This is a genomic window from Jiella avicenniae (genome assembly GCF_021390325.1).
In the GTDB taxonomy this organism is placed as follows: domain Bacteria; phylum Pseudomonadota; class Alphaproteobacteria; order Rhizobiales; family Rhizobiaceae; genus Jiella; species Jiella avicenniae.
On record NZ_JAJUWU010000003.1, the window covers coordinates 55201 to 110711 of the forward strand.

The 55511-nt window shown below is 67.0% G+C and carries 55 protein-coding genes, 1 tRNA gene and 1 pseudogene (1 of these 57 running past the window's edge); 27 read left to right on the forward strand and 30 right to left on the reverse strand.

Going from position 1 to position 55511, the window contains the following annotated elements; translation table 11 throughout:
- The first annotated feature begins 82 nt into the window (after window positions 1-82).
- Window positions 83-598, forward strand: coding sequence for a hypothetical protein (locus tag LZD57_RS02580; RefSeq protein WP_233717564.1), 516 nt, complete (start codon window positions 83-85; stop codon window positions 596-598).
- Window positions 599-621: 23 nt separating this feature from the next.
- Here the strand turns inward: LZD57_RS02580 and thrS are convergent, their stop codons facing one another.
- A complete protein-coding gene (gene thrS, locus LZD57_RS02585; RefSeq protein WP_233717565.1) occupies window positions 622-2643 on the reverse strand; it encodes a threonine--tRNA ligase in 2022 nt (673 codons plus the stop codon).
- Window positions 2644-2840: 197 nt separating this feature from the next.
- Between thrS and LZD57_RS02590 the strand changes: the two genes are divergently transcribed.
- The gene (locus tag LZD57_RS02590) at window positions 2841-3089 is read left to right on the forward strand and encodes an NUDIX hydrolase (protein WP_233717566.1); all 249 of its coding nucleotides are present in this window, start codon (window positions 2841-2843) and stop codon (window positions 3087-3089) included.
- A 353-nt stretch (window positions 3090-3442) separates the two neighbouring features.
- On the opposite strand, the gene LZD57_RS02595 is transcribed toward LZD57_RS02590, so the two are convergent.
- From LZD57_RS02595 to LZD57_RS02615, 5 genes and pseudogenes are all read right to left on the reverse strand, one after another.
- Complete coding sequence (locus tag LZD57_RS02595; RefSeq protein WP_233717567.1) at window positions 3443-3619, reverse strand: YegP family protein; 177 nt, start codon at window positions 3617-3619, stop codon at window positions 3443-3445.
- An 89-nt stretch (window positions 3620-3708) separates the two neighbouring features.
- Window positions 3709-3966: pseudogene (gene yidD / locus LZD57_RS02600) on the reverse strand (membrane protein insertion efficiency factor YidD); the annotation flags it as partial.
- Complete coding sequence (locus tag LZD57_RS02605) at window positions 3944-4243, reverse strand: HepT-like ribonuclease domain-containing protein (protein ID WP_233717568.1); 300 nt, start codon at window positions 4241-4243, stop codon at window positions 3944-3946. The gene LZD57_RS02605 and the pseudogene yidD, both read right to left, overlap by 23 nt.
- 77 nt (window positions 4244-4320) lie before the next feature.
- Window positions 4321-4671: a nucleotidyltransferase family protein gene (locus LZD57_RS02610; protein ID WP_420844727.1), complete on the reverse strand. Its 351-nt coding sequence runs from the start codon at window positions 4669-4671 to the stop codon at window positions 4321-4323.
- Between the two features lie 54 nt (window positions 4672-4725).
- Window positions 4726-5172, reverse strand: a complete 447-nt coding sequence (locus LZD57_RS02615; RefSeq protein WP_233717569.1) for an iron-sulfur cluster assembly scaffold protein — start codon at window positions 5170-5172, stop codon at window positions 4726-4728.
- Between the two features lie 270 nt (window positions 5173-5442).
- Here LZD57_RS02615 and folE point away from each other — a divergent pair, with 270 nt between their 5' ends.
- The 3 genes from folE (at window position 5443) to LZD57_RS02630 (ending at window position 7601) form a co-directional block, all read left to right on the forward strand.
- Window positions 5443-6066, forward strand: coding sequence for a GTP cyclohydrolase I FolE (gene folE, locus LZD57_RS02620; protein ID WP_233717570.1), 624 nt, complete (start codon window positions 5443-5445; stop codon window positions 6064-6066).
- 10 nt (window positions 6067-6076) lie between these two features.
- Window positions 6077-6499, forward strand: a complete 423-nt coding sequence (gene hisI, locus LZD57_RS02625) for a phosphoribosyl-AMP cyclohydrolase (protein WP_233717571.1) — start codon at window positions 6077-6079, stop codon at window positions 6497-6499.
- A 106-nt stretch (window positions 6500-6605) separates the two neighbouring features.
- On the forward strand, window positions 6606-7601 hold the full coding sequence (locus tag LZD57_RS02630; RefSeq protein ID WP_233717572.1) for a patatin-like phospholipase family protein: 996 nt from the start codon (window positions 6606-6608) through the stop codon (window positions 7599-7601).
- A gap of 195 nt (window positions 7602-7796) precedes the next feature.
- On the opposite strand, the gene LZD57_RS02635 is transcribed toward LZD57_RS02630, so the two are convergent.
- A complete protein-coding gene (locus tag LZD57_RS02635; RefSeq protein ID WP_233717573.1) occupies window positions 7797-8228 on the reverse strand; it encodes a CBS domain-containing protein in 432 nt (143 codons plus the stop codon).
- 112 nt (window positions 8229-8340) lie between these two features.
- Window positions 8341-9087 (reverse strand): rhomboid family intramembrane serine protease, encoded by a 747-nt coding sequence (locus tag LZD57_RS02640; protein ID WP_233717574.1) that lies wholly within the window; start codon window positions 9085-9087, stop codon window positions 8341-8343.
- Between the two features lie 552 nt (window positions 9088-9639).
- Here LZD57_RS02640 and LZD57_RS02645 point away from each other — a divergent pair.
- Window positions 9640-10239, forward strand: coding sequence for a PilZ domain-containing protein (locus tag LZD57_RS02645; RefSeq protein WP_420844740.1), 600 nt, complete (start codon window positions 9640-9642; stop codon window positions 10237-10239).
- Window positions 10240-10320: 81 nt separating this feature from the next.
- Entirely contained in the window at window positions 10321-10941 is a 621-nt protein-coding gene (locus LZD57_RS02650) for a glutathione S-transferase family protein (RefSeq protein ID WP_233717897.1), read from the forward strand.
- A gap of 96 nt (window positions 10942-11037) precedes the next feature.
- Here the strand turns inward: LZD57_RS02650 and LZD57_RS02655 are convergent, their stop codons facing one another.
- Together LZD57_RS02655 and LZD57_RS02660 are read right to left on the reverse strand one after the other, a co-directional pair.
- The gene (locus tag LZD57_RS02655) at window positions 11038-11571 is read right to left on the reverse strand and encodes a superoxide dismutase family protein (RefSeq protein ID WP_233717576.1); all 534 of its coding nucleotides are present in this window, start codon (window positions 11569-11571) and stop codon (window positions 11038-11040) included.
- A gap of 203 nt (window positions 11572-11774) precedes the next feature.
- Entirely contained in the window at window positions 11775-12512 is a 738-nt protein-coding gene (locus LZD57_RS02660) for a GntR family transcriptional regulator (protein WP_233717577.1), read from the reverse strand.
- 130 nt (window positions 12513-12642) lie between these two features.
- On the opposite strand from LZD57_RS02660, the gene LZD57_RS02665 reads away from it, so the two are divergent.
- The 5 genes from LZD57_RS02665 to LZD57_RS02685 all read left to right on the forward strand — a co-directional run bounded on the left by LZD57_RS02665 (window position 12643) and on the right by LZD57_RS02685 (window position 18497).
- Entirely contained in the window at window positions 12643-13632 is a 990-nt protein-coding gene (locus LZD57_RS02665; protein WP_233717578.1) for a TRAP transporter substrate-binding protein, read from the forward strand.
- A 119-nt stretch (window positions 13633-13751) separates the two neighbouring features.
- On the forward strand, window positions 13752-14294 hold the full coding sequence (locus LZD57_RS02670) for a TRAP transporter small permease subunit (RefSeq protein ID WP_233717579.1): 543 nt from the start codon (window positions 13752-13754) through the stop codon (window positions 14292-14294).
- Window positions 14291-15619, forward strand: a complete 1329-nt coding sequence (locus tag LZD57_RS02675; protein WP_233717580.1) for a TRAP transporter large permease — start codon at window positions 14291-14293, stop codon at window positions 15617-15619. Before LZD57_RS02670 ends, LZD57_RS02675 begins: the two co-directional genes overlap by 4 nt.
- Window positions 15616-16971 (forward strand): malonyl-CoA decarboxylase, encoded by a 1356-nt coding sequence (locus LZD57_RS02680; protein ID WP_233717581.1) that lies wholly within the window; start codon window positions 15616-15618, stop codon window positions 16969-16971. The genes LZD57_RS02675 and LZD57_RS02680 overlap by 4 nt, the downstream gene beginning before the upstream one ends.
- Complete coding sequence (locus LZD57_RS02685) at window positions 16968-18497, forward strand: malonate--CoA ligase (protein ID WP_233717582.1); 1530 nt, start codon at window positions 16968-16970, stop codon at window positions 18495-18497. The genes LZD57_RS02680 and LZD57_RS02685 overlap by 4 nt, the downstream gene beginning before the upstream one ends.
- Window positions 18498-18754: 257 nt before the next feature.
- Here the strand turns inward: LZD57_RS02685 and LZD57_RS02690 are convergent.
- Window positions 18755-18829 (reverse strand) — tRNA-Glu (locus LZD57_RS02690).
- Between the two features lie 386 nt (window positions 18830-19215).
- On the reverse strand, window positions 19216-19620 hold the full coding sequence (locus LZD57_RS02695; protein WP_233717583.1) for a hypothetical protein: 405 nt from the start codon (window positions 19618-19620) through the stop codon (window positions 19216-19218).
- 73 nt (window positions 19621-19693) lie between these two features.
- On the opposite strand from LZD57_RS02695, the gene LZD57_RS02700 reads away from it, so the two are divergent.
- Window positions 19694-20719, forward strand: coding sequence for an RluA family pseudouridine synthase (locus LZD57_RS02700; RefSeq protein ID WP_233717584.1), 1026 nt, complete (start codon window positions 19694-19696; stop codon window positions 20717-20719).
- 247 nt (window positions 20720-20966) lie between these two features.
- Entirely contained in the window at window positions 20967-21869 is a 903-nt protein-coding gene (rpoH, locus tag LZD57_RS02705; RefSeq protein WP_233717585.1) for an RNA polymerase sigma factor RpoH, read from the forward strand.
- Window positions 21870-21999: 130 nt separating this feature from the next.
- Here the strand turns inward: rpoH and LZD57_RS02710 are convergent, their stop codons facing one another.
- Complete coding sequence (locus LZD57_RS02710; protein WP_233717586.1) at window positions 22000-23025, reverse strand: DUF2125 domain-containing protein; 1026 nt, start codon at window positions 23023-23025, stop codon at window positions 22000-22002.
- Between the two features lie 168 nt (window positions 23026-23193).
- On the opposite strand from LZD57_RS02710, the gene LZD57_RS02715 reads away from it, so the two are divergent.
- A complete protein-coding gene (locus LZD57_RS02715) occupies window positions 23194-23706 on the forward strand; it encodes a gamma-glutamylcyclotransferase (protein ID WP_233717587.1) in 513 nt (170 codons plus the stop codon).
- On the opposite strand, the gene LZD57_RS02720 is transcribed toward LZD57_RS02715, so the two are convergent.
- From LZD57_RS02720 to ftsE, 4 genes are all read right to left on the reverse strand, one after another.
- Entirely contained in the window at window positions 23682-24494 is an 813-nt protein-coding gene (locus tag LZD57_RS02720) for a lysophospholipid acyltransferase family protein (RefSeq protein WP_233717588.1), read from the reverse strand. The two genes, LZD57_RS02715 and LZD57_RS02720, sit on opposite strands and share 25 nt — an antisense overlap.
- A 123-nt stretch (window positions 24495-24617) precedes the next feature.
- A complete protein-coding gene (locus LZD57_RS02725; RefSeq protein ID WP_233717589.1) occupies window positions 24618-25340 on the reverse strand; it encodes a YdcF family protein in 723 nt (240 codons plus the stop codon).
- Window positions 25341-25541: 201 nt separating this feature from the next.
- Window positions 25542-26531, reverse strand: coding sequence for a cell division protein FtsX (locus tag LZD57_RS02730; protein ID WP_233717590.1), 990 nt, complete (start codon window positions 26529-26531; stop codon window positions 25542-25544).
- On the reverse strand, window positions 26524-27183 hold the full coding sequence (gene ftsE / locus LZD57_RS02735; RefSeq protein WP_233717591.1) for a cell division ATP-binding protein FtsE: 660 nt from the start codon (window positions 27181-27183) through the stop codon (window positions 26524-26526). The genes LZD57_RS02730 and ftsE overlap by 8 nt, the downstream gene beginning before the upstream one ends.
- A 252-nt stretch (window positions 27184-27435) precedes the next feature.
- On the opposite strand from ftsE, the gene LZD57_RS02740 reads away from it, so the two are divergent.
- The 3 genes from LZD57_RS02740 (at window position 27436) to LZD57_RS02750 (ending at window position 29192) form a co-directional block, all read left to right on the forward strand.
- Window positions 27436-28086: a hypothetical protein gene (locus tag LZD57_RS02740; protein ID WP_233717592.1), complete on the forward strand. Its 651-nt coding sequence runs from the start codon at window positions 27436-27438 to the stop codon at window positions 28084-28086.
- A complete protein-coding gene (gene hpt, locus LZD57_RS02745; RefSeq protein ID WP_233717593.1) occupies window positions 28083-28619 on the forward strand; it encodes a hypoxanthine phosphoribosyltransferase in 537 nt (178 codons plus the stop codon). The genes LZD57_RS02740 and hpt overlap by 4 nt, the downstream gene beginning before the upstream one ends.
- 159 nt (window positions 28620-28778) lie before the next feature.
- A complete protein-coding gene (locus tag LZD57_RS02750) occupies window positions 28779-29192 on the forward strand; it encodes a response regulator (RefSeq protein WP_233717594.1) in 414 nt (137 codons plus the stop codon).
- A 192-nt stretch (window positions 29193-29384) separates the two neighbouring features.
- On the opposite strand, the gene sciP is transcribed toward LZD57_RS02750, so the two are convergent.
- Window positions 29385-29675 (reverse strand): CtrA inhibitor SciP, encoded by a 291-nt coding sequence (gene sciP / locus LZD57_RS02755; protein ID WP_233717595.1) that lies wholly within the window; start codon window positions 29673-29675, stop codon window positions 29385-29387.
- Between the two features lie 291 nt (window positions 29676-29966).
- Here sciP and mnmA point away from each other — a divergent pair, with 291 nt between their 5' ends.
- Entirely contained in the window at window positions 29967-31145 is a 1179-nt protein-coding gene (gene mnmA / locus LZD57_RS02760) for a tRNA 2-thiouridine(34) synthase MnmA (RefSeq protein WP_233717596.1), read from the forward strand.
- 93 nt (window positions 31146-31238) lie between these two features.
- On the opposite strand, the gene LZD57_RS02765 is transcribed toward mnmA, so the two are convergent.
- On the reverse strand, window positions 31239-32186 hold the full coding sequence (locus LZD57_RS02765) for a Gfo/Idh/MocA family protein (protein ID WP_233717597.1): 948 nt from the start codon (window positions 32184-32186) through the stop codon (window positions 31239-31241).
- A gap of 169 nt (window positions 32187-32355) precedes the next feature.
- Window positions 32356-33861: a sigma-54-dependent transcriptional regulator gene (locus LZD57_RS02770; protein ID WP_233717598.1), complete on the reverse strand. Its 1506-nt coding sequence runs from the start codon at window positions 33859-33861 to the stop codon at window positions 32356-32358.
- A gap of 226 nt (window positions 33862-34087) precedes the next feature.
- On the opposite strand from LZD57_RS02770, the gene LZD57_RS02775 reads away from it, so the two are divergent.
- From LZD57_RS02775 to LZD57_RS02795, 5 genes are all read left to right on the forward strand, one after another.
- Window positions 34088-35914 carry a M3 family oligoendopeptidase gene (locus tag LZD57_RS02775; RefSeq protein ID WP_233717599.1) on the forward strand — a complete coding sequence of 609 codons (1827 nt, stop codon included), beginning with the start codon at window positions 34088-34090 and terminating at the stop codon, window positions 35912-35914.
- A 161-nt stretch (window positions 35915-36075) separates the two neighbouring features.
- On the forward strand, window positions 36076-37632 hold the full coding sequence (locus LZD57_RS02780) for an ABC transporter substrate-binding protein (protein ID WP_233717600.1): 1557 nt from the start codon (window positions 36076-36078) through the stop codon (window positions 37630-37632).
- Between the two features lie 799 nt (window positions 37633-38431).
- Window positions 38432-39376, forward strand: coding sequence for an ABC transporter permease (locus LZD57_RS02785; protein ID WP_233717601.1), 945 nt, complete (start codon window positions 38432-38434; stop codon window positions 39374-39376).
- Window positions 39373-41568, forward strand: coding sequence for a dipeptide/oligopeptide/nickel ABC transporter permease/ATP-binding protein (locus LZD57_RS02790; protein WP_233717602.1), 2196 nt, complete (start codon window positions 39373-39375; stop codon window positions 41566-41568). Before LZD57_RS02785 ends, LZD57_RS02790 begins: the two co-directional genes overlap by 4 nt.
- Window positions 41565-42539 (forward strand): ABC transporter ATP-binding protein, encoded by a 975-nt coding sequence (locus tag LZD57_RS02795; RefSeq protein WP_233717603.1) that lies wholly within the window; start codon window positions 41565-41567, stop codon window positions 42537-42539. The genes LZD57_RS02790 and LZD57_RS02795 overlap by 4 nt, the downstream gene beginning before the upstream one ends.
- 335 nt (window positions 42540-42874) lie before the next feature.
- Here LZD57_RS02795 and LZD57_RS02800 read toward each other — a convergent pair whose 3' ends face one another.
- Both LZD57_RS02800 and LZD57_RS02805 read right to left on the reverse strand, forming a co-directional pair.
- Entirely contained in the window at window positions 42875-43981 is a 1107-nt protein-coding gene (locus tag LZD57_RS02800) for a TRAP transporter substrate-binding protein (RefSeq protein WP_233717604.1), read from the reverse strand.
- A 351-nt stretch (window positions 43982-44332) separates the two neighbouring features.
- Window positions 44333-45436, reverse strand: coding sequence for a TRAP transporter substrate-binding protein (locus LZD57_RS02805; protein WP_233717605.1), 1104 nt, complete (start codon window positions 45434-45436; stop codon window positions 44333-44335).
- A 254-nt stretch (window positions 45437-45690) separates the two neighbouring features.
- Here LZD57_RS02805 and LZD57_RS02810 point away from each other — a divergent pair, with 254 nt between their 5' ends.
- Entirely contained in the window at window positions 45691-46452 is a 762-nt protein-coding gene (locus LZD57_RS02810; RefSeq protein ID WP_233717606.1) for a gamma-glutamyl-gamma-aminobutyrate hydrolase family protein, read from the forward strand.
- Window positions 46453-46507: 55 nt separating this feature from the next.
- Here the strand turns inward: LZD57_RS02810 and LZD57_RS02815 are convergent, their stop codons facing one another.
- The 5 genes from LZD57_RS02815 to LZD57_RS02835 all read right to left on the reverse strand — a co-directional run bounded on the left by LZD57_RS02815 (window position 46508) and on the right by LZD57_RS02835 (window position 50611).
- On the reverse strand, window positions 46508-47638 hold the full coding sequence (locus LZD57_RS02815; RefSeq protein WP_233717607.1) for a nickel/cobalt transporter: 1131 nt from the start codon (window positions 47636-47638) through the stop codon (window positions 46508-46510).
- On the reverse strand, window positions 47632-48291 hold the full coding sequence (locus LZD57_RS02820) for a DUF1007 family protein (RefSeq protein ID WP_233717608.1): 660 nt from the start codon (window positions 48289-48291) through the stop codon (window positions 47632-47634). The genes LZD57_RS02815 and LZD57_RS02820 overlap by 7 nt, the downstream gene beginning before the upstream one ends.
- Window positions 48292-48377: 86 nt before the next feature.
- Complete coding sequence (locus LZD57_RS02825) at window positions 48378-48890, reverse strand: L,D-transpeptidase (RefSeq protein ID WP_233717609.1); 513 nt, start codon at window positions 48888-48890, stop codon at window positions 48378-48380.
- Window positions 48891-49127: 237 nt separating this feature from the next.
- The gene (locus LZD57_RS02830; RefSeq protein ID WP_233717610.1) at window positions 49128-49538 is read right to left on the reverse strand and encodes a DM13 domain-containing protein; all 411 of its coding nucleotides are present in this window, start codon (window positions 49536-49538) and stop codon (window positions 49128-49130) included.
- 110 nt (window positions 49539-49648) lie between these two features.
- On the reverse strand, window positions 49649-50611 hold the full coding sequence (locus LZD57_RS02835; protein ID WP_233717611.1) for a LysR family transcriptional regulator: 963 nt from the start codon (window positions 50609-50611) through the stop codon (window positions 49649-49651).
- Between the two features lie 521 nt (window positions 50612-51132).
- Here LZD57_RS02835 and odc2 point away from each other — a divergent pair.
- Window positions 51133-52266, forward strand: coding sequence for an ornithine/lysine decarboxylase (gene odc2, locus LZD57_RS02840; RefSeq protein WP_233717612.1), 1134 nt, complete (start codon window positions 51133-51135; stop codon window positions 52264-52266).
- A gap of 183 nt (window positions 52267-52449) precedes the next feature.
- A complete protein-coding gene (locus tag LZD57_RS02845; RefSeq protein ID WP_420844728.1) occupies window positions 52450-53043 on the forward strand; it encodes a GNAT family N-acetyltransferase in 594 nt (197 codons plus the stop codon).
- Between the two features lie 57 nt (window positions 53044-53100).
- Here the strand turns inward: LZD57_RS02845 and LZD57_RS02850 are convergent, their stop codons facing one another.
- The 3 genes from LZD57_RS02850 to LZD57_RS02860 all read right to left on the reverse strand — a co-directional run.
- Window positions 53101-53568 carry an NUDIX hydrolase gene (locus LZD57_RS02850; RefSeq protein WP_233717613.1) on the reverse strand — a complete coding sequence of 156 codons (468 nt, stop codon included), beginning with the start codon at window positions 53566-53568 and terminating at the stop codon, window positions 53101-53103.
- A gap of 407 nt (window positions 53569-53975) precedes the next feature.
- Window positions 53976-55058: a D-alanine--D-alanine ligase family protein gene (locus tag LZD57_RS02855; protein WP_233717614.1), complete on the reverse strand. Its 1083-nt coding sequence runs from the start codon at window positions 55056-55058 to the stop codon at window positions 53976-53978.
- A 92-nt stretch (window positions 55059-55150) separates the two neighbouring features.
- On the reverse strand, window positions 55151-55511 hold the end of the coding sequence (locus LZD57_RS02860; protein WP_233717615.1) for a multidrug effflux MFS transporter. It continues 899 nt past the right edge of the window; only the last 361 of its 1260 coding nucleotides appear in the window; its start codon lies off the right edge, out of view; the stop codon is at window positions 55151-55153.

Below are 55511 nucleotides of genomic sequence, written 5' to 3' on the forward strand. Positions count from 1 at the left end.
TCGCCATTTCCGGCATGCACTGTCCGCATGAGGCGAAAAGCGCCCGACCCTACCGCTCAGCCAGACGAGGAGAGCGTCTCCCGTGCCTTTCACCACCGCCCTCATTCGCTGCGTCACCCTCGTCGGGGCGCTCGCCGTCGTTCCGTCGAGCGAGGCGGCGACGGACTATCTCTCCCGATTCGACGGCTCATGGCGGGGCGGCGGCAGCGTCACCGTCAGGCAGTTGCCATCCCCGGTCGACGTCTCCTGCAACGTCGCGGGAGACCGGCGCGGGGCGCGCTCCTTCTCGCTCGGCGGAACCTGCCGCGCCATGCTTTTGATGAAGCGCCAGATCGGCGCGAACATCGCCTACGATCCGAGCTCGAGGCGCTATACGGGGACCTATACCGGCTCGACCAGCGGCCCGGCGCGGCTCGCCGGACGGCTGAAGGGCGACACGCTCGATCTCAGGGTCACCTGGGCGAAGAAGATCTACGACGACGACTATGCCCGCATGCTGATCCGGAACACCGGCCGGGGCGCCTTCACCATGCAGGTGGTCGAGAAGATCGGCGGCCGAAACGTCGTCGTCTCTGACCTGACGTTCCGGGGCCGCTGAGCGCGGCCCCGATCGATCGTCGTCTAAGCGGCGCTTCGGCCGGGGGCGACGGCGCGATCGGCCGCCTGACGCTTCAGGTCCGGCGGCACCGCCTCCTCGGAGAGCAGCAGCAGCGCCTCGTCGAGCGAAAGCGACCTCTGATCCTTCGAGCCGAGCCGGCGCATGTTGACCGTCCGCTCTTCGGCTTCCCGACGTCCGCAGACCAGCATGACGGGCACCTTCGCCAGCGAGTGCTCGCGGACCTTGTAGTTGATCTTCTCGTTGCGAAGATCGACGCTCGCCCTCAGCCCCGCCGCCTTCAGCGCCGCGACCACCTCCATGGCGTAGTCGTCGGCCTCCGAGGTGATGGTGGCGACGACGACCTGCTCGGGCGCGAACCACAGCGGCATGTGGCCGGCGAAGTTCTCGATCAGGATGCCGAGGAAACGCTCCATCGAGCCGCAGATCGCCCGGTGGATCATCACCGGCTGCCGCTTCTCGGAGTTTTGATCGATGTAGAAGGCGCCGAAGCGCTCCGGCAGGTTGAAGTCGACCTGGGTCGTGCCGCACTGCCATTCGCGGCCAATGGCGTCCCTCAGGGTATATTCGAACTTCGGGCCGTAGAAGGCGCCTTCGCCGGGCAGGATGCCGGTCTTGATCTTGCCGCCGGAGCTTTCGGCGATCTCGTCCAGAACCTTGGTCATGATCGCCTCGGCGCGGTCCCAGCTCTCGTCCGAGCCGACGCGCTTTTCCGGGCGGGTCGACAGCTTGACCACGACTTCCTCGAAGCCGAAATCCTCGTAGACCGACAGGATCAGGTCGTTGATGCGCAGGCACTCGGCCGCCATCTGCTCCTCGGTGCAGAAGACGTGGGCGTCGTCCTGGGTGAAGCCGCGCACGCGCATCAGGCCGTGCAGCGCGCCGGACGGTTCGTAGCGATGGACGTTGCCGAATTCGGCAAGCCGGATCGGCAGTTCGCGGTAGGACTTCAGGCCGTGCTTGAAGATCTGGACGTGGCCCGGGCAGTTCATCGGCTTGATCGCGAAGACCCGGTGATCGGCCTCCTCGTCGTCGGGATGGGTGAAGGCGCGGGCCGACTTCACCGCGAACATGTTTTCCTGATACCAGCCCCAGTGGCCGGAGGTCTCCCACAGCGACTTGTCGAGGATCTGCGGGGCGTTCACCTCCTCATAGACGCCGTCGAGCCGCCGGCGCATGTAGGCGACGAGGGTCTGGAACATCTTCCAGCCCTTGCCGTGCCAGAAGACGACGCCCGGCCCCTCCTCCTGGAAATGGAAGAGATCCATTTCGCGGCCGAGCCGGCGATGGTCGCGCTTTTCGGCTTCCTCCAGCATGTGGAGGTAGGTCGCGAGCTGCTCCTTGGTCGCCCAGGCGGTGCCGTAGATGCGGCTGAGCATCGCATTGTTCGAGTCGCCGCGCCAATAGGCGCCCGCGACCTTCATCAGCTTGAAATTCTCGCCGATGTGGCCGGTCGAGACCATGTGCGGCCCGCGGCAGAGATCGAACCACTCGCCCTGGGAATAGATCTTGAGATCCTGCCCCTCGGGGATCGCGTCGACCAGCTCGACCTTGTAGTTTTCGCCCTTGTCGCGAAAGACCTGCTTGGCCTTTTCGCGCGACCAGACGTCCTTGCTGAACGGCGCATTGCGGCGGATGATCTCGGCCATCTTCTTCTCGATGACCGGCAGGTCCTCGGGCGTGAAGGGCTCGTTCTTGGCGAAGTCGTAGTAAAAGCCGTTTTCGATCACCGGGCCGATGGTCACCTGGGTGCCGGGCCACAGCTCCTGCACGGCTTCCGCCATCACATGGGCCGCGTCGTGACGGATGAGTTCCAGCGCCCGCGGATCGTCGCGGGTGAGAATTTCGAGCGCGCCGGAGCGGCCGACCGGATCGGCGAGATCGCGCACTTCGCCGTTCAGGGCGTAGGCCACGGCCTTCTTGGCCAGCGACTTGGAAATGCCGGCGGCGATCTCCGCGCCGCTGATCGCAGCGTCGAAGGAGCGTTCGGAACCATCGGGGAAAGAAAGGGAAACGGCCTCGGCCATCGTCATGTCTCCTGAAAGTCCAGTCCCGCCTACGAGCGCGGGTGGCTGTTTAAAATCGGCGGCACGGCCAGCCTGTGGTCGCCTCGGCCCTCATGGGCGCAGAGCCGCGATGAAGAGAACGGCATGGCGTTCTTCCCGGCGCGGCAGCGACCGTCCTATAATCGGCGCGAACCGTCCTCTCAAGTAGGAAGCCGACGATGGCGTCGCCAGCCAGTGGCCGCGGCAGCCGATGGATCCCGCCGAAGCGCATCCGGCCGATCGCCATCGGCCTGTGCGTCGAGGACCGTCACGTCCTCCTGATGGAAGTGCTCGACGCCGAGGGCAGGCTCGTCGGTCACCGGCCGCCGGGTGGCGGCATCGAGTTCATGGAAAGCGCGGAAGCGGCGGTGACGCGGGAGTTAGAGCGTCCTTTGTGCGTCCAATCGGACGCACAAAGGACGCTCTAAGCCATTGAATCTACGGATCGTGCTTTCCGAAAATCGATTCCGATTTTCGGGCCGATCCTGTAAAGGAAGAACTCGGCTGGCAGATCGCGGCGCCGCGGCTTCTTGCCACCTGCGAAAACCGCTTCGAGCACGATGGCCGGCCCGGCCACGAGATCGTCTTCATCTTCGCCGTCGAGCGACCGCAGGATGGGTCGCCGCCGCGAGAGGCCGGGCGCATCGACGTCGTCGACGGGGGGGTGGACGTGGTGATCCGCTGGATCCCCGTCGAAGAGGCTCTTGCCGGGGTGCTCTTCCCGCCTGCCCTGGCAAAGCTTCTCGCCGAGCGAGACACAGGGGGAGAATGAGGTGGGAGGCTACTCCATCTCCTCGGTCGGAGCCTCGGGCACGAATTTCTTGATCGACTCGATCGCCCGATGAGCGCCGGATTTCGACGCATAGCCCTCGGTCGAGAATATGACCTCGCTATTGTACTTGAAGCGAACGCGGTATTCGCCCGCCTTGTCCTTGTAGACTTCGAACTTGTGGGCCATCGTCGCACATCCTTCTCTGCGTCGGCGAAAGGTCCGACGACGGGCGGCAAAAGTCAATCGCAGCGCCGCGCGCCATTCCGTCAGGCATCCGGCACGTTGTCGATACCATGCCCGCCGAAGGGCCCGCATTTCGCGACGCGCTTCGCCGACAGCCAGCCGCCGCGCCACAGGCCGTGCCGGGCGATCGCCTCATAGGCGTATTCGGAACAGGTGGGCAGGTGCCGGCAGTGGCCGCCGACGAGCGAGGAAAACGTCAGTTGATAAAGCCGGACGAAGCCGACCCCGAACAGGCGGCCGGGCGTCTTGCGCCAGGGGCCGCCGTAGTTACGGGAGATCTTCGCCGGCATCGGTCAGGATCGGTTCGAGGCTTCGGCTCAGAATGACCACATCGTGGTTTGCGATATCCCACAGCCGCTCGAACGATATGCCATCGTAGCCATGGACGAGAAGGTTCCGCACTGCGACAGCAGGCCGAAGTTGCAAATCAGATCTGGCGTCGCAGAAACCAGGGTATTTCCTGACGATGCCTGCCGCAGCTTCTCCAACGAGTTCCACCGCCTTGGACAACGCCAGTTGGTGCATCTGGCTGGTCTGGAGCAAGCCGATGTCCATGGCGGGCAGCAACTGTGCGACTCGTAGGCAAGCCACATGTAGTCCGACCAAGCGGTCGACGAGCCCCACGGGTAGATCGGCGTCCTGCGTCATAGGGGCTTGAACACCCGGCTTATGCGGCGAAAGACGCGGTCGGAAAAATCGCCGTCGGTACGGACGTCGACCTTCATTTCGGAGCGCGAAGCAAGTTCTTCCTCCATCCGAACGAGGTCGAACAGAGTCAACCCGGCCCCTGCCTCCACGATGATGTCGAGATCGCTCGCCTCCGTATCCTCGCCTCTTGCGACCGACCCGAAGATGCGCGGATTGCTGACCGGATAGCGCGACAGGATCTCACGGATCGTCTCGCGATGCTTTTCGAGGGCTTCCGAGGGTTTCATCGCTCCTTCTCCGCACTTGGCGAGCCCGGCGGCGGGAATGCCGAGCGGGACTTTGAGCATCTTACGGCGAAACACCTTTCATCGCGACCTGTCAGGTCGCACGACGCCGCTCGATCAAGCCGCCTCGCCGCGCCCTTGCGCCTCGATCTTGTCCAGCGCCTCGACCACGGCGTCGAAGGTCAGCATGGTCGAGGCATGGCGGGCCTTGTAGTCCCGGACCGGCTCCAGATACTTCAGATCCTCGAAGCGTCCGGCCGGTGGCGCGCCGTTCTCCTTGAGCATGGCGCGCATCTCCTCGCGGACCGCACGCAACTCCTCGGGCGTCGCGCCGACCACGTTGCGGGCCATGACCGAGGACGAGGCCTGGCCGAGCGCACAGGCCTTCACCTCGTGGGCGAAATCGGCGACCCGCCCATCCTCCACCTTCAGATCGATGGTGACCGTCGAGCCGCAGAGCCTGGAATGCGCCGTCGCGCTCGCATCGGGTTCGGCGAGCCGGCCGGTACGCGGGATGTTGCCGGCAAATTCGAGGATTTTTGCATTATAGACGTCGTCGATCACGGTATTTGTCCCTGGCCGGGGTTTTTGCTTCGCGCCCTGTCAAAGGCACGCTTCGCAAATTATATAGGAACCCGGTTGCCGCTTCGATAGACCGCCGGCGGGCGGACGCGGAGGCACTCGAACGGTCGCTCCGACGGCCCTGGTCCGATGAGGAGCGATCACGCGTTGAAGAAGCCAGACACAACCGGCAGTGACGGGCGCTCCGGCGCACCGGATCCCCATTCCCTCTGGGTGGCAGCTCGGATTCCGACATTTTCGGAGCGCAGGAACATGGAAGCAGTCGTCAAGAAATTTCCCGAAAAGCCGGAAGAGGCCGTCGTCGAACGTCCGAGCCGCGCCGAAGCGGAAGCGGCGGTCGAGACGCTGCTCCGCTGGATCGGCGAAAACCCGAAACGCGAAGGCCTGAAGGAAACGCCGAAGCGGGTCGTCAAGGCCTATGAGGAGTTGTTCGGCGGTTACGACCACGAGCCTGCGGAGGTGCTCGGCCGCACCTTCGAAGAGGTTGCGGGCTACAACGACGTGGTTCTCGTCAAGGACATCAAGTTCCATACGCATTGCGAGCACCACATGGTGCCGGTGATCGGCCGGGCGCATGTGGCCTATCTGCCTGCCGGCCGCGTCCTCGGGCTGTCGAAGATCGCCCGGCTCGTCGACATGTTCGGCCGCCGGCTGCAGACGCAGGAGGCGATGACGGCGCAGGTCGCCGACGCGCTGATGAACACTCTCCGCCCTCAGGGCGTCGCGGTCATCTTGGAGGCGGAGCATCTGTGCATGTCGATGCGCGGCATCCGCAGCGAAGGCTCGTCGACCTTCACCGCTACCTATCGCGGCGTGTTTGCCGACGATCCTGCGCAGAAGGAATCGATCCTGCGGCTCACCGGCTGTGCGAGGTGATTCGCGGCAAATGGCGTCACCCGTCTTTTCTGCGCCTTCCACTGACCTGTCGGAGCAGGAGGAAGGTACGACCCTGCGCCCGCGCTTCGACGCGAACGGCCTGATCACCGCCGTCGCGACGGACGCCGAGACCGGCGATCTCCTGATGGTCGCCCACATGAACGCCAAGGCGCTCGAACGGACGATCGCCACCGGATTTGCCCACTACTGGTCTCGCTCGCGCAAGGCCTTGTGGAAGAAGGGCGAAAGCTCCGGCGCGTTGCAGCATGTCAAAGAAATACGGGTCGACTGCGATCAGGATGCGGTCTGGCTGCGGGTCGAATGCGAGCGCCGGGACGACACCTGTCATACGGGTCGCACGACTTGCTTCTATAGGATCGTGAGTCCCGGGGACGGCGCTCTGACGACCGTCGATCCACCCCCGGCAAAGTGACGAGCGCAAAGCCGGCCGGGTTTTCATGGGCCTTCGATCCTTAACACGATGGTCAAGAGTTCGGCCTAGGCTCGTTCATCTCGAAGACCGGAACCGGAGGGCCGTCATGCTCGAGCGTGTATTCGGTTGGCGCGACGTTGCGGTCGACCAGTCGCAGTTCTCTCCCCACCAGGCCCCGGCACAGCCGAAGGAGCCGGGCGGCATCGCTCTGGCGCTCGGCGGCGGCGCGGCGCGCGGCTGGGCACATATCGGCGTTCTCAAGGCCCTCGACGAATACGCCGTGCCGATCTCGATGATCGCCGGAACCTCCATCGGCGCGCTGGTCGGCGGCTGCTATCTGGCGGGCAAGCTGCCCGAACTCGAGGATTTTGCGCTTTCGCTGACGCGCCGCGGCCTCATCCGCTATCTCGACTTCAGGATCGGCGGCTCCGGGCTGATCGGCGGCCTGAGGCTGTCGCGGCGCCTCGCCGAGGCGCTTCACGACACCCGGATCGAAGACCTAGACCGGCCGCTCATCTGCGTCGCGACGGATGCGCAGACCGGGCACGAGGTTTGGCTCGATTCCGGCTCTCTGGTCCTGGCCATGCGCGCCTCCTATGCGCTTCCCGGCGTCTTCGAACCGGTGATGTGCGGCGGCCGCCGGCTGATGGACGGCGCGCTGGTCAACCCGGTTCCCGCCAACGTCTGCCGGGTCTTCGAGCAGCAGAACGTCATGGCCGTCAATCTGCATTACGATCTCTTCGGCCGCGCCGCCGTGTTGCGGATGCGGGCGAACGAGGCGGATCTGCCGGAGGACGAGGCATTCCGTCCGGTCTCGCCGCACCACGACGAGGGCGACAGCTCGGCGCAGCGGCGCAAGAAACTCGGCCTGACCCGCACCATGGTCGACGCCTTCAACATCATCCAGGACCGCATCTCCCGGGCCCGCCTCGCCGGCGACCCGCCGGACCTGTCGCTGCAGCCGCGCGTGCGCGACATCGGCCTTTGGGAGTTCTTCCGGGCAGCCGAGGCGATCGAGATCGGCTACGGCGCCACCAAGAGCCGCATGTCGGAGATCCAGCGTCTCGCCGAAAGCCGCACCCCCGAGCCGCTGCGGCTCTGAAGCCGAAAGGCGCAATCAGGTCCCGCCGGCGGCTCCTCCCGCCGACCATACGGGATGGACCGGGTCGTCCGCCGGATGCGGGGTACGGCGAGACCCTCGGGACGATTGCCGGACCGGCGGGCGAGCCCCAGCTCGGCGACCACTTCGTCTCATGGCCCGGCTGGTGCCGCCGCCCGCGTCATTCCGCAGCCACGGTCATCCCGCTGCTATATATTCGCGCATCTGCGCGGCCTCGCGCTCGGCTTCCTCGATCTTCAGCTTGACCACGTCGCCGATCGACACGATGCCGGCCAGCCGTCCGCCCTCGACCACCGGAAGATGCCGGAAGCGGCCGTTCGTCATGATCGCCAGCACCTCGTCGATGCCGGTGTCGCTGGTGCAGGTCTTGACCTTGACGGTCATCGCTTCGCCGATCGGCTTGGTCAGGATCTCGGCGCCGAACTTCGCGAGCACCCTGACGACGTCGCGCTCGGACACGATGCCCGCGACGTGGCCGGCATCGTCGAGAAGGACGATCGCGCCGATCCGGCGCTCGGCCAGCACGTCCACCACCTCCGCAAGCGTCACGTGCGGCTGCAGGGTGAAGACTTCCCCACCCTTCACCTTGAGTATCTGATCGACAGTCATCCTGGCCTCCCTTTTTGCTCCCGATGAACGAAGGTGGGACAAGGTCGAGGCGACAGCAAGACCTTCCGCAAGCAACAACGGCGTCGCCGGAGAGCGCCGCGAAACCGGGCGACTAGACCCGTTCCACCCGATCGAAGAACGGCAGGCAGAAGAAACCGAAGACGAAGCCGCCGAGATGGGCCTCCCAGGCGACTTCGCCGCCGCCGGTCAATGCGCCGCCGACACCGGCCCCGACGAGAAAGTTGGTGACGAAGAAGGCGATGACGAAGATGAGGACCGTTCTGTCCGAGAGTGCCTCTCGAACGGAAATCATCGGCTGCAAGGCTTCTGGCAAGCCGCCGTGCATCGGCCGCTGCCTGACGAATGCGAAACGGCAGGCGCCCCCCATCAGCGCCGAAACGGTACCGGACGCTCCGATCACCGGCACTTCGAGCCCGGTGTTGACGAGGTAGAAGACGGCCGCTCCGGCAATCGTGCCGGCCGCGGCGAAGGCGAGGAAACGCACGTGGGAGAGCCGCCGCGCCACCGGGGTCCCGAAGGCGAGGAACCAGAACGTGTTGATGCCGAAATGCGTCCAGCTGCCGTGCAGGAAGGCATAGGTCAGCGGCGACCACAGATCGGCGGCCGCCGGTCGGATCAGGCAGAGTTCGCCGGCGCCGCCGTAACATCCGGGGATGAAGGCGAAATCGAGGACGAACCGCGCGTCGGCGATCTCGCCGAGGCCGAGCGTGCGATAGGCGTGGACGAGCCCCATCGCCGCGATGAGGACGAGAACGATCCCCGGCACGTTGAAGGCGGGCGGTGGCCGGCGCCTCAAGCCGTCCTGATGATCCTCGCTCGGAACTCTCTGCTCGGACACGAACCCTCCTTCGCCGTACAACGCAGCCCGAATGCCCGCGAGGCTCCGCCGGCGCGACTGACGATGCCGGCTTCGCCTGCCCTCGTCCCGCGGGCTCCTCGCATTCGCACATCCTTTGCCTTGATGAAACGGTAACGGATGTCGGACCGCCGCATCGGCTCGCCAGCCACCGGAAGAGCCCGCCGGAATCCGACGTTCCTCGCCCGCTCCCCCGGGCGCGGCTTTGCGACGAGCTTGCAAATCGCCCAAGAAAAAACCGCCAAGTCGGGGACTTGGCGGTTGAATTGGGTTCCATGCTCCGTTCGGGAGAAATGACCGCTTGCGCTACGAAGACCGGACGTGTCCTCGTCGCTGGGTTAGCAACGACGGCGCGGCTCGGCAATGTATTCTCTGAGAATTCGTTAACGCCTCGGGTTTTCGTCAACTTGCAGCCATCGCTGCCCCCGGCGCTGAATGAGGCGGTAGAATCCACGCTTCCTTAACCGTCAGGAGATATTGTTCGGCGGCGTGACACGAACCGGCTTGCGACGAAAAGAGCGGACCGCGATGAACATGATGCCTCAGTCCTCGAGGTCCGAACCGTCGGAACGCCGCCGGTTCAGCCGCGTGAACCTCGATCTGCTGGGCCGCTTCATGCGCGAGAGCTTCGAGGAGTTTCCCTGCCGCGTCGAGAACATGTCGCCCGGCGGCGTCGCCGTGGTCACCCCCGTCGAGCCGCGTCAGGGCGAACGGATCATCTTCTACGTCGATCACATCGGCCGCCTCGAAGGCATCGTCGCGCGCGTCTATCCCGGCGGATTCGCCGTCGACCTGATCAATTCCGAGCGAAAGCGCGAGAAGCTCGCCGCCCAGCTCACCTGGTTCGCCAATCGCGCCGAACTCGACCTGCCGGAAGACCGTCGCCACCAGCGCCTGCTGCCGAAGGATCCGCGCGTCGAGGTCACGCTCGACGACGGCCGCAGATACCAGGTGAAGATCATCGACCTGTCCCTGTCGGGCGCAGCGGTCCAGTGCTCGGTCCGTCCCGCCCTGAAGTCCCGGGTGACGCTCGGGATGATGCATGGAACCGTCGTGCGTCATCTCGAAGAAGGATTTGCCATCGAGTTCTCTGCGGTGCAGACCGAGCAGACCCTGCACTCCCTGATCGGCTGATTGCTGCCTTCACGAAAATGAATTGGCGACCCGATGCCGGAGGATGCCAATCTCTCGCCGGAGTTCGACGGGGTTTGCGAGATGATCACGATCTACGGCATGCCGGATTCCGGCAACTGCTACAAGCCGCGGCTCCTCTGTGCCCTGACCGGCCGCCCGTTCCACCACGTCGGCGTCTCCACCGAGGACGGTGGGACGCAGCGGCCGGACTACCTGGCGAAGAATCCGAACGGCAAAGTGCCGCTGCTCGAACTTGAGGACGGCCGCGTCCTGCCGGAATCGAACGCGATGTTGTTTTTCCTCGGAGAGGAGACGGCGTTCGTGCCCGCCAATCCGTTCGAGCGGGCCGAGATGCTGTCGTGGATGTTCTTCGAGCAATATAGCCACGAGCCGCATGTCGCCGTCCGCCGCTCGCTGAAAATCTACGCCCGCCTCGCTGCCTTCGCGACGGAGGAGCGCCTCGCCGCGACGATGACGGGCGGTCTCAAGGCGCTCAGCGTAATGGAGCAGCGCCTTGCCGAGCGACCCTGGCTGGCCGGCGATGCCCCGAGCCTCGCCGACGTGGCGCTCTATGCCTACTCTCACGTCGCCGCGGAAGGCGGGTTCGACCTCGCCGCCTTCCCCGCCATCGGCGCCTGGCTGGACCGCGTCGCGGCCCTGCCCGGCTACCGGCCCATGGACTGGCTGCCCGGAGCGTCCTGACGAGGCCCGGGAGTCTTCGGGCAGGCAGGCTACCCGGCCTTTATCAACACTTCTGTCGGGACGCGTCCCGGCGAACGCGGACGCCGGCCGGCGACGTCACTTTGCGGGGAAGATCACGCCGCAGGCGATGCGCGATCCTGCGTCGCCGGAGGGCTGCGAGGCATAGTCGTCGGCGCCGGAATGGATCACCAGCGCCGAGCCGTCGTCATCGTCGAGCGGCGCGTCGCCGCCGGTCATCGTCACGTTCGGATTGAAGACGGTGACCTTCACGGTCCCGCCGGCGGCGGTCACGTTCGGCATGTCGCCGGGATGCGGGCCGTTCTCGCTCATATAGCCGTGATCGCTGTCAGCCGGGTTGTAGTGGCCTCCGGCCGAACTGAAGTCGCCTTCGCAGGTGCCCGTCTCGTGGATGTGGAAACCATGGACGCCATCGGGCAGGTTCTCCAGATCGGTTTCGATCAGAACGCCGTGGGGCGTCGGCACGAACGAGATGCTGCCCATGGAAGCGCCGTCGGCGCCCTTCATCTCGACCTTCGTCGCATCGTTCATGTCGGTCTGCCCCTGGGCGAAGGCTGCGGGCACTGCAAGGAGCGTCGAAGCCAGGGCGGCGGTGGCTGCAAGTCTGATCATGGGACAATCCACGTCGATCGTGTTGGCGGTCTCGAGGACCGGCTGGTCGACGGCAACCTAGTCGTCCCACGGAGCCGACCAACCCGTTCGGCAGTCTCACAAAGCCGTGAGACGGTGGACGAAGCTTTGCGCAACGGGACTTGCGCGGGACCGCCGCCCGCGCATCGCGCCCCCGACGAATCCCGAGAGGATTCTCGGCTTCCTCAAGAACCCTTCGGCGTCAGGCTGGCGACGAGATCGGCGAAGCGCTCGCCCTGCACCATGATGTGGCTCTTCAGCTCGGCTTCGGCCCGTTCGCCGTCGCCCGCCTCGATCGCGGCGACGATGCCGCGATGCTCGGCGAGCGACTGGCGCATACGCTGGGGTACGCGTAGTTGGAGCCGGCGAAAGGCCTTCAGGCGCAGGTGCAGCCGGCGGGCCTCCTCGGCGAGGAAGCCGTTGCCGCAGGCATCGTAGATCGCCTGATGAAAGCGCTCGTTCTCGTAATAATACTCGTCCGGCGCGTCGCGCGCCGCCGCATTCTCGCAGGAAGCCAGAGCTTCGCGCAGCCGAACTCTCGCCGAAGCGGCAATTCGGCGCGCGGCCAGCCGGCCCGCCATGCCTTCCAGTTCGGCCATCACCTCGAACATCTCGACCAGTTCGCCGAGGCCGGTGGCGCGCACGAAGGCGCCGCGGTTCGGAATGAGCTCGACGAGCCCGGCCGAGGCGAGCTGGTTGATCGCCTCGCGAACCGGTGTCCGGGATACGCCGAAGCGCGCGGCGACGGCCTGCTCGTCGAGCCGCTCGCCCGCCCGTCTTTCGCCTGTGACGATCTCCTGCTCGATGATCTCGCGGATCTCGCCCGACTTGACCCGGCTGCCGGCGGACCTGCGGCGCGGCGACGAGCCGTCGGACCCGGCGGCCGCGGCGCTCTCCCCGGCGCCCTTGGCGGTGGTTTCCATACGATTCGACCAGCGTGGTTGCCCCACAAATCGTATACAATCGCCTTGACATCGTGTGCAAGTCGATGTTGGCTCGGCGCATGGCTTGGAGGAGTCGGGAAGCCAAGGCTTCAACACGGGAGGAATGACCATGAAGAGACTATTGCTTTCGGCCGTCTGCGGGTTCGCGCTTTGCGGCTCAGCACTCGCCCAGGACGTGACGTTGCGGGCCTCGCACCAGTGGCCGGGCGGCAAGGGCGACGTACGCGACGAGATGGTGCAGCTGATCGGCAAGGAGCTGGAGAAGGCCGATGTCGGTCTCGCGCTGCAGGTCTTCCCGGGCGAATCGCTGTTCAAGGCGAAGGACCAGTGGGGCGCCGTCACCAAGGGCCAGGTGGACATCACCGCCTTCCCGCTCGATTACGCCTCGGGCCGCCATCCGGCCTTTTCCGCGACGCTGATGCCCGGCCTCGTCGGCAATCACGAGCGCGCCGCACGGCTGAACGACTCGCCCTTCATGGACGACATCAAGGCCGAGGTCGAAAAGGCCGGCGCGATCATCCTGTCGGACGCCTGGCTCGCCGGCGGCTTCGTCTCGTCGAAGGAATGCATCACCTCGCCCGAGAGCGGCAAGGGTCAGGTGCTGCGGGCCGCCGGGCCGGCCTTCGAGGAGATGCTGGTGGGCGCCGGCGCGTCGATTTCCTCGATGCCGTCGTCCGAGATCTATACCGGGATGCAGCAGAACGTCCTCACCGGAGCCAACACTTCGTCGGGCTCGCTCGTCTCCTACCGCATCTACGAGGTGGCCAAGTGCCTGACCGCGCCGGGCGAGAACGCCCTGTGGTTCATGTACGAGCCGATCCTGATGTCGAAGCGCTCCTTCGATCGGCTGAACGAAGAGCAGCAGAAAGCCCTCATGGCCGCCGGCAAGGCCGCGGAGGACTATTTCGCCGGCGAAGCGAAGAAGCTCGATGCGGATCTCGTCGACGTCTACAAGAAGAATGGCGTCGAAGTGGTCGAAATGTCGAAGGAAGATTACGACGCCTGGCTGAAGATCGCCAAGGAGACCTCCTACAAGAACTTCGCCGAGAAGGTGCCGAACGGCCAGAAGCTGATCGACGAGGCCCTCGCCGTCGAGTGAGACTCTCCTTCGCTCGGGGCATCGGCCGACGGCCGGGTCCCGCTCAAAGACTTCACGGGGCGTCGCCGACCGCGTGCCCCGTGGCCTGACGGCGATCGTCGCGCGTCCGTGGAGCCCTCATGCGCCTTTCCATCCAGGTGATCTCGGCGATCTCGCGGGGGCTCGGCGTTCTCGCCGCGGCGCTGCTCTTTTCCGCCGTGCTGTCCGTCAGCCACATGGTCTTCGTGCGCTACGCGCTCGGCTGGTCCACCGTCTGGCAGACCGAATACACCGCCTACGCCATCGTCGCCGCGACCTTCCTCGGCGCCCCCTGGGTGCTGATCGTGCGCGGCCACGTCAACGTCGACATCCTGCAGATCGCCGCGCCCGCCCCCGTGCGCCTCGTCATGCAGATGCTCGCGGCGCTCGCGTCCCTCCTCTTCGTCGCGCTTCTCGCCTATGCCGGCTGGGTGCATTTCGAGGAAGCCTGGGCGAACGGCTGGACGTCCGAGACGGTCTGGGCGGTGCCCCTGTGGATGCCGCTCCTGCCGATGCCGGTCGGCACGGTGATGCTGGCGCTGCAATATGTCGCCGAGATCATGCGGCTGGCCCTCGACGGCGCCGACCCGGTCGATCACGAACCGGTTCTCTTTTCCGACACTGCCGAAGAGGCCCGCCCGTGAGCCCGCTCATTTCCGGCCTGGTGATGCTGGCCGCGCTGCTCGGCCTCCTGGCGATCGGCACGCCCATCGCCTTTTCCCTCGGGCTCGTCGCCTTCGGCGCGCTCTACAGCGTCTATGGCGGCTTCTTCCTCGAGACCGTCGGCGAGCAGTTCTTCGGCTATCTCTCGCCCTTCAGCCTCGTCGCCGTGCCGATGTTCATCCTGATGGGCGCGGCCGTCGCGTCCTCGCCGGCAGGCAAGGATCTCTACGAAGCGCTCGACCGCTGGCTGAACCGGGTGCCCGGCGGACTCGTCCTGTCCAATCTCGGCGCCTGCTCGATCTTCGCGGCGCTGTCCGGCTCCTCGCCCGCCACCTGCGCGGCGATCGGCAAGATGGGCATTCCGGAAATGCGCCAGCGCGGCTATCCGGCGGAGATCGCCGCCGGCTCGATCGCGGCGGGCGGCACCCTCGGCATCCTCATTCCGCCGTCGGTGACGATGATCGTCTACGGCATCGCGACGGAAACCTCGATCGGCCGCCTGTTTCTTGCCGGCCTGATGCCGGGACTGATGCTGACGATCTTCTTCATGGGCTGGACGATCATCGCCTGCAAGCGGCGCGGTCTCGGCCTGTCCGAACTCACCCAAAGCTTCTCGATGGCCGAGCGCTTCGAGGCCCTGCCCCGGGTCCTGCCCTTCCTCGCCATCATCGTCGGCGTCCTCTGGGTGCTCTATGGCGGCGTCGCGACGCCGTCGGAGGCGGCCGGCGTCGGCGCGCTGTTCTGCCTCGTCCTCGTCGCGGTGGTCTACGGCATCTTCTCGAAGGCCTGGAAATTCTCCTCGATGAACGTGATCTTCCGCGACACGCTCAAGGAGAGCGTGATGATCATGCTGATCATCGGCGCGGCGGATCTCTTCGCCTTCGCCCTCTCCTCGATGTTCATCACCCAGTCGATCGCCCAGGCGATCGCCGACATGGAGGTGAACCGCTGGGTGCTGATGGCGGTGATCAATCTCTTCCTGCTGGTGGCGGGCTTCTTCCTGCCGCCGGTCGGCGTCATCCTGATGACCGCGCCGATCCTCCTGCCGATCATCACCAATGCCGGCTTCGATCCCTACTGGTTCGCGGTGATCCTGACGATCAACATGGAGATCGGCCTGATCACCCCGCCGGTCGGACTGAACCTTTATGTGATCAACGGCATCGCGCCGGACATCACGCTCGCCCAAATTCTGCGCGGGTCGCTGCCCTATGTTCTGTGCATGGTGCTCGGGATCGTGGTTCTCTGCATCTTTCCCGACATCGCTTTGTTCCTGCCAAATCTCGTCATGGGGCCTGGAGGATGAGCCGCGTCTCGCTTCTGTCTGATCTGTTGAGTTCCATCGGTGCCCGCTCCTGGTTCGCGGGCGAGGAAAGGCCGCCCGGCGTCGGCGTGCCGGAGATCGCGGCGCTCTGCCACCGGCTCGTCTCGTCGCGCGGCGAGGCGACCGGCGTCCGGATGGCGGCCGAGATCATCCACGGCGTCCGCGCCCTCGACGACAAGGGGATCAAGCGCTTCTTCCACATGCTGGCCGAGGAGTTCTCGCCCGATCCGATCGAGCTGGCGGAAGCGGCGACGGCCTATGCCGGCCATCCGGAGGCGGCGGAACTCGCCCGCCTGCAGCAGATCGCCGAGCCGCCGCGACAGGAGCTGTTCCGGCGTCTCAATCTCGCGCCCGGCGGCACGGCCGAACTCGTCAAGCTGCGCGAACGGCTGCTTCCGCTCTGCCGCGAGGACCCTGCACGGCTTGCCTCCGTCGACAAGGACCTGAGGCACCTCTTCCAGTCCTGGTTCAACCGCGGTTTCCTGATGCTGCGGCCGATCGACTGGAACACCCCGGCCTCGATCCTCGAGAAGATCATCCACTACGAGGCGGTCCACGCCATCGGCAACTGGGACGAGCTGCGCCAGCGCCTCGCACCGGCCGACCGGCGCTGCTTCGCCTTCTTCCATCCGTCGATCCCGGACGATCCGCTGATTTTCGTCGAAGTGGCGCTGACCGACGATATCCCGGCCTCGATCGCCTCGGTCCTCGATCCCGAGCGCGACATCATCGCCGCCGAGGACGCCCAGACCGCCGTCTTTTATTCGATCTCCAACTGCCACAAGGGCCTTGCCAGCGTCTCCTTCGGCTCGTTCCTGATCAAGCAGGTGGCCGAGGATCTGAAGGAGCATTTTCCGAGCCTCAGGACCTTCGTCACGCTCTCGCCGGTGCCGGGCTTTTCGGCTTGGGTCGACGCCCTGCCCAAGGACTTTCGCGAGCGGCTCGAACCGGCCGAGAAACGCGCGATCGAGATCGTCTCGGACAAGGACTGGCAGGCGGATCCCGCCCTCGTCGAGGAGGCGCGGCCCGGCATCCTGTCGCTCGCGGCCCGCTATTTCCTCCGGGCCAAGCGCGGCGACGGCCAGCCGCAGGATCCGGTCGCCCGCTTCCATCTCGGCAACGGGGCGGTTCTCAACCGCATCATGCATCTCGGCGACCCGTCGCGCCGCGGCCTTGCCCAGGCTCACGGGCTGATGGTCAACTATCTCTACGATCTGCCGCGGGTCGAGCAGCGGCACGAGGCCTATGCCGCCGAGGGCGAGATCGCCGCAAGCCGGGCGGTGACGGGCCTCCTGCCCGGCCGCAGCGGACACACACTGAAGGACGTCGCATGACCAACACGCTTTTCGACGGGCTGCTCTCGGCCGGGCTTGGCGATCCGCAACGCCGGTTCGCGGTGCTGCCGGACGGCCGCAGCTATTCCTACGGCGACGTCGAAACGGTCTCGGCGCGCTTTGCCAACGTTCTCGTCGGCCTCGGCCTGAAGCCGGGCGACCGGGTCGCCGTGCAGGTCGAAAAATCCATCGAAGCGCTGATGCTCTATTTCGGCACGGTGCGCGCCGGCGGCGTCTTCCTGCCGCTCAACACCGCCTATACTCCAGCCGAGATCGACTATTTCCTCGGTGACGCCAAGCCCCGCGTTTTCGTCTGCGATCCGAAGAAGCGGGATGCCCTCGCAGAGGTTGCCGCCAGGGCCGGCGCCGCGATCGAGACCCTCGGCGTGTGGCGCTCGCCGGACGAAAGCGCCGGCTCGCTCAGCGACAAGGTGCTTGCCGCCAGCGATCGCTTCGAGACCGTCTCCCGCGGACAGGAGGATCTCGCGGCGATCCTCTACACCTCGGGCACGACCGGCCGTTCCAAGGGCGCGATGCTCAGCCATGCGAATCTTCTGTCCAACGCGGAAGTGCTGCGCGACGCCTGGCGCTTCACCGCCGAAGACGTGCTTCTCCACGCCCTGCCGATCTTCCACACCCACGGCCTGTTCGTCGCCTCCAATACGGTGACGATCGCCGGCGGATCGCTGATCTTCCTGCCGAAATTTGATCCCGACGCGGTGTTCGAATGGCTGCCCCAGGCCACCACGATGATGGGTGTGCCGACCTTCTACACCCGGCTCCTCGACGACGCGCGGCTCAACCGGGATGCGACCGCCCACATGCGGCTGTTCACCTCCGGCTCGGCACCGCTTCTCGCCGAGACCCACCGCGCCTTCGAGGCGGCGACCGGCCAGCGCATCCTCGAGCGCTACGGCATGACCGAAACCAACATGAGCACCTCCAATCCGTATGACGGCGAGCGCCGGGCGGGCACGGTCGGCTTCCCGCTCCAGGGCACCGAGCTGCGCATCGCCGATCCGGAGAGCGGCAAGATCCTGCCCGGGGGCGAGATCGGCGTCATCGAGGTGAAGGGCCCGAACGTCTTTTCCGGCTATTGGCAGATGCCGGAAAAGACGGCCTCCGAGTTCCGCGCCGACGGCTTCTTCATCACCGGCGACCTCGGCTTCGTCGACGAGGACGGCTACGTCACCATCGTCGGGCGCGGCAAGGACCTCGTCATCACCGGCGGCTACAACGTCTATCCGAAGGAGGTCGAGCTGGTCATCGACGAACTCCCCGGCGTCGTCGAGAGCGCGGTCATCGGCGTGCCGCACAAGGATTTCGGCGAGGGCGTGGTCGGCTGTGTCGTGGCGAAGGAGCCGCTGGAGGAAGAGGCGGTGATCGCCGCGCTGAAGGACAAGCTCGCCCGCTTCAAGCAGCCCAAGCGGATCGTCTTCGTCGACGAGCTGCCGCGCAACACCATGGGCAAGGTGCAGAAGAACGTGCTGCGCGAGGCCTACAAGGACCTGCTCGGCGGGGCGTGAGGGACGCCGGCACCCGACCTTTCGCCCCGCTGTCGGAGCCCGCCTCCGGGAACCGGGCCGACGGCCGCACTCCAGCTTTTCTTCGGCATGGACGAACTGCGAGGCGCCGCCCGGCTCGCGACGGGTCACCGGCCTCGCTGGGCGGCATTCCGCAAAGCGGCCGAGGATCGGTGTCAGACTGACGGCGTTTCGGCACGCGCCGATCGGCGAATACGCGAATGCGTCGCCAGTCAGTCGCCGTTCGATCGGAAAAGAAATGGTACGCCCAAGGGGAATCGAACCCCTGTTTGCGCCGTGAGAGGGCGCCGTCCTAACCGCTAGACGATGGGCGCGTGGCGCGGGTGTTCCGCGCTGGTGCCGGGTCTCTTAGAGGCTGCGGCCGAGGAACGCAAGGGCTTTTTCGTCGACGCAGGGCAATCGCTTGAAACTGCGGCCGGGCTGGCGATTGGCGTGATCTCCCCCCTTGCGGGGGAGATGCCGGCAGGCAGAGGGGGGTGACGTCGCGCTGGACTGCTGAGAAATGGCGCGACACCCCCCTCTGGGTTGCCACCCATCTCCCCCGCAAGGGGGGAGATCGAAGCGTCGCCCGCGGCGCTTGCCTTCACGCGATTACCCTGTTCGTCGACGGCGCGAAGAGACCGCCTTCCCCAACCGCCAGCTTCGCGCCCCCTGCCCGTCATCTCTTTCCGGCGTCGAAGGGAGACCGAGCGAGCGAGCGTCAGCGGGACGCCGCCTTTTCGAGGTCCACCCGAGTGGCGCCGCCTCGGCTGACGTCGAGGCGCTTGACGATGGCGCCATCGGCGAGGGAGACGACATAGAGGCGGTCGACGCCGCCCGCGCGGGTGCGGATCATCGCCCGGTCGCCGTCGAGCCCGGTCTCGACGATCTCTTCGTCGGCCGGCAGTTCGACGCTCACCATGGGCGCGCCGAGGCCTTTCGGCTGCGGCAGCGTCTTGTAGACAACGACGCCGAGCACCGCCATAACGCCGACCAGCATGATGCCGATCGAGACGGCGAGAAGCCGGACCATCTTGCGCCGCACGCGTTCCGCTGCCGGGTCGAGCGGCTTTTCGTCCTCGTCCCTCTCCCGTCCGGCCGGCCCCATGATGCGTCCTCTCGTCATTCCAGATTCGTCCTGCACCCGTCCTCGGGACGGGGCCGGCAAGGTTCAGGCTGCTCCTACAAGGCTTTAAACCATGCAGACAAGACGCTTCAGCGTCGAAACCGCCGACGAAGGCGAGCGCCTCGACGTCTTTCTGGCCCGGGCGCTCGACGGCGAATTGTCGCGAAGCCGGATCAAGGGACTGATCGAGAGCGGCCATGCGAGCGTATCGGACCGACCGGCGAGCAGTGCGAAGCAGAAACTTTCCGCCGGCGACGCCGTCGAACTCGCCCTGCCGCTGCCGGACGACGCCGAGCCGACGCCGGAGGAGATCGCCCTCGACATCCGCTACGAGGACGACTGGCTTCTGGTCGTCGACAAGCCGGCCGGCCTCGTCGTTCATCCCGGCGCCGGCAATCCGGACGGAACGCTGGTCAACGCTCTCCTTGCCCATTGCGGGCCGAGCCTGACGGGGATCGGCGGCGTCCGCCGGCCAGGCATCGTCCATCGCCTCGACAAGGATACCAGCGGCCTTCTCGTCGTCGCCAAGACCGAACGCGCCCACCGCGCCCTGTCGGAACAGTTCGCCGCCCATGGTCGCGACGGGCGGCTGTCGCGGGCCTATCTCGCCGTCGTCTGGGGCGAACCGCGCCCGCCCGCCGGGACGATCGACGCCGCCCTCGGCCGTTCGGCGACGAACCGGATCAAGCGGGCGGTGGTGCCGGCCGGGCGGGCCGATGCGCGCCATGCCGTCACCCGCTACGAGACCCTCGCCCTCGGAACGGCGGCTGCAGAAGCCACGCTCCTGACCTGCCGGCTGGAGACCGGCCGCACTCATCAGATCCGCGTCCACATGGCCCATCTCGGCCATCCGCTCGTCGCCGACCCGCTTTACGGCGCGGGCGTGAAGTCGAAGGCGGCAAAGCTCGACGCCGCGGCGAGAGCCGTCGTCGAGGAACTGGGGCGGCAGGCGCTCCATGCCGCCGAACTCGGCTTCCGCCATCCCGAGGACGATCGCCCGCTGTCGTTTCGCTCGCCGCTTCCCGGCGACATGCGGGCGCTGTGCGAAGCCCTCGCCATCGACGCTCCCGAAATCGTGACGACGCCGCCCGTCGGCTGAGACGCCGGACTTCTGGACAGCGGCGAAGGGCCGTCCGATCAAGATAGTGAAGCGCGAGCGGGAACACCGGCTACCCCGCGACCGTAAACGCAGATGAAATGTCGTTCATAGTCGCGGCGGAAACGATGCAATCGGCGACGATCGTCACCATATGGCGATTTGGGTGTGTGCGAGTTGGCGACAGCGGCTTGCACGCCGGCCGGCTTCCGGGGCGAAGCGGCCGAACTCAACTGATGGAGGGTGCAACATGGCCCAGATGAATCTTCCGACCATTTCCTCGGGCGACGGCGGACTGACCCGCTATCTCGAGGAGATCCGGCGGTTCCCGATGCTCGAGCCGCAGGAAGAATACATGCTCGCCAAGCGCTATGCCGAGCATGACGACCGGCAGGCGGCGCATCGGCTCGTGACCAGTCATTTAAGGCTCGTCGCCAAGATCGCAATGGGTTACCGCGGCTACGGCCTGCCGATCGGCGAAGTCATTTCCGAAGGCAATGTCGGCCTGATGCAGGCGGTGAAGCGTTTCGACGCCGAGCGCGGTTTCCGCCTCGCGACCTACGCGATGTGGTGGATCAAGGCCTCGATCCAGGAATACATCCTGCGCTCCTGGAGCCTCGTGAAGATGGGGACGACCGCCAATCAGAAGCGGCTGTTCTTCAACCTTCGCAAGATGAAGAGCAAGATCCAGGCGCTCGACGAAGGCGATCTCAAGCCCGATCAGGTCGAGCAGATCGCGACGACCCTCGGCGTGTCGACGGACGAGGTGATCTCGATGAACCGGCGACTGTCCGGCGACACCTCGCTCAACGCGCCGATCCGCGCCACGGAAGGCGAATCGGGCGAATGGCAGGACTGGCTGGTCGACGATGCGGATTCGCAGGAAGACGTGCTCGTGCGTCAGGACGAATACGACCAGCGGCGCGGCATGCTCCGCTCGGCGATGGGCGTCCTCAACGATCGCGAGCGCCGCATCTTCGAGGCGCGGCGTCTCGCCGAGGAGCCGCTGACCCTCGAAGCGCTGTCGGGCGAGTTCGACATCTCGCGCGAGCGGGTCCGGCAGATCGAGGTCAGGGCCTTCGAAAAGGTCCAGAAGGCAGTCCGCGACAAGGCTGCGGCCGCCAGCGAGGCGCTGACGCCCGTCAGCGCCTGACGGATCGGCCCGCAAAGGCGGCCATGGATGGAGCCGGGGCATACGCCCCGGCTTTTTCGTGAGCGGGCTTCGGCACCGCCGCTTCCGGCCCGGTCGCCGGGGAGCTCGGACGCCGGGTCCGGACGCCCTGTCAGCGCAGCGACGGCAGCTTGCCGATCGGGAAGATGCCGACGGCGAGGATGCCGTTTCGCGCCTTCAGTTCGATGACGGTGCGGTCGTCGGACCGGCGACCGGCCATCGGCAGAGCCGAGGCGATGCCGCTGGCGATGTCCCTCAGGTTCGGTGCGACCGTCGTGACGAGTTCGGCGATCTTCTGCGGATCGGCGATCGACAGCTGGAAGGTGCCGGAGACCCGGCCCTCGTCGTCGAAGGAGAAGTCGCCGCTGAGTTCGGCATTCGCCGTGTCCATCTCCACGAGCAAGGATCGCAGCGAGACGTTCCGCCCGGCGAAGAGTTCCCGTCCCGTCTGGCCGCGCGCGGCGCCGGACAACCAGTCGCCAGCGCCCTCGATCGTCAGATCCGTGCTGGCTTCCAGTGGCGGCAGGTCCGGCGCTCCCGAAAAGATCAGCTTGCCGCCCTTCATCAGCGTGAAGATGTCGAGATCGTCGTCCCGCCGCCGCGCATGGGCCTCGCTGTGGGCCGCCTCGACGACGGGCCGGGCTTCGGCGTCGCCCGCCCCGAGTGTTGCGACGCGCGGTTCTTCGGTGACGAGGGAGAAGCGATCGAGACCTTCCGTCCAGAAGGTCGCCGAGGCCTGGGCCAGAGACCAGCGGATGTCGAGCGGCGGGAAGGACGGACCCTCGACCCTCAGCGGGCCGTCCATCTCGCCGACGATGCGGTTCGGCCGATAGATCTGTGCAGCGGTGCGCACGGCCCCGCCGACCGCCTCGAACGGCCTGTCGCCGCCCCTTGCGAGCGAAAGCGAATCGCAGCGAAAGCCGATCCGGAAGGGAAACCCGAAAACCTCGCGGTTCGGGCAGACGATCTCGGTCCCGCGCGCCCGCGCCTGCTCGATCGCGCGGCTCAGTTCGCCGTCGAGGCGACCGGCGAGATAGAACCAGGCACCGCTCAGCGCGGCGGCGAGAAGCACGATGACGAGCGCGACGCCGATGAGCGCACGGCGCGCCTTTGAGGGACTGTCGCTTGACGGAGCCATCCCGTTATCCTCTTAGAGCATGAAGCCGAAGGCACCGAGACATGGCGGCGCCGGCACGTATCGCCCGGCCAGGCGGCCACCGCCGGCTCACGATGCCTCCCGTCGGGCCGCGTCCCCAATGGCGGAGCCGGGCCTTCGGAACAGGAGATGCAGGGCGATTTGAGGCCAATGAACGATTTCTGGGTGTTCGGTTACGGTTCGCTGATCTGGCGTCCCGGTTTTGACTATGTGGAACGCACAAAAGCAAGACTGGCCGGCTATCACCGCGCCCTTTGCGTCCATTCGCACGTGCATCGCGGCACGCCGGAACGGCCGGGCCTGGTCTTCGGGCTGGACCGCGGCGGCTCCTGCGTCGGCATGGCCTTCCGGGTGGAGGGCGCCAAGCGCGACGCGACGATCGACTATCTGAGAGCCCGCGAGCTGGTCACCCACGTCTATCGCGAGAGCGTCCTGCCGATCCGCGCGATGGACGGGCGCCGTATCGAGGCCGTCACCTACGTCGTCGACCGCGGCCATCCGCAATATGCCGGCAAGATCGACGTGGCGAATGCCGCGGCGATCGTCTCCCGCAGCCACGGCCAGTCCGGCCCGAACGTCGACTATGTCAGAAACGCCTTCGAACACATCGCCGCCATGGGCCTGAAGGATCGCTGGCTTCAGGACGTGGTCTCGCGGCTGTGACCGGGCTTGCCCGGCACGGTCGCATCCCGCTCCGCCGCGTCCGATGCGGATCGGCCGCCGGCATCGTCGGTCCAGCCGCCCTCGCCGAGGAGCTCCCGCGAGCGCGTCTCGATCGCCCCGCGAAGGGCGCCGATGAAATGCGGCCGGTCGAGCCCCGGCCGGATGACCGGCAGAAAATCGGCCCTGATCGTGCCCGGTCGCTTGATGAAGCTGTTGCGGGGCCAGTAGAGCCCCGAATTGATCGCGACGGGCACGACCGGCAGGCCCAGCGCCTCGTAGAGACGGAAGACGCCCTGGCGATAGTCCACCTCGGCGCCCGGCTTCGTCCGGGTCCCCTCGGGAAAGATGATGATCCGCCGCCCGGTTGCGATGGCCTCCTTCGCCGCTTCCATCATCTTCGGGATCGCATCGCCGCGCCGGCCGCGGTCGACGGGAATCATCTTCATGTGCCGGGCGAAGCTGCCGAACAGCGGGATGCTCAGCAGTTCCTTCTTCAGGATGAAGGTCGGCCGTTCGACGACGGTCAGAAGCGACAGGATCTCCCAGACGGACTGGTGCTTGGACGCGACGATCGCTCCGCCCTCGGGCAGATTTTCCAGACCTGTGAGTTCGGAGCGCGCGCCGGCGACGTGTTTGAGGAGCCACAGGCTGGAGCGGGCCCAGTTGCGGACGATCCACCAGCCGGTTTCCTCGCGCGCAAGGAAGAACACCGGCGACCAGAACAGCAATTGAAGGGTGAGATTGCCGTAAAAGACGATATTGAACGCGAAAGAACGCAGCAGCGTCATGGCATCATCCGACCTCGAGCTTCGCGCGCCCGCTCCGGCACGCCGCCGCGTTCATAGGACCGATCGCCGGCGAGGCAAAGGTCGCCCTTGCGGTTCTGCCGCAGCCGATCGGAAAGAGACCCGTTATCGCCGGTCGAGACTCGCGACGTGCGGGGCCGCATCGGCGTCCTGCGGCGCCATGCCGAGAAAGCCGCGAATCCGCGTCGCGACGAACTTGCCGTATTCGGTCATCAGGAGCTTGAGGCCCGAGCCGGTGGGAAGGCTGTCCCGACTCCACAGATCCGCCCGCCGCACGGCGACGGGCGTGATCGAGCGGATACCGGCGATCCGATCGAATTCGAGCAGCGAGCGCGGCATGTGATAGTCGCTGGTGACGAGGATCAGATCCCGGTAGCCGCGCCGTTCCGCCCAGCGGCCGGCCATCTCGGCATTGCCCACCGTATCGGCAGCGACGTAGTCGATGTCGACGCAGCAGTCGAACCAGGCCTTGTCGGTCTTGGTCAGACGCGCCAACGTCGCGGCGGTCGTCCCCGGATGGACGCCGCTGATCAGAAGACGCCGCCCCCGCCCGCTGCGCAGGAGGTCGAGGCCGTAATCGAGCCGCATCGCACCGCCGGTCAGGACGACGATCGCGTCGGCGTCGGCGCTCGGCAACGGTTTGGAAAGCCGGTCGACCTCCTCGGTGAACCGCCAGAAGCCGCCGATGAGATAGCCCGCAAAACCCGCAACCAGCAGCGTCGCCGCCAGTCGCTTGCGCCAGCGGGGTGCCGCAGGGTGCGGATCGTCGTCGCCCCGCGTCGCGGAGCGTTCGGACCTGTCAAAGCGTGGGTCGGCGACGATCGTCATCCAATCTCCGCTTCGGTGCGCATGGCAGATTCCATCCGCAACCGAACTTTCTTCCGGCGATCAAGAACGCAACATGGCACCGCCCGGACGCGATTTCCATCCTGCTGCGAGGCTGACCGTTTCGTCGGCAACCAGATCCGGTCTTCTTCGATCGGATGCCGGCCGAACGACAGAGCCTCCGCCAAACCGATGAACCATTTGCTAATTTTCCACCGGCGAGATCATGTCGATCTCGGCGAGGTGGCGCATGACCGTCCATCGCGACGTCAACGCCGTGAGGGTCGCGACCGTTGCAACGAGCAGCAGGACTCCGGCGTAGCCGGTCCAGCCGATGGTGAAGGAACCGAACAGCGCGCTGATCTGATCGGCCTCCGGCGTCTGACGGTTGGCGGCGGTGAAGGAGCCGAGCATGGCGAAGAGCACGATCGCGACGATGCCGCCGGCCGCCGCGCCGATGAGGCCGAGGCGCAGGAAGTGCCGCTCGAATTCCCGCGCGATGAAGCTCGAGCGGGCGCCGACGAAATGCAGCACCTCGACGATGTGCCGGTTGCCGGACATGGCGCCGCGGGTGGCGAAGATCACCGTGAGGGTGGTCGCGACGATCACCAGGGAGAGCACGAAGACGCCGATGAAAACCACGGTCCGGGCCATGGTGACGAGCCGCGACACCCAGGCGCGATGATCGTCGAGATCGGCTTGCGGCACGGCTTCCTTCAGTTCCGTCCGCATGAAGGCGAAATTCGGCGGGTCTTCGGTATCGATCGAGACGATGACCAGCCGCGGCACCGGCAGTTCCGAGAAGTCCACCCCCTCGCCGAGCCAGGGCTCCAGCAGCCGGCCCGTCGCCGCCTCGTCGAGAACCGCGGCGCCTTTGACGCCGGGCGTCTGCAAAGCGATCTGCCGGGCGGTTTCGAGCGCCTGCGCCATGTCGAGCCCCTCGCCGGGCTTCACCTGGATGGTGATCTCGTCGGAAATGTCGTTCTGCCAGCGCGACGCGGTATCGCCGACGAGGCTGACGGCGCCGACGGTCAAAGCGGCGAGAAACGTCATGATGGCGATGACCGTCGTCATCGCCCGGCCGGCGACGTTGCCGGCCGGCACGATCGGGGTCTGGCGCTCGCCCCTGAAGCGGGCGGCGAAGCGCCTCGCCCGCGCGAGCACGTCGGCAGTGGTCGCGGCCGTGTCAGTCATAGATTTCCAGTCGCCCTTCCGAAAGGATCAGCCGCCGCGCATCCACCTGCTCCATCAGGCCGAGATCGTGGGTGGCGATGACGACGGCCGTGCCGGACCGGTTGAGCTCCAGGAAGAGGCGCAGGAGACGCCGCGCCAGCGGCGCGTCGACGTTGCCCGTCGGCTCGTCGGCCAGAAGCACGTCAGGCTGATCGATCAGCGCCCGAGCGATCGCCGCGCGCTGCTTCTCGCCGCCCGACAGGACGATCGGAAGCGCATTGAGCCGCTCGCCGAGGCCGACCCATTTGATCAGGTCGACGACGTCCTGCCGATACTCCCGCTCCTCCTTGCCGCGCACCCTCAGTGGCAGCGCGACGTTCTCGTAGGTCGTCATATGGTCGAGCAGGCGGAAATCCTGGAAGACGACGCCGATCCTGCGCCGGATCGAGGGCAGATCCTTGCGGGAAAGCGTGGCGACGTCGCGGCCGAGCACGGTGATCAGCCCGCGCGTCGGGCGGAGCGCCAGAAACAGCATGCGCAAGAGGCTGGTCTTGCCGGCGCCCGACGGCCCGGTGAGAAACTGGAACGACTGCCGGCGGATCTCGAAGCTCAGATCGCGCAGCACTTCCGGCCCCATGTCGTATCGCAGGCCGACATTCTCGAACCGTATCAAGAGGGCGCCTCGTTTCCTCGCTGATTCCCGAAGTCGCGACGGTGTGACGCCAGCAAAGTGGCCATTTGACGATAGCCCGCGCGCCGACGCCCGCCGCGCCGTTTCACCACTCGTTAACCATAAAACCTTACCGTTTGCTGAATCATCGAGCGGGGTATCCCTATGCGCGGGCAGTCCGACGGCAGAATTTCGCGAGGAACCGGCAAATTCGGCGGGACGCAAGGGTCCACGGCCGGTCCCTGCATCGACGGCGTGGCGGAGGTGACCGGCCGGCGCGGGCGCAATCTGAACGACGTCGGGCGGACGGCTTCGGCGAGCGGGCCGGTCTTCGGGCGACGGCAGGGGGCGGAAGAGCCTTTCGGCCCCGCCACCCGGCCGCACGACGGGTCAGCGGAGACCGTCGAATGGGCCGAAGCCGTCGAACTGCCTCGCGCCGCTCCGGCGAGCATGGCCGCTGCTTCGCCGAAGGCGCGCCGCATCGCGGCGATGCCGGGGCGCATCGGCCTCTTCGTCTGCGCCTTCGCCTTCGGTGCCTTGCTTCTGCCGGCCCTTCTCGTCTCCTTCCCGGAAACGCCGGTCGCGGCGACCGTCTCCAACGGCGGCGGCTATCCCGTTCGGCTGAGCACCATCAATGCCAGCCTGGTGAGCCATGGCGACGGCCGGCTGTTGCGCGTCGAAGGCCGGATCAGCAATCCCGCCGCGGTGGCAGCCGCGGTGCCGCCGCTGCGGATCGACTTCGCCGATCGTTCGGCGGGCTTGCGCTCGCGGACGCTTCAGACCAGTGTCGACCGTCTGAATGCCGGCACGTCGATCGACTTCGTGACGATGGTCGCGGTTCCGGACGAAGCAAAGGGAGACGTCAGAGTGGGATTCGTCGAGACATCGAGCGAAGGCGGCCGGTGATTACCATTCGCGGCAAGACGATCGACGTCCTGTTCAGCGCCGAGGCGATCGGCGTCGAGGTCGACAGGCTGGCGCGTGAAATCGCGGCTTCGGCGCCTGAGGACCTCGTGATCGTCTCGGTTCTCAAAGGCGCCTTCGTCTTCGCGGCCGATCTGATCCGCGCCATGCATCACGCGGGCGTCGCTCCGCAGGTCGAGTTCATTTCGCTGTCCAGCTACGGCGCCGGCACCGTCGGCGGCGAGGTCAGCATCCTGCGCGACATCGACGCCGACGTCGCCGGGCGGCCGGTACTGCTCGTCGACGACATTCTGGAATCCGGCCGCACCCTCGCCTTCGCCCGCGACCTGCTCCTCTCACGCGGGGCGACGCGCGTCGATCTTGCGGTCCTTCTCGACAAGAAGGGTCATCGCAAGGCGGGGATCGAGGCCGATTTCGTCGGCTTTTCCTGCCCGGACCATTTCGTCGTCGGATATGGGATGGACGTCGGCCACGCATTTCGCGAGTTGCCGTTCATCGGCCATGTCGTCGGTTAGCTCGCGCGCCGTCGGGCCATCGACGGCCGCTCCATCACATGCGAGGGGCGGCAATCTCGCGCGGGCCGATGCGGGGCCGCCGACGGACGCAAGCTCCGCGCAAGTCCGATCGGCCACTCTCGCTGATCATTCGACTCATTGCGGATGAGGGAGTTTCACGTGGCAAAGCTTTTGATCGCTGAAGACGACACGGGTGTGCGGCTTCTGGTCGAGCGTGCGCTGCGTCTCGAGGGTCACGAGGTCGTCGCCGTCGAGGACGGAGAGCTGGCGCTCGAAGTCCTGGCCGAGCATGACGGCGGCTTCGACCTTCTCCTGTCCGACATCCGCATGCCGGCGATGACCGGGATCGAACTGGCCTACGCCGCCGCGGCGCGCTGGCCGGATCTGCCGATCCAGCTGATGACCGGCTATGCGGAACAGAAGGAAGCGGCGGCGGATCTGGCGGCGATCATTCTGGGTGTGATCGAAAAGCCGTTCAGCGTTTCGGAACTGCGCCGCCATGTCGGCCGCATTCTCGCGACGAAGGCTTCGGGGAACCGCTCCAACCCGGCCAGCCAGCGCTATTGCGCCTGAGCATCGCCGCGAGCGCGCACGTCGAACCATCGTCGGCCTGAAACGTCCTTCCGAACCTTCGCGATCGGATGCGACATGACTCGGGGCCGGTGAGGCGCAAAGCGATGCGTCGACTTCTCCGATTCTCGTCAATTGCCGGTCGTAACGCTGCCGCCGCTCTTCGGCCGTCCGGAGCGTCGTCGCCGGCCGGCGTCAGTGGAGATCCACCTTGCGGCGATATTCCTGCAGCTGCGTCGTCCGCAGGCCCGCGAGCCCGTGCTGGTCGATGGACATCTGCCAGGACAGGAACTCTTCCACCGTCAGCGTGTAGCGCGAGCAGGCCTCGTCGAGGCTGAGCAGCCCCCCGCGGACCGCCGCGACGACTTCCGCCTTGCGGCGGATCACCCAGCGCCTCGTATTCGACGGAGGCAAATCCGCCAGGGTCAGAGGACTTCCATCCGGCCCTATGACGTACTTCACCCTTGGTCTAACCAGATCGGTCATTGCACACTCGATACACTACCCAAAGACACAATCAGACAGACGGTATCCGCGGCTTCTAAAAAAACCGTCAAGCCACGCGTAAGCTTTCGATAAGAAGTCGCTGAAAATTCTCGTCGAAATCGACGGTGCCGTCAGCGTGACGGCAAATCTGACCCGCAAGGCCATATTTGCGCCACGTCGGCGCGTTGAAAAACCGGCCGAAATCGCCGATATGGCGACGAGAATTCCATCGCTCGTGATCTGCCGCCGTATGAGGCCCGCGATCGGAACGGGCGCCGCGAAGGCCCTGCCATGTCACTCAACAGCCTCGACATCGCCAAGCCGCCGGCAGAAACCCGCGTCGTCGTCGCCATGTCCGGCGGCGTCGATTCCTCGGTGACGGCCGCCCTCCTCGCCGAGGCCGGCTACGACGTCGTCGGCATCACGCTGCAGCTCTACGACGGCGGGGCGGGGCCGCGCCGGGCCGGCGCCTGCTGCGCCGGGCAGGACATCCACGACGCCCGCCGGGTCGCCGAGGCCCTCGGCATCGATCATTACGTGCTCGACTACGAAGAGCGATTCCGGCAGGCGGTGATCGATCCCTTCGCCGACAGCTATCTGGCCGGCGAGACGCCGATCCCCTGCGTCGCCTGCAATCAGACGGTCAAGTTCCGCGACCTTTTGGCGACCGCCGAGGATCTCGGCGCCGATGCGCTGGCGACCGGCCACTATATCGAGACGCGCCGGCGCGGCGCCCATCGCGCGATGTACCGGCCGCGGGATCTCGACCGCGACCAGAGCTATTTCCTCTACGGCACGACGCAGACGCAGCTCGACTTCCTGCGCTTTCCGCTCGGCACGATGACCAAGGACGAGACCCGAAAGGTGGCCGAGCGCTTCGGCCTGTCCGTCGCCGCCAAGCCGGACAGTCAGGACATCTGCTTCGTCTCCAAGGGCAAGTATTTCGACGTCATCCGCAAGCTGCGGCCGGAGGCCGGCGAGCCGGGCGACATCGTCGATTTGAACGGCCGCAGGCTCGGCCGGCACGAAGGCATCGTCAACTTCACCATCGGCCAGCGGCGCGGGCTCGGCGTCGCGGCCGGCGCACCGCTCTATGTCGTCGCGCTCGACGCCGCGACTGCGACGGTCACCGTCGGCCCGCGCGAGGCGCTTCTCACCCGCCGCATCCGCCTGCGCGATCTCAATTGGCTCGGCGAACGCTCGCCCGAAACCCATGCGGGCGAAGACGGAGATCTCTTCGTCAAGGTCCGCTCGACCCGCCCCCCTGCCCCGGCCCGCATCGTTACGGCCTCGGGCGGCTCGGTCGAGGTCGAACTGGTTCTCGGGGAGGACGGTATCGCCCCCGGCCAGGCCTGCGTTTTCTACGACGGCATGGAGGCTGGCGCCGAAGTGCTCGGCGGCGGCATCATCGCCGAGAGCCTCTCCGCCGGCCGGACCATGGCGCAGGAGCCGGTCGTGGCGACGGTGTGAGCGGCGGACGGGCTCGCGGTTCGAAGTCGGGCTGAAACGCCGCGCTCCGAATGACCTCTCCCAGCGACTGCCTGATGGGCGCCCCGCCGGCACTCACCCCAGCGGCGAGGCCGCGTTCAGGATCCGCACCGTCTCGACGGCTTCCTCCGGGCCGGTCTCCGGCGCGCGGCGGTGGACGACGCAATCGATGAAGTGGCGCAATTCGCGGTCGAGCGGCAGGCCGGGCGACACCGGCAGATGGGTGACGGGCGCATTCTCGAAGGAGAACACCTCCCCGTCGCGCCAGACCTTGTGGCCGTAGAGACCGAGCTTCTCGCCCTCCGGCGCGAGATCGTCGAAGACCAGCATGCCTTCGGTGCCGATCACCGAGAAGCGCCGGTCGCGATAGGGCGAGATGCGCGAGGCGTGGACCTCGGCCTTCAGCCCGCCGGCGAACTCCATGACGATGTCGGCGACGTCGGTGGCGTCGGACAGGACCGTCCGGCGCATCGCCTTGACGCCGATCGGCATCGAACCCGCCATCTTGAGGATCAGCGACAGGTCGTGCGGGGCGAGGTCCCAGACGACGTCCATGCCGAGGAAGCGGCCGAGCCCCATGCGGTTGGCGATGATGTGGCGCACCGTGCCGATCCGTCCCTCGGCGACGGTGGCGACGAGCTTCTGGAACACCGGGTGAAAGCGCAGGACATGGCCGACCATGAGGATGCGGCCGGCCTTCCTGGCCACGGCGGCGGTCAGTTCGGCGTCGGCGACGTCGAGCGAGATCGGCTTTTCGATGAGGACGTCCTTGCCCGCCGCGAAGGCGGCCCGCGCCGTCGGCCCGTGCGCGCTCGCCGGCAGCGCCAGCACCAGCGCGTCGATGTCCGGCGAGGCGATCGCCTCGTCCGGCTCCATCGCGGCGACGCCGTGGCGATCGGCGAAGGTTTCGGCCCGCTCGACATTGCGGTCGGCGACGGCGGCGAGGGCTCCGATCTCGGCCAGGGTGCGGACGTGGTTCTGGCCCCATTGCCCACAGCCGATCACGGCGATCCTTGGATGCATCTTCTCACAGCCTTTCCGTCACGTTTCCATCCGGCCGGCTGGGAGGCGACCTCGGGAGACATCGCTTCACGCCGCCCCCCGTAAGCGGCAGCCCCCTACACCCGGCGGCGGCGAAGGGCAAGCCGGTGGACGGCCGACGACCGCCCCGCGCCCCGTCGCACCGGCCCGGTCAGCTCCGGTCCTCGATCTTGTATTCGCGCATCTTCCGATAGAGCGTCGAGCGGCCGATGCCGAGACGGCGGGCGATCTCGCTCATCCGACCGTCATACTGCGCCACCGCCAGACGGATGAGATCCGCCTCGACGTCGACCAGCCGGCGCACCTGGCCATCGCCGTCCCGCAGCGGGAACTCGGGCGAAAACGGCAGTTCCCGGCGAGGCTCCGGCTCGAAATCCTCCCGGCTCGCCACCGCCTCGAACGACGTGGCGCGTTGCAGGGCCGCTCTGTGAATGGTCCGGCCACCCTGGATGCCGTTGGCTCTCACCGGCCCCGAACCGCTCCCGGACCCCGCCGCCATCAGCGTCTCGATCTGGCGGAAGTCGGCCAAGCCGAGGGTGTCGCGCTCGGACAGGACCACCGCCCGGTGCAGGCTGTTCTCCAGCTGCCGGATGTTGCCCGGCCAGTCGTAGGCTTCGAGAAGCGCCAGCGCCTCGGCATCGATCGCCATGGCGCCGGCGCGCTTTTCGAGGGTCGCCAACCGGGCGAGGAACCGCTCGACGAGCCCCTTGATCTCCAGGCGGCGCTCGCGCAGCGGCGGCATCAAGAGCTCGACGGCGTTCAGCCTGTAATAGAGATCTTCCCGGAACCGACCGGCCTCGACGGCTTCCGCCAAGCTGCGGTTCGTCGCCGAGATGACCCGGACGTCGACCCGCGCCGCGGTCTTGGCGCCGACCGGATCGATCTCGCCCTCCTGCAGCACCCGCAACAGCTTGACCTGCGCCAGCGGCGCCAACTCGCCGATTTCGTCGAGGAACAGCGTCCCCCCGTCCGCTTCGGCGAACTTGCCGCGATGTTCGGCGGTCGCGTCGGTGAAGGCGCCCTTGGCATGGCCGAACAGGATGCTCTCGACGAGATCGGCCGGCAGGGCGCCGCAATTGACCGCGACGAATGGCTTCGACGCCCGGTCGCTCGCGGCCCGGATGGCGCGGGCGAGCCACTCCTTGCCGACGCCGGTCTCGCCTTCGAGGAGGATCGGGATCGTCGACCGCGCGGCCTTGGCGGCCATTGAAAGCACCGGCCGCATCACCTCGGACGCGCCCTCGGTGGCAAGGGTCGAGGCGCCCCGCTTCGGCCGCGCCGCCGCGTGCATCTTGACGGCGTTGGCGAGTGTCTCGCGAAACCGCTCCGGCGAAACCGGCTTGACGACGAAATCGAACGCGCCGGCGCGCATCGCCTCGACCACCGTATCGATCGAGCCCTTGGCCGTCTGGACGACGATCGGCACGTCGATGCGGTTGCGGCGCATCTCGGCCATCACCTCCATGCCGCTCTTGTCGGGCATCATCAGGTCGAGCACGACGGCGGCGATCTGGCCGCCATTGCGCCCGCCGAGCGCATCGAGCGCCGCGCGTCCGCCGTCGCAATGCAGCGGCCTCAGCCCCATGCGGGCGACATGCGCGTCGAGCAGACGACGCTGTATGGGATCGTCGTCGACGATCAGGACGATCTCGGTCATTGACGCCTCCGGTCTCGTCTTGGTGCGAGAATGACCCACTTTGGCACGGGCGTCTGAAATCCGACTGAATAGGAAGGGACAATTATTTATCTGAAACTTCAGTCGAATTTGAACCATCGGGCGACGATCACGATATGCCGGCGGACGGCACGGGCAGGCTTGGCCAAAAGCTGCCGAACGGGTAATCCAGACGTCAGTCGGTCGTAACGAACCCAAAGAGCATTTCATGACGAAGACGATCATTCCCACCCGCTCCGCGGTCGAGGCGGCGGCAGCCGAAGGCGGCGCCCTGCCGGAGTGGAACCTCACCGATCTCTATCCGGCGATGGACAGCCCCGAGCTTTCCGCCGATCTCGAAACGGCGCGAAAGAAGGCCGCCAGCTTCCAGGAGCGCTGGCGCGGCAAGCTGGCCGCGGCTGCGGCGGCACCCGACGGCGGTCTCGCCGAGGCGATCGGGGACTATGAGGAACTCGAGGAGCTGCTCGGACGGATCATCTCCTATGCCGGCCTGATCTATTCCGGCGACACGTCCGATCCGGCCCGCGCGAAGTTCTACGGCGACACCCAGTCGAACGTCACCGACATCTTCTCCAAGCTGCTGTTCTTCGCGCTGGAGCTCAACCGCATCGAGGACGGCGTCATGGACGCCGCGATGGACCGCGATCCGGCGCTCGCCCACTACCGGCCGTGGATCGTCGATCTCAGGAAGGACAAGCCGTATCAGCTCGAAGACCGCGTCGAGGAGCTGTTCCACGACAAGGCGGTGACCGGCGCCGGCGCCTGGAACCGGCTGTTCGACGAGACGCTGACCTCGCTGCGCTTCACCGTCGACGGCGAGGACATGGCCATCGAGGCGGCGCTCAACATGCTGCAGGACCCCGAGCCGGAAAAGCGCCGCAAGGCCGCCAACGCGCTCGCCAACGTCTTTTCGGAGAACCTGCGCGTCTTCACGCTGATCACCAACACCCTCGCCAAGGACAAGGAGATCTCCGACCGCTGGCGCGGCTTCACCGACGTCGCCGACAGTCGCCATCTCGCCAACCGGGTCGAGCGCGAAGTCGTCGACGCCCTGACCGAAGCGGTCTCCGAGGCCTATCCGCGCATTTCCCACCGCTATTACGCGATGAAGGCGAAGTGGCTCGGCGTCGACCAGCTCGAATACTGGGACCGCAACGCGCCGCTGCCGGACGCAAGGCGCCGCGACATCCCCTGGGACGAAGCCCGCTCGACGGTGCTGTCGGCCTATTCGGGCTTTTCGCCGGAGATGGCCGACATCGCCGAGCGCTTCTTCGACAATTCCTGGATCGACGCCGCGGTCCGCCCGGGCAAGGCGCCGGGTGCCTTCGCCCATCCGACGGTGCCGAGCGTCCACCCCTACGTGCTGCTCAACTACATGGGCAAGCCGCGGGACGTGATGACGCTCGCCCACGAGCTCGGCCACGGCGTCCACCAGGTGCTCGCCGGCCGCCAGGGCGCCTTGATGGCGCCGACGCCGCTGACGCTGGCCGAGACCGCCTCGGTCTTCGGCGAGATGCTGACCTTCCGCTCGCTGCTCGATCAGGCGAAGACCGACGCCGAGAGGAAGACGCTGCTCGCCTCGAAGGTCGAGGACATGATCAACACGGTGGTCCGCCAGATCGCCTTCTACCAGTTCGAGCGCAAGCTCCACACCGAGCGGCGAAAGGGCGAACTCACCTCCGAGCGGATCGGCGAGATCTGGCTCGAGGTCCAGGGCAGGAGCCTCGGGCCGGCGATCCGCCTCGGCGACGGCTACGACACCTACTGGACCTACGTCCCGCACTTCATCCACTCGCCGTTCTACGTCTACGCCTATGCCTTCGGCGACTGCCTGGTGAATTCGCTCTATGCGGTCTACGGCAATTCGAAGACGGGCTTTCAGGAGAAGTATTTCGCGATGCTGAAGGCCGGCGGCACCAAGCATCATTCGGAGCTGCTCGCCCCCTTCGGCCTCGACGCGTCCGATCCGGCCTTCTGGTCGAAGGGTCTCGGCATGATCTCCGGCTTCATCGACGAGTTGGAAGCGATGGGCTGACGCCCGGCGCGAAACCACGGCATCGAAGTTCTTCGCGAGGCCGCCCGGTTCCACGGGCGGCCTCGCATCGTTTCAGCCGGGCCCTGCCCTCAAATCGAGACATTTCCTTGCCATCCGTCGCCATCCCCTAGTTTCGAACACACGCCACGGAAGGAGCCCCGATGCGAAAACTCGTTGCCGCCGCGTTCGCCCTCTGCGCCATGGTCCTGACGCCTCCCGCCCTCGCGCAGACGCCGCCGAACGTGCTCATCGTGGGCCAGATCGCCGAGCCCAAGTCGCTCGATCCGCAGGCCGTGACCGCGACCAACGACTTCCGCATCCTGATGAACGTCTATGACGGGCTGGTCCGCTTCAAGAAGGGCACGCTCGAGGTCGAGCCGGCGCTGGCGAAGAGCTGGGACATCTCCGAGGACGGCAAGACCTACACCTTCCATCTGCGCGACGACGTGACCTTCCAGGACGGCACGCCCTTCAATGCCGAGGCGGTGAAGTTCACCTTCGACCGGATGCTGAAGGACGACCACCCGTTCCACGACACCGGGCCGTTCCCCCTCGCCTTCTTCTTCTCGCAGGTCGACGAGGTGACCGCCAAGGACGAGCACACCGTGGTGTTCAAGCTGAAAGAGCCTTTCGCGCCGTTCCTGTCCAATCTCGCCTATCCGACAGGGCTGATCGTCTCGCCGGCGGCGGTGAAGGAATACGGCCAGGATTTCGGCCGCCATCCGGTCGGCACCGGGGCGTTCAAGTTCGAGGGCTGGGACCCGAATTCCAAGGTCGTCGTCTCCCGCAACGAGGATTACTGGGACGGCGCCCCGCAGCTCGAAGCCGTGGTGTTCCGCCCCATCGCCGATGCCAACACCCGCGTTGCCGAAATGCTGTCGGGCGGCATCGACCTGATGGTCGAGGTGCCGCCGGACGGGCTGGCGCAATTCCGGCAGGACGAGAACTACACCGTCTACGAGGAAGCCGGGCCGCATCTGTGGTTCCTGATCCTCAACACCAGGGAAGGTCCCTTCTCCGACAAGCGCGTGCGCCAGGCGGTGAACTACGCGATCGACAAGAAGGCGCTCACCGAAGACGTCCTGCAGGGCACCGCCACGATTGCGGAAGGGCCGATCCCCGGCGCCTTCGAATGGGCCAATGACGGCTCGGTCGAGCCCTATCCCCACGATCCTGAAAAGGCGAAAGAGCTGATCCGTGCCGCCGGCGCCGAAGGCAAGACGCTGACCTTCTATGTTCCGGAAGGCGGCTCCGGCATGCTCGATCCGGTGGCGATGGCGACCGCCATCCAGGCGGATCTGAAGAAGGTCGGTCTCGACGCCCGCATCCAGACCTACGAGTGGAACACCTATCTCGCCAACGTCAATCCGGGCCTTCAAGGCAAGGCCGACATGGCCGAGATGGCCTGGATGACCAACGATCCGGACACGCTGCCCTTCCTGGCGCTGAGGACCGACGCGATGCCGGACGAGGGCGGCTTCAACTCCGGCTACTATTCCAACCCGGAGGTCGACGCGCTGCTCGACGAAGCCCGCAAGACCACCGACCAGGAAAAGCGCGGCGAACTCTACGAAAAGGTCCAGAAGATCGTCCACGACGACGCGCCCTGGGCCTTCGTCGCCAACTGGAAGCAGAACGCCGTGTCGACGGCGGCTGTGCAGGGCTTCGAGTTGGAGCCGTCGTTCCTGCTGGTGCTGAAGGACGTGACGAAGGGGTGAGCGGGGACATGCTCGCTCGACCAACTTTCAGGCGCCGGCGCAGCACCCCCCTCTGGGCTGCCGAGTGGAGCGGGGTCGAGGTCGACAAGACGGCGCGTAAAGTCACTGGCCCGACCGGCCGATATAACGCAAAGGCCGTCATCCTCGGGCTTGTCCCGAGGATCTCCTGCCACATCCACGCTAAAACCGTCGGCGAATGGCGAAATACCGCCAGCGCTTTTGTCGCTGCAACGTCGGTAGATCCTCGGCACAAGACCGAGGATGACGCCGCAGCTCAGGGCAACGCCAAGGCCGGGCGCGACGCGGCGGGAACGCTCGCAGCGCTTCGGTCGCATGCACGCAAAGAGAAACGCGCCCTCATCCTCGGGCTTGTCCCGAGGATCTCCGGCCGCCTCTGCGACGGAAGCGGTCACGGTAAGCACTCATCCGCCGACGCTTATGGTGCCGCACCGTCGGTAGATCCTCGGGACAAGCCCGAGGATGACGCCGGGGGTGGGGCTGCAGATGCGACCGGGAGCACCCCTGCGCGATGCAGCGCGGCGGTAAACCAGTCGAAGTCATATCGGTCCTCCCACGACCATTGCATCGCTCCCTACGATCAGGCGACCTCGCCCCCCAAACGCGCCGTCATCCTCGGGCTTGTCCCGAGGATCTACCGCCGTGGACGAAACAGAGGCGTTGCCGGCATTCGGCCATTCGCCAACGCTTCTGTAGCGGCACCCTCCGCAGATCCTCGGGACAAGCCCGAGGATGACGCCGCGGTCGGGCCGGCGTGCCATCTCCATCGGCGGCCCCACCCATGACCGCCACCATCGCCAAACGCCTCCTCGCCGCCATCCCAGTCCTGTTCGGCCTCTCGATCATCGTCTTCCTGATGATCGCGCTCATTCCCGGCGACCCGGCGACCGCGATCCTCGGCTCCTATGCGACGCCGGAGAACGTCGCGCGGCTCAACGCCTCGCTCGGCTTGGACAAGAGCCTGCCGCAGCAATATCTCGCCTGGATCTCCGGCGTCCTCAGCGGCGATTTCGGCCGTTCCTACGCGCTCAACCGGCCGGTGATCGACATCGTGCTGGAGCGGTTCTCGGCGACGCTGCTCCTCGCCGGCGCCTCGCTGCTGCTCGCCACCGTCTTCGGCCTTCTCGCCGGCATCGTCTCGGCGGTGCGCCAGTTCGGCTTCGCCGACAAGGCGATCACGCTGGCCGTCCTCGTCGGCATCTCGGTGCCGTCCTTCTGGCTGGGGCTCCTGCTGATCCTGTTCTTCGCGGTGAAGATCAAGCTCTTTCCGGCGAGCGGCATGGTGGCGATCTACGGCGGCGGCGGGCCGCTCGACATTCTCCACCACCTCGTCCTGCCAGCGATCACGCTGGCGCTCGTCGCCACCGGCGTCATCGCCCGCCTCACCCGCACGGCGATGCTCGAAGTGCTGCGCCAGGATTACATCCGCACCGCGCGCGCCAAGGGTCTCACCGAGCGCCGGGTGATCTTCCGCCATGCCTTCATGGCGGCGCTGGTCTCGGTGATCCCGGTGATCGGGATCCAGGCCGGCTTCGTCCTCGGCGGCGCGGTCTATGTCGAGACCGTATTCCAGTGGCCGGGCATCGGGGCGATGCTGGTCAACGCCATCTCCCAGCGCGACATCCTGCTCGTCCAGGGCGGCGTCCTCGTCGTCGCGGCCTCCTACGTCCTCTTCAACCTCCTCGCCGACGTCTGCCAGACCCTGCTCGATCCGAGGCTGAAATGAGCGGCGCCGCGACGACCTCGGACACGGGCGCCGGGACATCGGGCAAAGAGCGCCGCGAGCGGCCCTCGACCTTCGCGCTGATCCTCAACAACCGGCTCGCGGCGGCGGGTCTCGCCGTCCTCGGCCTGATCGTCCTCGCAGCCGTCGCCGCGCCGATCCTGCCGCTCGCCGATCCCAACGCCACCGATCCGGCGAACCGCCTCGCACCGCTGCTCTCCGAGGGCCACCTCCTCGGCACCGACGCGCTCGGCCGCGACATGCTCTCGCGCCTCGTCTGGGGCACGCGGGTCTCGCTCGTCGTCGGCTTCTCGGCCTCGCTGATCGCGGCCCTCTTCGGCTCGGCCATCGGCCTCGTCGCCGGCTATGCCGGCGGGCGCAGCGACCAGATCCTGATGCGGCTGATCGACCTGATGATGGCCTTTCCCTACATCCTGCTCGCCCTCGCCATCGTCGCGATCCTCGGGCCCGGCCTCGTCAACGCGCTCTACGCCATCGCCATCGTCAACGTGCCGTTCTTCGCCCGTAACATCCGCGGCATCACCGTCGGCCTCGCGCGCCGGGAATTCGTCGACGCCGCCCGCCTCTCCGGCAAGGGCCCGCTGACGATCCTGTGGTCCGACATGCTGCCCAACGTCCTGCCGACCATCGTCATCACCCTGTCGACCACCGTCGGCTGGATGATCCTCGAGACGGCGGGCCTCTCCTTCCTCGGCCTCGGCGCCCAGCCGCCCCAGGCCGATCTCGGCTCGATGCTCGGCGACGGCCGCAAGGTGATGTTCACCGCGCCGACGATCTCGCTGGTGCCCGGGCTGATGATCTTCCTCATCGTCATGAGCATCAACCTCCTCGGCGACGGCATCCGCGACGCGCTGGATCCCCGACTGCGGTCAGGCGCGCTGGCGCGGCCCTCGTTCCGCACGAAGGTGGCGAAAGGGCGGAGGATGCCGGGGGAAGATGTCGAAGGCGCGGATCTGCCGGCCGATGCTGGCGGCGGCGTTCACCCCCCTCTGCCTGCCGGCAACTCCCCCGCAAGGGGGGAGATCGATGGGTCGGGGACGTCGGCGGCAGCTGATCTCCCCCCTTGTGGGGGAGATGCCCGGCAGGGCAGAGGGGGGTTGCCAGGCACCAACACCTCAAGCCAGACCGCTACCCCCGTCCTCGCCGTCCGTGGACTCGAAACCGAGTTCCACATGGGCTCGGAGGTCTACCACGCGTCCAACGGCGTCGATCTCACCATCCGGCCCGGCGAATGCCTCGGTCTCGTCGGCGAATCCGGGTCCGGCAAGTCGGTGACGGCGATGAGCCTGATGGGACTGGTTCCCTCCCCGCCGGGCGTGATCGCCGGCGGGCGCGTCGGCTTCAAGGGCGAAGACCTCGCCGACGCGCCGGACAAGCGCATCCGCGCGCTGCGCGGCGGCGCCGTCAGCCATGTCTTCCAGGATCCGCTGGCGACGCTTCACCCCCTCTTCTCCGTCGGCGACCAGATCGTCGAGGCGATCCGCGCCCATCAGCCGCTGTTCAAGCGGGCGGCCGAAACGAAGGCGCGCGAGCTTCTCGATCTCGTCCGCATTCCCAATGCCGCCCAGCGGATGAAGGCCCTGCCGCATGAGCTCTCCGGAGGGCTGCGCCAGCGCGTCTCGATCGCCATGGCGCTCGCCAACGATCCGGAACTGATCATCGCCGACGAGCCGACCACCGCCCTCGACGTGACGGTCCAGGCCGAGGTCCTGCGGCTCCTCGACACGCTCCGCCGCGAGCGCGACACTGCCGTCCTCTTCATCACCCACGACTTCGGCGTGGTCTCCGAGATCGCCGACCGGGTGGCGGTGATGTATGCCGGCCGCATCGTCGAGACCGGCGCGACGGACGAGATCCTGACCGACCCCGCCCATCCCTATACCCGCATGCTGATCGACTGCGTGCCCGTCATGGGCGAGCCGGAGCGCCGCCTCGACGCCGTGCCGGGCCGGCCTCCGGCGGCAAATCGCCTGCCGCCCGGCTGCGCCTTCGCCGATCGCTGTCCGCGCGTCGAGGCCGACTGCCGCAAGGGCGAGATCGGGCTGGAGGACGAGCGCGGCAGCCTCGCAGCGCGCTGCCTCCATCCGCTCGCCCCGGGCGAAGCGCTGGCGGGCGGTCCAATTCCGGACGGGGCCGGTTCTGGCCGTCCGAGCGGCCGCGAGGTATCGCCATGAGCGAGACCGGTCCGCTCATGGAAATCCGCGATCTCGCCCGCAGCTTCGGCGGCGGACGGACGATCTTCGGCACGAAGAAGCCGCAGCTCACCGCCGTGCGCGGCGTCTCCCTCGATCTGACGAAGGGCGAGACGCTCGGCATCGTCGGGGAATCCGGCTGCGGCAAATCCACCCTCGCCCGCATGCTGGTCGGCCTCGACAGGCCGACGCGCGGCGCCATCCGCCTCGACGGCGAGGACCTGTCGGCCTCCGGCACGCAAGCCCTCGCCAGACGCGTCCAATACGTCTTCCAGGACCCGGTCTCCTCGCTCAATCCGCGCCAGACCATCCGCGCCATCCTCGAAGCGCCGATGCGCCACCTCCTCGGCCTCGGCAAAGACCAGCGAAAGGCGCGGCTGGAGACGCTGATCGAGGACGTGAACCTGCGGCCGGAATTCCTCGATCGCTATCCGCACGAATTTTCCGGCGGCCAGGCCCAGCGGATCGGCATCGCCCGGGCGCTCGCGGCCGAGCCGGACGTCGTCGTCCTCGACGAGCCGGTCTCGGCCCTCGACGTCTCGGTACAGGCGCAGGTGCTCAATCTTCTCGACCGGCTGAAGCGCGACCGGGGCCTCACCTACGTCTTCATCAGCCACGACCTCGCGGTGGTCGAGAGCGTCGCGACGCGGGTGGCGGTGATGTATTTCGGCGAGATCGTCGAAACCGCCCCGGCCCGCGATCTGTTCCGCGCCCCGCTCCATCCCTATACGGACCTTCTCATCCGCTCCGCCCCCGTGCCGAACCGCAAGCGGCAGGCCACCTCCGGCGACAGCGGCGAGCTGCCGGACCCCTACGACCCACCGCCCGGCTGCCCCTTCGCCCCCCGCTGCCCGCGGGCCGAAGCCGACTGCCGCGAGGCGATGCCGCCGCTGGAACCCAGGGATCGCGGCGGTGCGCATCGGGCAGCGTGTTTCCATCCGCTGGCGGATTGACGAGAAGCCGCCAGCCTCAAGGCGTCGTCATTCTCGGGCCCCGTCCCGAGAATCCAGGGGACACAACGCGCCCGTCGTTTCAGCTGCGTGACGTCCAGACCAACAACGTTGAGGAGGCGGCCTCTGGATTCTCGGGACGGGGCCCGAGAATGACGAAGCGTCGATTGACGTGGCCCTTCCGTCAACGCCGAAGCTCAACGAGTTGGCGTTGCCGACAAATCCGGTACGGACCTGCCCCGTCCCTGCCGGCGCCTTGCCGAAACGATCGTCCCTGAAGCGGGCCTCCCCCCAGATGAGCGCGCACCGCGTCCAGGCAGGAACGCAACTCCAAACCCTCAGATCGCCCCGCTGCGCTGCTGGATCATCATGAAGGTGTCGAAGTTGTATTCGGCGAGCTGCTCCCACAGGAAGCTCTCGCCGCGGAACGCCGTCTGGCTGTCGTAGAGCGTCTTGAAGGTCGCGTTCTTCCCGGCGATGTCCTTCATGACCTCCTGGCTGGCCCTGAAGCTCGCCTGCATGATCTCCTGGCTGAAGGGGCGGAGCTGCGCGCCCTTGCCGACGAGGCTCTTGATCGCCTTGGGGTTTTCCCAATCGTAGGTGGCGAGCATATGGCCGTTCGCCGCCTCGCAGGCCGCCTTGACCACCGCCTGATAGGGCTTCGGCAGCTCGTTCCACCTGTCGAGGGTGATCATCGCATGGGTGGCGGCGCCGCCCTCCCACCAGGCGGGATAATAGTAATAGGGCGCCACCTTCACGAAGCCGAGCTTCTCGTCGTCAAAGGGGCCGACGAACTCGACGGCGTCGAGCGTGCCCTTTTCCAGCGCGGCATAGATGTCGCCGGCCGGGATCTGCTGCGGCACGACGCCGAGCTTCGCCATCACCTGCCCCGCCAGGCCGGCGATGCGCATCTTCAGCCCCTTCATGTCGGCGAGGGAATTGATCTCGTTGCGGTACCAGCCGCCCATCTGGGCGCCGGTGTTGCCGGCCGGCCGGGCGAAGACGCCGTGCTTTTCGAAGAACGCGTCGAGCAGCTCGTTGCCGCCGCCCCGATAGAACCAGGCGTTCTGCTGGCGGGCGTTGAGCATGAAGGGAACCGTCGTGCCGAACGCGAAGGCCGGATCCTTGCCGACATAGTAGTAGGACGCCGTATGCCCCATCTCGACCGTGCCGCTCTGCACCGCGTCGAGCACCTGGCCGCCGGGGACGATCTCGCCGGCCGCGAAGGGTTGGATCGTGAAGGCGCCGTCGGTCATCTCCTTCACGTAGTTGGAAATGTATTCCGAGGCACCGAACAGCGCCGGCAGCGAGTTCGGGAAGGACGAGACGCAGCGCCACTGAAGCTTCGGATTGCTCTGAGCGAGGGCCGGCGCCGCAAGGCTCGAGGCCGCGCCGAAGCCGGCAGCGCCGGTGGCGACGCCGCGGATGAATTTGCGTCTGTCCATGAGTTCAACCTTTTTACAACGCACGAAGCCGCCCGGTGGGGCGGCACACTGTTCGACGAAACGCGAAGCCGTCCTGGCAAAGCCGGCCGCGACGAGGCATTTTCCCGGAAGAGATGGAAAGGGTCGCTCCGCGCCCCGTGAGCGCCGCCGATGGGCCGTCGCTCGCCTGCCGTCGGGCGCGACCATAAGCCTGGCGGATCAAAACGCAAGCCTGCCGCCGGGCGGCGGGAACGACAGTGCCAAGCGATTTCCGGCCGGTGGAAGAAGGCCGACGCTCGCGGAAAATCTCCCGTCGGGCGGGAGAAGCGGGGTGGTGCGGCTCCTTGCAAGCCGCACCGTATCCTCAGGCGATCAGAGCGTGCCGTTGCGCTGCTGGATCATCATGAAGGTGTCGAAGGTGTATTCCGAGAGCTGCGCCCAGAGATAGGCGTCCTTCTTGAAGGCCAGCTGGTTGTCGTAGATCTCCTTGAACGAGGCGTTCTTCGAGGAGACGTCGGCATAGACCTCCTTGGCCGCGTCGTAGGAGGCCTGCATGATCTCCTGACTGAAGGCCCGGAGCTGTGCGCCCTGATCGACCAGCCGGCGGATTGCCTGCGGGTTCTTGTAGTCGTAGGAGGCGAGCATGTCGTTGTTGGCCGCCTGGGCGGCCGTCCGCAGCAGCGACTGATACTTCGGCGACAGGCCGTCGTACTTCTCCTTGTTGATGAAGGTCGCGACGGTCGGGCCGCCTTCCCACCAGCCGGGATAGTAGTAGAAGGGCGCCACCTTGACGAAGCCGAGCTTCTCGTCGTCATAGGGGCCGACCCACTCGGCGCCGTCGATCACGCCCTTTTCGAGCGAGGGATAGATGTCGCCGCCGGCGATCTGCTGCGGAACGACGCCGAGCTTCGACATGATCTGGCCGGCCAGCCCGGCGATGCGCAGCTTCAGCCCCTTCAGATCGTCGAGCGTGTTGATCTCCTTGCGATACCAGCCGCCCATCTGGACGCCGGTATTGCCCGCGGGGAAGCCGACGAAGCCCTGCGTGGCATAGAACTTGTTCATCAGGTCGATGCCGCCGCCGTAATAGTGCCAGGCATTGGTCTGGCGGGCGTTGAGACCGAAGGGAATCGCCGCTCCCATGGCATAGGTGACGTCCTTGCCGACGTAGTAGTACGGGACGGTGTGGCACATCTCGACCGTTCCGGAAGAGACGGCATCGGCCGCCTGCAGGCCGGGCACGATCTCGCCGGCGGCGAAGACCTGAATGTCGAAATTGCCGTCGGTCGCCTCGCGCACGTATTTGGCGATCGTCTCGCCGCCGCCATAGATCGTGTCGAGCGACTTCGGGAAGGACGAGGTCATGCGCCAGGAGATCTTCTCGTTCTCCTGGGCGATGGCGGGCGCGGCCAGCGTGGACGCGGCGGCAGCGCCGGCGCCGATGCCCGCCTTGGTGATGAATGTACGACGATCCAAGATAGAACTCCTCCCAACTGACGGTTCCCCGGCCTCTCCTCAGCCGGAACACTGCGGCCGCGATCGCCGCCACGCTTCGTGTTTAACTTTCCGGGCTGCCGATGAAAAGCCGGCATCCGGCAATCGGGGCGAGTATTTGAGCGGCCCCTCCGCGCGAGTGGACCGCCTCGAGCCGATTGCCGCGCGGATCACCCCTCCCTTTGCACCGCAGGGCGAACGGACTATGTCGCAGGACGACATCCGGAAGGCCTGCCATGTCCACCTCTCTGCCGCCCCTCGTCGCCGTGCCCGCCGACGTCCGCGATTTCCAGAATTACCGCTGGCACGCCAGCCCGGACACCTATCTCAAGGCGCTCGCCCGGGTCGCCGGCGTCGTGCCGGTGATCGTTCCGGCGATGACCGGAGAATTCGACGTCGCGGCAATTCTCGACCGCGTCGACGGCGTCCTGACCACGGGGTCCGCCTCCAACGTCCATCCCGAGCGCTACGGGATGGAGCCGAGCCCCTCCTACGAGCCCTTCGATATCGACCGCGACGATCTGACCGACCGGCTGATCGCCGAGAGTCTCGATCGCGGATTGCCACTGCTCGCCATCTGCCGGGGCCATCAGGAGCTCAACGTCGCCTTCGGCGGGACGTTGGCGACGGAGATCCAGGAGTTCGAAGGGCGGATGGACCACCGCGCCATCACCCACGAGGACCAGCGCGAGCGCTATGCGACGCGTCACGCGGTGACGATCGCCGAAGGCGGACTGCTCGCCGGGATCGTCGGGCCCGGGCCGATCCGCGTCAATTCGCTGCATCGCCAGGCGATCGACCGGCTGGGCGACGGGCTGAGGGTGGAGGCGAGCGCCCCGGACGGCACGGTCGAGGCGGTCTCGGTGGCGGATGCCCGGGCCTTCGCGCTCGGCGTCCAATGGCATCCGGAGTTCTGGGCGGAGAGCGATGCGCCGTCCGCCGCGATCTTCGAAGCCTTCGGCGCGGCCTGCCGGGCCCATCGCGATCGTCGCGGCTGAAACGACCGATCCATCCGACCGGTGAGACGCCGTCGTTGCTGCAAGCCCGGTACGCTCAGAGGGTCGTCAGCGCACCGCCGAGGAGCCCGATGCCGATGAGCGTCAGCAGGACCGCCCCGACGATTTCGAGCGTGAGCCCGACGAGCGCGGCGCGGCGCGCGTGGCGCCCGGCCCGCTCGACGGCGCCGCGGGTGAGGACGGCGAGGCTCGCGAGGGCCGAGACGGTGATCGCCGTCCCGAGCGACATCGCAAGGACCGAGACGAGACCGCCGAAATAGAGCTGGTTGAGCAGCGCAAAGGTCAGGACGACGATCGCGCCGGCGCAGGGCCGCAGGCCGACCGAGGCGATCAGGGCGGCGGCGGTCTTCAGCGTCAGGGGTTCGCGCAGCCTCTCGGGTGCTGCGATATGCGGCCGGCCACAGTCGCAGTCGTCTGCGGTCTCGGCGCAGACGACGCCGGCCGGCAGCGCCTCGGCGGTGCGCATCGTCGGCGCCCGCACCTCGGCCGGCGAGGCGAAGGCCAACGCCCCGCCTGCCCCGCCCGCCCGCGGCGCGAAGACGCCGGAGCGCAGCCGCGGCATCCGCTCCGTCAGTTTCCAGCGGCGCCCGAGTCTCGCTGCAGCGCGGGCGAGGAGATAGAGGCCGAACAGCGTCACCATGGCGTAGGAGGCGATTTCCAGCCAGTCGGTGGCGTCGGTCATCGAGATGCCGGTGCCGCGCAGGAGATACCAGCCGGCGGCGACGACGAGGATCGCACTGAGGGCCTGGAGCAGCGAGGAGGCGAAGGCGAGCCCGATGCCGCGCCGCAGCTCGGCCCGGCTCGCCAGCATGTAGGAAGAGATCACCGCCTTGCCGTGGCCCGGCCCGGCGGCGTGGAAGATGCCGTAGGCGAAGGACAGCCCGGCCAGGAAGACGAGCGCTCCGTCACCGCGTTTCAGCCCGATCAGCGCTTCGCGAAGCGCCGAGAAGAATTCGCGCTGGCGGGCGGATATCTCGATGAACAGCGCCGAGAAGACGCCGTTGCCGGGGGCGGTGACCGGGTCCGACGTGCCGATGCCGATCGAGGAGCGCGCCAGGGCCGGTTCGGCGGCGAGAACGGCCGCGAGGCACACGGCCAGAAGCAGCACGGCACGGGCCGGCACGGCCGCGCGATCGAGGCACGGCGACCGCGACACCCGCATCAGCATGAGACCTCCAGCCGGGTCGCCAGGATGTCGGCATAGACGTTCGCCTGCTCCTGCGGCACCGCCTCGTCCGTGCCGAGGCCGGCGATGGTGTTCATCCAGTTCTTGGCCGCCTCGTCCTCGTCCGGGACGTCGAGCTTCTTGCTGCAGGCGGTGGGCAGATCGATCAGCTGGAAGTCGTCGGCGCTGGTGAAATCGAAGGCGACGAAGAAGCTGTCGTCGAAGTTCGACACCTTGGCCGTCTGGGTGGCGAGGTCGATCGGATCCTTCAGCGGCATCTCGAAAAAGAAGATGAGCTGCCCGTTCTCGAAGAGCGTGTGCATCTTCTGCGGAGCGACGAGCTTGACGTCCTGCCCGTTCAACTCGACGAAGGTATAGAAATTCCACTCGGCGATCGAGGTGCGCACGGTCTCGCCAACGGCGTCGAGCTCGTCCGGATCGAGCGTCCCGTTGGCGTTCTTGTCGAAATCGACGACGACGGAGGAAGAAAACAGCTCGTCCATCCGCCAGACGTTGCGCACCGCCGTCATCTGGCCCGCGGCATTGCCGACGATCTCGACATGCGGCTCGACGAAGACATGCGGATGGGCCGCGGCCGACGTCGCGATCGACATCAGGCCGAGAACGATCGACGGACCGAGCAGGCGATTTGCCAAGGCCGATTCCCCTTCTTCCCCGAAAGGACGGAAGAGCGGAAAACAATGGCCGAAGTTTGGAGGGGCCGGCCGGGCAGGCCGTTCTCTCAGCGCTCGACGATCACCTGGGCGCCGACATGGACACGCTCGTAGAGGTCCTTCACGTCGGCGTTGCGCATGCGGAAGCAGCCGGCGGAGGCGGCGCTGCCGATCGAGCGGGGCGAATTGGTGCCGTGGATGCGGTAGGTCGTCCAGCCGAGATTCATCGCCCGCTCGCCGAGCGGGTTGTTCGGGCCGGGGCCGACGGACTGCGGCAGGCTGGGCTTCTTCGCCCGCATGTCCGGCGTCGGCGTCCAGGTCGGCCGCGGCCGCTTCATCGACACCCAGCTCCTGCCGAACCACTGTTCGCTCGGCTTGCCGACGGCGATGTCGTAGCGCAGCGCGCGGCCGTTGCCGGTCAGGAGATAGAGCTTGCGCTCCGAGGTCTTGATGACGATCGTGCCGGGGTCGCCGGCGGCATCGAGAACGGTCTCCTGCGGCCCGCCCCTGGCGAAGGCGGGCGCGGCAGACGAGGCCGCAAGGGCGATGGCGACGAAGGCGGCGGCGAGAGAGTGGCGCATGGCGAGACCGTGGCACGGGGAATCTGAACGCCCCGTTAAGGGCACGTCGGAGCCCGGATTGGGCCATGCTTTCGCCATCCGTACAATCGCCGGAAACGCCCTCGACGGCTTTTGATCGGCGCGTGATGCGGTCGGGTGACGCCCGATGCTCGAGGCATGGAGCGCCCTTCCCGGTCGAGACCCGGCGAGATCTCGACCGCTGCGCAAGCGCCGGACCCTCGACGGTTCGCGGATGCCCTACTCGATCTTCGCCATGCCGAGCGGGACGGCGAACTCCTCGCACCAGATCCACACCTCGTCGTAGCCGGCGGGATCGAGGCCGGCCGGCACGGCGTAGGACTGGGCGCCGCTCGCCGCCTTCAGCGGGCCGATCAGGGTCGCCGGGTCGTAGCCGTCATGGCCGAAGGCGACCTTCGGGTCCGGCGCGCCGTCGAAGGAAAAGTCGGGACCGAAGCGCAGAACGGCTCCGCCCTCGCCGCTTTCGATGGTTACGGCACCCGACACGTCATGGCCGCTGGCGCCGGTGAACCGGCCGGACTTCAGCGTCTCGGCGAATGCCGACGCGGGGGGCCAGGCCATGGTCAGGGTGACGCAAAGAACGGCGGCGAGCGGGAGGCACCGCGCATGAGGCATGGGCGAGACGATCACGGTCTCTCTCCTGAACTTCACGCCCCGGGAGAGTTTCGCACGCCCGGAGGGATTTGAAACGCCCCCGTCGCGACTTTTCTTCCGGCCTGCGGCGCGTCTTCAGGACGACGTCACGCCACCCGGTCGGCCTGTGCGGCCTCGGAATTGCCGGGGGTGTGAACCGATTCGCCCGCCCGCCGGCTGCACTTCTTGAACCACTCGGCCAGGAAGTCGACGAAGACGCGGACCCGCGCCGGCAGATGCCGGCGATGGGGAAAGACCGCGTAGATCCCCGCTTCGCTCGACATGTAGTCGTCGAGGACGGTGACGAGCCGGCCCGCTTCGAGATCGGCGCGGACGACGAAGGACGGGCTGAGCGCGAAGCCGAGCCCGGCGAGCGCGGCCGCACGCACTGTGACGGGACTGTTGGCGGTGAACTGGCCGGAGACGGCGACGGAGATCTGCTCCTGCGTCGCCGGATCGCGGAACATCCAGTTGGAGAACATGCGCGAATTGGAATCGACCACGGCCGGATAGTCGACGAATTCGCTCGGATGGCCGGGCTTGCCGAGCCGCGCGACCAGATCGGGGCTCGCGACGATGACGAAGTCGAGGGAGGCGAGCCGGCGGGCGATCATCGCCGAATCGTTCAGCCTGGTCATTCGGATGGCGACGTCGAAACCCTCCTCGACCAGATTGACGAAGCTGTCGTCGAGATGGATGTCGAGGCTGATGTCGGGAAAGGCCTTGGCGAAATCGACGAGGCAGTGGCCGAGTTCGGCATCGCCGAAGGTGCGGGCGGCGGAGACGCGGATGCGGCCCTTCGCCTCGCCCGTCGCCTCGCGGGCCTCCTCGTTCAGACTTTCGAGATCGCCGAGAATCGTCCCGGCCCGGCGGACGTAGACTTCGCCCGCGGCGGTCAGGGCGATCTGCCGGGTGGTCCGATTGATCAAGAGGACGCCGAGTTCGTCCTCGAGTTCGCGGACGTATTTCGACAGAAGCGCCTTCGATCGGCCCGTCTTCCGGGCGGCGGACGAGAAGCCCTCGTTTTCGACGACGGCGAGAAAAGCCCGCATCCGAGTCAGCGTGTCCATGGCCCGAGCTTGCTCCAAGCTTGAGAAAGTGGCCGCAAATCCGCAACCTCGTCCCTTCCTTCAACGCCGGCGGCAAAAAATCAACCTTGGGCCCTCCCGGCCCTTGCGTATGACGAAAACTCGGCATACATCGCCGGTTGCCCCATGTCGCACGTGCCTGTGGGCGTCCCACGGTCCTCAGATGCGAGGGTAGCCGTGACGGTACCTGGACGTAACACACCCAGTCGATTTCGCGAGCCGCGCGATATCGAGGACGCCTTGAAGCAACGACGGTCCGGGCCTTTCTGGTCTCTCCCGGTCTCCACAGCCGGGAATACTGAAGAGGCACACCATCCTTGCCTGAAGTGCGGCGGGTTCAAGCCCTCCAAACCATGGCAGACGAAAGCGGAATGCTCGCGTTGCTGCGCGGGTTTCCGACCAAGTCGCGTCGCGAAACCGTGACTCCCGTCAGGCGTTGTGCCGATCGGGCGAGCGGTGACGTACGCTCCCTGTCGACCCCTTCTGGTCCCTCGGAGGCACCCATGGTCACCCAGCGCATCACCGATTTCCTCGCCACCCGACGTCCGGAGGGCCCCTGCCTCGTCGTCGACCTCGACGTCGTCGAGGAGAACTTCCGCGCCTTTCGCCGCGCTCTGCCGGATTCTGCGATCTTCTATGCGGTGAAGGCCAACCCGGCGCCGGAGATCCTGAAGCTCCTCGCCTCGCTCGGCTCGAATTTCGATTGCGCCTCGGTCGCCGAGATCGAGATGGCGCTCGACGCCGGCGTGACGCCTGCCCGCATCTCCTACGGCAACACCATCAAGAAGGAGCGCGACGTCGCCAGGGCCCATGACCTCGGCGTTTCGCTCTTCGCGGTCGATTGCGTCGAGGAGGTCGAGAAGATCGCCCGTTCGGCGCCCGGCGCGCGCGTCTTCTGCCGCGTCCTGACCAATGGCGAAGGCGCCGAGTGGCCGCTGTCGCGCAAGTTCGGATGTGTGCCGGCAATGGCCGTCGACGTCCTCGTGACGGCCAACCGGCTCGGCCTGAAGGCGACCGGCGTCTCCTTCCACGTCGGCTCGCAGCAGACCGACACCAACGCCTGGGATTCGGCGATCGCCGACGCCAAGTTCGTCTTCGACGCCTTGGCCGAGAAGGGCATCGTGCTCACCCTCGTCAACATGGGCGGCGGTTTCCCGACCCGCTACCTGAAGGACGTACCGGCGTCTTCGGCCTACGGCCAGGCGATCTTCCAGAGCCTGACCAAGCATTTCGGCAACCGGCTGCCCGAGACGATCATCGAGCCCGGCCGCGGCATGGTCGGCGACGCCGGCGTCATCAAGACCGAGGTCGTCCTGGTCTCGAAGAAGTCGGCGACGGACGAGAACCGCTGGGTCTTCCTCGACATCGGCAAGTTCGGCGGTCTCGCCGAGACGATGGACGAGGCGATCCGCTACCCGATCGTGACGCCGCGCGACGGCGACGCGATGGAGCCCTGCGTCCTCGCCGGCCCGACCTGCGATTCGGCCGACGTGATGTACGAGAAGACGCCCTACCCGCTGCCGGTCTCGCTGACCGTCGGCGACGAGCTGCTGATCGAGGGAACCGGCGCCTACACGACCACCTATGCCTCGGTCGCCTTCAACGGCTTCGAGCCGCTCAAGGCTTACGTGATCTGATGGCCGCCGTGACCGAACGCCGCAATCTCCGACGATGGGAAGGGCGAAGACCGCCCTTCCGGTCCGGCGCAGAACGCATCACGAAGCGATAGGCTTCATGGGGCGCGGCGCCGGGCTTTTCGCCCGCGCGCCGCAAACGGCACGCATCTCTTCAACCTCCTTTTCCGTTCCCGGGAGGTTTTCGTGACCGCATTCGTCTCCGCATCCGCCTTTGCCGACGCCGTCCCCTTCGCCGCCATCGTCGGCGAGGAGTCCGGCCATGTCCCCGCCCGCGAAGCCCTGCTCGACGCCGCCATGGGGCCGGGGCGCACGAAGAAGTCCTCCGAACAGATCCGCGCCGGCCGGCTGCCGGCGAACGGTCTCGCCTTTTCGGCCGTTCGCCCGGACGGCTCGCTCGTCGGCACGGTCAGGCTGTGGAACGTCACGGCCGGCACGAAGGATGGCGCCAACGTCCCGGCACTGCTCCTCGGCCCCCTCGCCGTCTCCCCGGAGAGCCAGGGCACCGGCCTCGGCGGCCTGATCATGCGCCACGCCATCGCCGAAGCCGCACGGCTCGGCCACGCCGCGATCCTCCTCGTCGGCGATCCGGAATACTATGGCCGCTTCGGCTTCTCCGCGGCCAAGACCGGGTCGCTGTCGATGCCCGGCCCGTTCGAGCCGCGGCGGCTCCTGGCGCTCGAACTCGTCGAGGCGGCTCTCGACGGCGCCGACGGCATCATCGCGCCGACGGGACGGTTCGTGCTGGAAGCTGCATCGGCCATGGCCATAGCGGCATAAGCCGGGCGTCGGTGGCGATCCGGGCGGCGGCACGGACGCCGCCCGGACCGCCCCGGCTCAGCTTCCGTCTTGCGACGACAGTTCGAAGACCGCTGAAAACGACCGCAGCAGAGCCTTCAGATCGCGCTCCTCGACCAGGTCCGCCGCCTCGGCTGGACCGTGCCACTCGCGTCGACGCTGCCCCATCTCCGGCCATTCGTCGCGCAGGGCGGCCACGCGAAGCGGATAGACCTGCACACGGCAGGGGATTTCACCATCCTTGTGGTAGTCGTATTTGCCGACGGCCTTCTTGCTCACCTTGCCGTCGATGCCGGCTTCCTCGAAGGCCTCTATCCGCGCGGCCTCGTGGGGACGGCGGCCTTTCATCGGCCAGCCCTTCGGCAACACCCATCGGCCGGTGTCGCGGGACGTGACGAGAAGAAGCTTCAGCTTGCCGTGCGGATCGATCCTGTAAGGCAACGCCGCCACCTGCTGCTTCCGCTTCTTCATCCGATTGCCACACCCTCGATTGCCCACCGGCTGCATGTATGCCCGTGGAAATCCTTCAGCCATAAAGCGCTTTAAGCGTTGTCGATCAACAGGAAGACGTCGCGCTTCCTCGCCGATTGCATTTCCACCGGACGCCGGCGCCGCGCGCTCCGGTCGCAAGCGACGGCTCGATCGCCCCACGGGTCGCAACGCCGTCTCGCCTGTCATCGTCTCGCAGGATCCGTGTGGAATCGGGAACGAATCATCCTGACGGTCCACAGTCGAGCGTTCTCGAGCGCCGTGCGAATCGTCTGGCCTGTCGAAGAACTCGGACAGGCTCACGCAGTGGAGACCGACGATCGCACCGAGGCCCTTTGCGCACCGCCGCCGCTGCGGCTTCGGCAAACGCAGGCCTCCAACGGACGCTGGACGGAACCGGCCCGATCATGCCCCCCGGCCGTCGATCAAAATCCGAAAGCCGCCTCGGCCCGCTTCATCCCATGGACGATCAGCCGATCGATGACCTCGGCATAGGGCACGCCGCTCGCCGCCATCACCTTGGAATACATGCTGATGTCGGTAAAGCCGGGGATTGTGTTGAGCTCGTTGACGAGCATTTGCATGTCGGCGGTGACGAAGAAGTCGACCCGCGCCATCCCGTCGCAGCCGAGCGCGCGGAATGCCCGCGCCGCGAGATCCTTCAGCCTTGCCTCGACGTCGTCCGGCAGATCGGCCGGAACGTTCAGGAGCGCGCCGTCCTCGTCGAGATACTTGGCCTCGTAGCTGTAGAAGCCGTGGCTTTCCGCCGGCACGATCTCGCCGGGCCGCGAAACGAAGAGGCTGCCGTCGGCGTCTTCCAGGACGGCGAGCTCGATCTCCCGGCCGGCGACGAATTCCTCGGCGAGCAGCTTGCGGTCGTAGCGAAAGCCCTCCGCCAGCGCGCCGGCATATTCCTGGCTGGCATTGACCTTGCGCACGCCGACGGACGAGCCCTGCCGCGCCGGCTTGACGAAGATCGGCAGGCCGAGCGCCGCCTCCAGTTCGGAAAAGTGGGGAGGTGATCCGGCCTCGACGGTCACCGACCGGGCGACCGGGATGCCGGCTTCGCGCAGCAGCCGCTTGGCGACGTCCTTGTCGAGGGCCGTCGCCGAGCCGAGGATGCCGCAGCCGGCGAGCGGCACCATCGCCACCTCGCAGAGACCCTGCACCGCGCCGTCTTCTCCGGGAAGGCCGTGGAGCACGGGAAAGACCACGTCGAGATCGGGCAGCGGCCTCGCCTCGCCGCCGGCCGAAAGCGCCACGCACCGTCCGCGTCCGCCCGGGAGGAGGCAGAGTTCCGCACCCGACGCGGGCGTCCCGGGATTTCCAGTCGCGGTCTCGGCCAGCATCCAGCGACCGTCGCGGCCGACGAAGACGGGAACGGCTTCGTATTTCGCCGGGTCGAGGGCGGCGAGTACGTTGGCGGCCGAACGGAGCGAAACCTCGTGCTCGGGCGATCTTCCTCCGTAGAGGACTGCGACCCTCAGGCGATCCGGCGCTGACACCATTCAACTCCCCATCGACGGTTCCGTGGCCCCGAAGCGGCTCTACCGGAGGCGAGCTTAGCGGCAGTCGAGCGAAAGCGCGACCCGTGTCCCGCTCACCGTAGCGCCTCCTCTTCCGAGCCCCTTCCCCGGCCCTCGCGGGGCATCGGCGGCGCCGGGATCTCCGGCAGAGGTTCGGGCTCGGCGAGATGGGGGTTGTTGCGATAGACGAGATAGGCGGCGATGGCGAGGAAGCCGAGGCCGGGGATGACGATCTGCGTCGCCAGCACCGGCTCGCCGATCAGCGCGCAGATCGTCCCGCCGAGGAGGCCGGAGCCCATCTGGATGAAGCCCATCATCGCCGAAGCCGCCCCGGCCATGTGCGGGAACGGGGCGAGCGAGGCCGTGGTCATCGCCGGCATCACCAGCGCGATGCCGAAGGCGTAGAAGGCGACGGGCAGCATGACCGAGACGTAG

Bases quoted from the DNA above. Each gene is read 5' to 3' on its own strand.
- LZD57_RS02695 (WP_233717583.1), bottom strand. From the start codon at position 19,620: ATGACGAGAGGACGCATCATGGGGCCGGCCGGACGGGAGAGGGACGAG.
- LZD57_RS02595 (WP_233717567.1), bottom strand. From the start codon at position 3,619: ATGGCCCACAAGTTCGAAGTCTACAAGGACAAGGCGGGCGAATACCGC.
- hisI (WP_233717571.1), top strand. From the start codon at position 6,077: ATGGCGTCACCCGTCTTTTCTGCGCCTTCCACTGACCTGTCGGAGCAG.
- LZD57_RS02730 (WP_233717590.1), bottom strand. From the start codon at position 26,531: ATGACTGACACGGCCGCGACCACTGCCGACGTGCTCGCGCGGGCGAGG.
- LZD57_RS02855 (WP_233717614.1), bottom strand. From the start codon at position 55,058: ATGGTGTCAGCGCCGGATCGCCTGAGGGTCGCAGTCCTCTACGGAGGA.
- LZD57_RS02685 (WP_233717582.1), top strand. From the start codon at position 16,968: ATGACCAACACGCTTTTCGACGGGCTGCTCTCGGCCGGGCTTGGCGAT.
- LZD57_RS02850 (WP_233717613.1), bottom strand. From the start codon at position 53,568: ATGCAGCCGGTGGGCAATCGAGGGTGTGGCAATCGGATGAAGAAGCGG.
- thrS (WP_233717565.1), bottom strand. From the start codon at position 2,643: ATGGCCGAGGCCGTTTCCCTTTCTTTCCCCGATGGTTCCGAACGCTCC.
- LZD57_RS02790 (WP_233717602.1), top strand. From the start codon at position 39,373: ATGAGCGGCGCCGCGACGACCTCGGACACGGGCGCCGGGACATCGGGC.
- LZD57_RS02785 (WP_233717601.1), top strand. From the start codon at position 38,432: ATGACCGCCACCATCGCCAAACGCCTCCTCGCCGCCATCCCAGTCCTG.
- LZD57_RS02825 (WP_233717609.1), bottom strand. From the start codon at position 48,890: ATGCGCCACTCTCTCGCCGCCGCCTTCGTCGCCATCGCCCTTGCGGCC.
- LZD57_RS02610 (WP_420844727.1), bottom strand. From the start codon at position 4,671: ATGCTCAAAGTCCCGCTCGGCATTCCCGCCGCCGGGCTCGCCAAGTGC.
- LZD57_RS02650 (WP_233717897.1), top strand. From the start codon at position 10,321: ATGATCACGATCTACGGCATGCCGGATTCCGGCAACTGCTACAAGCCG.
- LZD57_RS02795 (WP_233717603.1), top strand. From the start codon at position 41,565: ATGAGCGAGACCGGTCCGCTCATGGAAATCCGCGATCTCGCCCGCAGC.
- LZD57_RS02770 (WP_233717598.1), bottom strand. From the start codon at position 33,861: ATGACCGAGATCGTCCTGATCGTCGACGACGATCCCATACAGCGTCGT.
- LZD57_RS02670 (WP_233717579.1), top strand. From the start codon at position 13,752: ATGCGCCTTTCCATCCAGGTGATCTCGGCGATCTCGCGGGGGCTCGGC.
- LZD57_RS02660 (WP_233717577.1), bottom strand. From the start codon at position 12,512: ATGGAAACCACCGCCAAGGGCGCCGGGGAGAGCGCCGCGGCCGCCGGG.
- LZD57_RS02765 (WP_233717597.1), bottom strand. From the start codon at position 32,186: ATGCATCCAAGGATCGCCGTGATCGGCTGTGGGCAATGGGGCCAGAAC.
- mnmA (WP_233717596.1), top strand. From the start codon at position 29,967: ATGTCACTCAACAGCCTCGACATCGCCAAGCCGCCGGCAGAAACCCGC.
- LZD57_RS02720 (WP_233717588.1), bottom strand. From the start codon at position 24,494: ATGACGCTGCTGCGTTCTTTCGCGTTCAATATCGTCTTTTACGGCAAT.
- LZD57_RS02780 (WP_233717600.1), top strand. From the start codon at position 36,076: ATGCGAAAACTCGTTGCCGCCGCGTTCGCCCTCTGCGCCATGGTCCTG.
- LZD57_RS02835 (WP_233717611.1), bottom strand. From the start codon at position 50,611: ATGGACACGCTGACTCGGATGCGGGCTTTTCTCGCCGTCGTCGAAAAC.
- LZD57_RS02635 (WP_233717573.1), bottom strand. From the start codon at position 8,228: ATGACTGTCGATCAGATACTCAAGGTGAAGGGTGGGGAAGTCTTCACC.
- LZD57_RS02800 (WP_233717604.1), bottom strand. From the start codon at position 43,981: ATGGACAGACGCAAATTCATCCGCGGCGTCGCCACCGGCGCTGCCGGC.
- folE (WP_233717570.1), top strand. From the start codon at position 5,443: ATGGAAGCAGTCGTCAAGAAATTTCCCGAAAAGCCGGAAGAGGCCGTC.
- LZD57_RS02655 (WP_233717576.1), bottom strand. From the start codon at position 11,571: ATGATCAGACTTGCAGCCACCGCCGCCCTGGCTTCGACGCTCCTTGCA.
- LZD57_RS02590 (WP_233717566.1), top strand. From the start codon at position 2,841: ATGGCGTCGCCAGCCAGTGGCCGCGGCAGCCGATGGATCCCGCCGAAG.
- LZD57_RS02815 (WP_233717607.1), bottom strand. From the start codon at position 47,638: ATGCTGATGCGGGTGTCGCGGTCGCCGTGCCTCGATCGCGCGGCCGTG.
- LZD57_RS02630 (WP_233717572.1), top strand. From the start codon at position 6,606: ATGCTCGAGCGTGTATTCGGTTGGCGCGACGTTGCGGTCGACCAGTCG.
- LZD57_RS02645 (WP_420844740.1), top strand. From the start codon at position 9,640: ATGATGCCTCAGTCCTCGAGGTCCGAACCGTCGGAACGCCGCCGGTTC.
- odc2 (WP_233717612.1), top strand. From the start codon at position 51,133: ATGGTCACCCAGCGCATCACCGATTTCCTCGCCACCCGACGTCCGGAG.
- LZD57_RS02715 (WP_233717587.1), top strand. From the start codon at position 23,194: ATGAACGATTTCTGGGTGTTCGGTTACGGTTCGCTGATCTGGCGTCCC.
- LZD57_RS02665 (WP_233717578.1), top strand. From the start codon at position 12,643: ATGAAGAGACTATTGCTTTCGGCCGTCTGCGGGTTCGCGCTTTGCGGC.
- LZD57_RS02775 (WP_233717599.1), top strand. From the start codon at position 34,088: ATGACGAAGACGATCATTCCCACCCGCTCCGCGGTCGAGGCGGCGGCA.
- LZD57_RS02680 (WP_233717581.1), top strand. From the start codon at position 15,616: ATGAGCCGCGTCTCGCTTCTGTCTGATCTGTTGAGTTCCATCGGTGCC.
- sciP (WP_233717595.1), bottom strand. From the start codon at position 29,675: ATGACCGATCTGGTTAGACCAAGGGTGAAGTACGTCATAGGGCCGGAT.
- LZD57_RS02700 (WP_233717584.1), top strand. From the start codon at position 19,694: ATGCAGACAAGACGCTTCAGCGTCGAAACCGCCGACGAAGGCGAGCGC.
- LZD57_RS02710 (WP_233717586.1), bottom strand. From the start codon at position 23,025: ATGGCTCCGTCAAGCGACAGTCCCTCAAAGGCGCGCCGTGCGCTCATC.
- LZD57_RS02810 (WP_233717606.1), top strand. From the start codon at position 45,691: ATGTCCACCTCTCTGCCGCCCCTCGTCGCCGTGCCCGCCGACGTCCGC.
- LZD57_RS02725 (WP_233717589.1), bottom strand. From the start codon at position 25,340: ATGACGATCGTCGCCGACCCACGCTTTGACAGGTCCGAACGCTCCGCG.
- rpoH (WP_233717585.1), top strand. From the start codon at position 20,967: ATGGCCCAGATGAATCTTCCGACCATTTCCTCGGGCGACGGCGGACTG.